Raw genomic sequence first — 56,635 nt, forward strand, 5'->3', positions numbered from 1 at the left:
CCGGTGCGCGCTGGGTAGACTTGAGCTGTTGTTCCAGCCCGGCAATCTGCTGCTGCACATCGCCCTTGTTGGCGTGCCGGGCCTTGAGCGTGCTCAGCAAGCCGTTGAGCGACTTCTCCAGGCTGGCCTGCTGGCGCTGCTGGGTGGCCAGGTCCTGGCGCGTGGATGCCTGCAGGGCGCTGAGCTCGTCGAACACCTGGTTGAACTGGCGGTTCTGCTCGCGGGCGGCGACCAGCTCCTGTTCACTGTTGTGCACCTGCTCGGCATAGCCGCCGCCATAGTCGCAGTTGAGCTTGCTGACCAGGCTGGCGCTGCTGTCGGAGGCGTTGCACTGCGAGGCGGTGGTGGTGCAGCCGGCCAGGGTCGTCAGCACCAGGGCGCAAAGGCCAATTCGTACGAACATGGAATGTCCTCAGCCCAGGGTAATTGCCGAGCGCTGGCTGTAGAGGCCGTCGACCTCCTGCTGCAGCGACGCGACCTTGTTGTTCATCTTGGCAATCTCGGCCTCGACCTTCTGTACCTCAACCTGGCTGGAGCCGCTGCTGCGCTCGGCCTGGGCAACCTTCTCGAACTCGGTGACGCGAGACTGCATGTTGCTCAGGTCTTTGCGCATCAAGGTGATGTTCTTGTCGATATTGGCGATGTCCTGCTGGGCCTTGGCCTTGTCCACCGACTTGGCTTTGATGGCGCGCTGGATGTCGGCGATCTGTTGTTTGTCGTCGTTGATCACCCGCTGCAGGGTGTTGGTGCGCTCGGCGACCTTGGCGGTCTCTTTCTGCACGTCGGCGGTCATGACGTTGAGGCGCTGGGTGGTGTCGGCGTACTTGGCGCGACGGTCATCCAGGTAGTAGTTGGCGCCCATGGCCACGCCACAGGCGGCCAGGCCGGCTGCGGCCGCACAGGCCACCTTGTTGCCCGCGTCGGACAGCGTGCAGATGAGGATGCCGCCGGCGGCGGCAACGGCGCAGGCCTGGTAGCCCGAGGCGCTGAAGAACTTGGCGTCGGTGCTATCGGTGAGGCGCGGGTCAGCGGTGCCTGGCGTGCTGTCGGTCGCAAACGGGCTACCGGTGCTGGCGCAACCGCTCAACACCAGGCTCACCGCCATCATCAGACCGATCCACACCCGGGTAATACCTGGCTTGTTCATGTTCATGTTCGCTTCCTTGTTCGCTGTGGTTTCAATGGGTCACGGCCTTGCAGCTGTTGAGCCAGGCGTTGATGTCGATTTTCTGGGTCTTGAGGAACGCCGCCTGGTTGGCCCAGTGGGTCTTCAGATAAGGCGTCAGCTCGCTGAGGTTCTTGTTGGCGCTCAGCACCCCTTCGAGTACCGGAACCTGAGCCTCCAGCAGGGACTGGCCATAGAGCGATCCGGCGTCCACCAGGGAGCTTGCGTAGTAGCGGCTGAGCTTGTGCAGGCGGTCGCCTTGTTCGTCCAGCTTGGTCTTGCGCATGCCGCAGGTCGGGTCTTCTTCACCGGCCTTGCAGTTGGCGGCGTAGTTCTTTTGCAGGAAATCCAGGTACTGGCCGTCATCGAGCATCTTGGTGCAGAGGAAGGCGCCCAGGTTGAGGCTGGCGCGGATCGCCTGATCACGGGCTTCCTGCTGTTGCTGGTTGCTGGCGCGCAGCTGGTTTTCCACTGTCTTGAGCTGATCCTTCAGGCCCTGGTCCTCGACGCTGGAGGCCAGGTCCTCCAGGGCTTTGACGGTGCCTTTGTCTTTCGGGTTGCTCGACGGCTGATCGTTGCCCAGCGTGCTCCAGCTCTTCTCGATGCTGTTGACCCGCTCGCGGGAGGTCAGCGTCGGCGACACCAGCGCCAGTCGCAGGCCATTGGTTTTTTTGCTCACCGGGCCCTGGTCGTTGTAGTAGGGCTCTTCCTGGCGCAGGGCCGTGCGCAACTGGCCTTCGGCGGTCAGGTAGTTGCCACCGCGCACCACATAACCGCCGGCCTGGCCGTGCTGGCGGTCCAGTTTGTTCAGGCGGAAGGGCTCGAACATCATCTCGCTGGCGTTGCCGAGCATGTCGTGCAGGCCCAATGGGTTGGGCTTGAGCAGGCCGCTGAGCTGCAACTTGCCATTGGCCGATTGGGCACCGGCGAACCATTCGTAGGCGTTCAAGCCCTCGGGCATCGGGTAGCGACCGTCGCGGAATTCGGCGGTGCTGACCTGCAGGCCGCCACGGGCGGCGAACTCCCATTCGGTCTCGGTGGGCAGGCGCAGAAAGCCGTGGGCGCCGTCTTCGCTGGGCAGCTTGGCGGCGGCATTGGCACGCAGCCAGCGGTTGTATTTGTCGGCGGCCTGCAGGGCATCCAGCCAACTGATCGACACCACCGGCAGGCGCAGTTTGTTGGACGGAGCAGGGCAGCTTTCGTCCATCAGCGCCTTGTATTGCAGCTGGGTCATCTCGTACTTGGCCATCAAGTAATAACGAGACTTGTCGCTCTTGGCGCTGGTGAAGCTGCCGGCGATAAAGGCCGGTCGGGTCTGCTCCACGTAGCCGAACTCGGCGCTGTCCTGGCCGATGTTGATCGGGTAGTCATCCAGGGGGCCGGCCAGGGGGATCAATACCTTGCGAAACACCATCGCGCCTTCGCAGGGCATTGGCAGCACCACATCATCGGCTTCGGGCATCGGGTTGAAGTGTTTGTCTTCCCAGGCCGCGGCCGAAGCGTTGAGCAGGTAGCCGAAACCAAGGGGAACAAACAGAAGACGGCAGCAGGCTTTAAAGCTCACGCAAACTCTCCGCAGGTTGAATGCTGATGGCTCGCAGGGCACCGATCAAGGCGACCAGGGCTGCGACCAGAAAGGCCAGGAGCAAGGCCACCAGGCCATGCCAGACCGTGATATGACAAACGAACGTGCCGGTAGCCTGGCTGCTGCCCAGCAGCTGGTCGAACAGCAGGCTGCCGACGAAGTAGCTGCCCAACCCGCCCAGGTAGCCGACGACACTGAGCAGCAGCGCCTGCAGCACCACATAACCGGCCACCGCGGCGCTGCCAAACCCCAGCAGGCGCAGCACCGCGAGGTTGCGCCGCTTGCGGTCGATGTTGGCCAGGAAGGCCCCCACCAGCGAGGCGATGCAACCGATCAGGGCCGCCCCGGCAATGACCCCGAAGATCAGCCCCAGTACATGGTTGATCGCCTTGACGCTGTCGATCTCCGCCAGGCGGCTGCTGGTTTCAATGCGTTGCCCGTTGAGCCAGCGCTCCAGCGGCTCGACGCTGTCGATATCGCGTGTATACAGGCGGGCGCGGGCATAACCCAGCTTCACGCCATCCATGGGTTTGCCGGTGATGCCGCCAAGCCCCGCGACCTGATAGCCATCGCGGTAATACTCAAGGTCCAGCAGCAGTTCGGGGCTGACGAATGCCGCAGGACGGGCAAAGCGCGCCGGCTCCAGTACCGCGAGCACCTGCAAGGTACGCTCACCGCGCTCATTGATGCCGTCCAGACGCCGCGCAACGCGCAGGCGCACGCTGTCGCCAGCCTTGGCCGACAGGCGCTCGGCGGCGCGGGCACTGAGAATCACCTGGCCACCCTCCAGCGCACTCAAGGGCGATTTGAGCAATGGATCGTTGGCCTGGGTGGGGATGACCTCGACGTTATCGACGAAGCGGCCGCGTTCGCCGAGCAGATCGGCCTGGGTGTTGAGCGAGCGGGTCTGGCCAATGGCGAAGGCCACTTCCGGCCGCTGTCGCACCTGTTCCAGCCAGTCACGGTCGTAGTGGCCGCTGCTGAGCATCTTGATTTCCAGATTGCGCGGATCGCTCAGCAGCTCTTCTTGCAGTTGGCTCACCACTCCGTGCTTGAGTCCGAACAACAGCAGCAACGGGGCGATCACCGCCACCAACGAGGCGGCCATGCACAAGGTGACTTTCCGGTCGTGCCAGAGGTCGGCCAGTGACAGCCGGACCAAGAGGCCGAGGCGCTTATGCCAGGGGTTCAAAGCGCGTCTCTCCTTCGCCGTTGACCGCCACCAGGCGCGGTAGGCCGAACTGCTCGATCAAGGGCCAGTCGTGCGACACCACCAGGGCACTGAGGCCCAGCTCGCTGACCAGGTTGAGTAGCAGCTCGAACAGGCGCCGGGCGTTGTTCGGGTCCAGGGCCGCGGTGGGTTCGTCGGCCAGGAGCAGGCGTGGCTCGTGGGCGATTGCCCGTACGCAGGCCACCCGCTGGCGCTCACCGATGGACAGGGCCTGGGGCAGCTTGTCGAGCAACGGCCCCAGGCGCAGCGCCTCGACGGCCTTGTCGACCGCCTGGCTGTGATGGCTGAGCCCGAGCATGCGCCGTGGCAACTGGATGTTGTCGCGTACATTCAGAAACGGCAGCAGGCCGCCGTTCTGCAGCACGAAACCCAATTGCTGCGAGCGCACGGCGGCAAGCTCAGGTTGCCGGTCTTCGGCCAGCAACCGGCCGACGTCCAGTGCCTGTGGGCCCAGGTGGTAGCGGCCCAGAGACTGCGGCGCCAGCAGCAGGCCGATGGCTTCGAGCAGGGTGCTCTTGCCGCAGCCGCTTTCGCCGGTGATCGCGCAGATTTCACCCTGGCGCAGCTTGAGCGCGTCGAGCCTCACCCGGTGGGCGTGCGGGCCTTGCCCGCGCACCACCAGCAGTCCTTTGATATCGAGCATGGGGCTCAGGGCATCATTTCAAGCGGAACGGGGTAGACGTTATCGCGGCTGTCGCTACCGGGTGCCAGGGCAACCCAGCGGTCCACATCGGCGTTGTAACGCTGGTAGTGGCGCAGCTTGGTGCTCAGGTTGCGGATGAATTTTTCCTGGGCCAGGCCGTCCAGGCCTTTCCAGGTTTCTTCATCCAGGTTGAGCACTTCGCTCTGGTACGGCAGGTCTTCCAGGTACTCGCCCAGCACGCCCAGGTCGGCCACGCGGGTGGTCGAGCCTTGCTTGAGCTGGTTGGGGTCGGCGCCCATGGTCGCGGCCACCGAGCGCAGGCGGGTGAACATTTCGCTCGGCGAGATCATGCCTTCGTTGGCGGCGTCGACGATCTGCTTGAGCACATCGCTCAAATCGCTGAGCTGGGCCTTGGTCAGCAGCACCCGCACATCGGTGGTCGGCAGGTTCTGCTTGATCAGGTCACGGTCGCTGATCCAGGCCTGGAACACCGGTGGTGCCTGGGTGCCAGTGGTCTTGCCGAGGTAAGCCAACTGCATGGCGTGGCCGATCAGGGCGGCGTCTTCGAGCATCTTCTGCTCGGCAGGGTCAGCTTTGGCGTTGGTGGCGCTGCCGATGGCGTCTTCTCCCAGGTAGGCCGACTTCACCTGCTGGGTGATGGCGGCTGCCAGGCCATCGACCTTGCGGCCAAAGGCTTCGACATCGCCGGCATTGACCGGGTAGTAGAGCGAGGTGTTGGTGCCCGGGTAGTTCGACAGGGTCCGGTACTGGGCCTCGGCGCTGCTGTGGTTCTTCATGCCGCTCGGCGTTTTCAGGTGCAGGGTGTAGAGGGCGACGCCAGGGTTGCTGGCTTCGATCTTCACCTGCTCGGCGCCAAGGCCGGTGCCCGACAGCTTGTCGGTGCCGTCGATGGCCCCGGCGTCGGTGATGAGCACCACATAGCGGGCGCCAAACTGGCTCCAGTCGACCTTGTCCACCGCGTGCATCACACCGGCATAGGCGTCTTCATCGAAGGTTTTACTCGAGACCTTGGCCTGCTTGAGGTCGGCGACCTTGGCCATGAAGTCGGCACCGTCCTTCACGGTGTTCGGGTCGGCGTACATCTTGCTCACGTACTCAAGCCCCGGCACGGCCGTGGTGCTGGAGCGATAGGCGACCAGGCCGAACTTGACCTGCTTGCCCAGGTTTTCCTTCTCGATCTGCGTGTACACCCGCTTGATCGCTTCGCGGGTGCGATCAATGTACGGGTCCATGGAAATGGTCGAGTCGATGACGAATACAACGGCTGCGCTGAAGGCCTTCATCTGCGTCTTGGCGGCAACCGCGGCGTTGGCGGCCGGTGCGCTGCTGGCCGCATCGGCCTTGCTCACCGAAGCGACGTTGAGAATGCGGGTGCGGAAGCCTTCCTCGGTCATCACCTCTTCGCCACTGAGCACCGGCAGCAAGTAGAAGTTCTTTTGCAGGTCGACGAAGTACTCCGGCTCCTGGGCCAGCACGCCGGGCGCATCGATGCCCTGCTTGAGCTTGGCCCGCAACGGGGCGACCTGGCTGACCGGGTCCGGGGCATCGAGAATCCCCTCCAGCTGGCTGCGTTCCTTGAAGAACATCAGGCGGTCGCGATTGGCCGGGTTGGTGAACGCCAGGGTCAACTGCATCTTCCATTCGACGGTGCAGTCGCCCGGCAACCAGCCGATGCTCTTGCCCTGGGTGTCCGGCCCGACCCGCAGCCACTCTTGCGTGCCTACGGTGCTGCGCTCGTAAACGTAGAAGCGGCTGAAGGCCGGTTGGGCCGTGCCGGCCGCATCGCCAGCGGCGCTACCGAGCTTGCAGCTGGGGGTGGTCAGTACGCGCTGGAACAGGGTTTTCTTGCCCGCTTGCAGCAACGGCTGGTCGGCCGCCTGCACTGCCGGGCTCAGGCTCATGGCCAACAGGGCAGCGGCCAGGCCGCGCAGTGGCAGGCTCATGGCTTGAGCTCCTCGAAGCGTTGCTTGGCTTCGGCGTTGTTCGGGTCGAAGCCGAGGATGGTTTCATACCAGTACGCAGCGGTGGCGTTGTCGGGTGCCTTGAAGCACTCGCTTGCCTGGTGATACTTGGGGTCGTACTCGCGGGCATAGGCGCTGGCGATCTCGATGTCACCCCCTTGCGCACGGTTGGCGTACAAGCGCTGGGCGACCGCACAGTGATTGTTGGCCTTGGCCAGGTTGATCACCTCCAGCAGTGCGGCGCTGCCCGGTGCCTTCTGGATGCACGCTTGGACGAAGGCCAGTTCAGGTTGGCTCTGCATGCTTTCCAGCGTGCAGGGCTGGGCATCGGGTGTCGGGGCAGGTGAGGGCGTAGGCACTGGCAGCGTGGGTTCATCGACCATTGCCGGCTTTTGCAGGAACCACCAGAGGCCGGCGGTGATGATCAGGGCCAGCAGGGGCAGCAGCCACACCAGGCGGTTGATCTTTTTCGCTGCGACCGGGGCGGGCGCCTGGGGCGGCTCGGGCGCGGGCTCCGGCTGGGCGGGTGCTTCGACGACCGGTGCCAGCGGCTTGGCCTCGACCACAGGTTCGGGTGCGCGCGTCGGCGCGGGCGCCGGTACTGGCTCGGGCGCTTTTACGCCGGTCCAGGCAATCGACGACACCAGCTGCTTGTCCAGGCGCAGCATGGTCGCTTCACGCAGGTCCAGCACCTGGCTGTTCAGCTCGAAGCGAAAGTTGGCGCTGCCGCTGGCCGCCAGCAACGGATCGATCAGCTCCGGGCCGACCTGAACCTGAAGGGCGCCGTCCACCGCGGCCAGGCCCGACAGCGGGAAGCCGTGGGCCACATTGCTCCATTGTTTTCCTGGCTGCAGGAAATCGCGGGTCTGGCTGCTTTGCACCGAGTACGCCAGGCCTTCGCTGGCGTCTTCCCAGCCACTGATCCGCAACCACCCCTGCCCAGGGGTGTTTTCGCTCAACGGCAGCACATCAACTCTGATACCCATGCAATCAACTCGCTTCAAATGTGTTCAGCAAGACCGCCAGTTGGCGGCGTTGCTCAGTGGTAATTTCGGGGTCGGCGCCACTCTTGGCGTTTTCCTGGGTAAGCCAGGCCAGGCCCGATAACCAATCCACCTGGTAACGCTGCTCTTGATGCGAAGGCTGCTCGGACAACACCGGCAACTCACCCGGCGGCACCGAGCGATAGAAGCTGAACACCGGCGCAGGCGTGCCCAGCAGGCATTTGGGGCGCTCGGCTTCAGGCTTGGCCAGCAGGCCGAACCAGGAGAGGAAGTCGCGCATCGCCAACTGCACGGCCAGCACCTGGCGCTGCACCAGCTGCTCACGGCGCACGCCGCCTTGAGCACGATGGGTTACCGCCTGGTCCAGTTGCGCCATGAAGGCCTTGTTGCGCACGGCGCTGATCAGCTCTTCGGCAAGGGCCTCGACCACGTCCTTTTTCTGGCGCAGGCGTTGCAGCAGCAGTGGGCGCGTGCCCAGGTCGCGCATGTGCTTGATCCAGGCCTTGAGCGCAGCGCGGGCAAAGCGCTGTTCAGCGGTCAGGCGCTGGGTCAGGGCTTGCTTGGGCGCGGCCGCAGGTTCGGCCTGGGGCGTGGCGAACAGGTTGCCGAAGTTGAGCGCCGGGGCCAGGTTGGCGGGCGCATTGAAGGCGGGCTCCGGCTCGGCCTCGGCTTCGGCGTCCAGGCCTTCGATGTTGTAGATGCCGCCCAGGTACAGGTCGCGCAGTTCTTCCACCGGCACTTGCAGTGCGTGGATCAACTCACCGATGGCATCGGGGTCGGCGCCCAGGTTATTGAGCAAGAACTGGGTCTTCTGGCGCTTCTTGTCCAGCAGCTGTTCAAAGTCTTCTTCGCGCCACACATACAGGCCGTGCTCCAGCAGGTCGGTACGGCACTGCTGCAGTTGCTCTTCGATGCGGGTCAGCTTGAAATCAACGTTGGCCACGCCCTTGAAGCTGTTGCTGAAGCGGGTGATGCCGCCATCGTTGAGCCCAAGCATTGCCTGGAACGCATCGAGCGGGTCCTTCACGTGGCGCTTCACCGATGGGTTCTCGGCAAAGCACTGCTTCAGTTCATCCAGGCGCGTCACGTGCCGGGGCGTGAACTGGCCTTCATCGCCGCTGGCGGTATCCAGGTCGACGAAGGCGGTGTCTTCGCGGCGCGGCTTGCGTACCAGGTAGGTGTTGTTGAACGGCTCGCCCGACCAGTCTTTCATCCATTCAAGGTTGCCGAAGCGCTCGACCATGGTCAGCTTGATCATGTTCTCGCAGCCTTCGGGCAGCGATGCTTTCTCGATGCCCAAGGTGCTGCCGACGAAGGTGTCGAGCATGGTCAGGGCCCAGATCAGGCCGGGTTCGCGCTTGCTCCGCTCTTTGGCGGTCGCGCCTTGGGTGTTGTGAATCCAGCGGGTCAGCACCGGGCCGACGGTGACCACTTCGCTCTGTTTGTTGGTGGAGGTACACAGCACCAGGGCGTTCATCTGCTGCGAGTCGGTGTAGCGCTCGAACAGGTAGGCCACCTTGCCGCGCAGCAGCAGGGTCGCAATCGGGTTGATCTCTTCCACCGCGCTGGCGCTGGCGGCGTCTTCGATGCGCAGCAGCTTCTGGCGCGTGCGATAGCCGGGGAAGTCGAGCAGGTCGACTTCCTTGACCACCGGGTCCTTGGGCTGGTTGCTCAGGCGGAAGGTCATTTCGACCGTCAGCGCCGCCAGCTCGGCGATGGTCAGGCCGGTACTGGCCTGCGGCTTGCCGTCGCGTACCGGCACGACATTGACCGATACATCACGCCCGGTGCCCAGGCGTCCGAGGATATCCACGTTCATGATGTTGTGGACCTGGACGTAACCGCCATTTTCCTCGTGGACCAACACCGTCAGCGGGGCGTACACGGTTTGCGGGAAACCCATTTTCTGCAGGGCGCCGACCAGCTGCACATAGGTGTCGGTCAGCAGGGCCTGCTCGCCCCAGAGAATCGAGAACAGCTGGGCCCGCTGCCGGAAGTTCAGGCGCGGGGCCAGTTTCATCACCCGCGGCCAGTAGGTGTCGGCAAGCTTGCGCACCGATTTTTCGTAGTTGCCCTTGAGGTAGTCCCACAGTGCGACCACGTCATCGGCGGTGACGCCCGGCTGCAGGTTTTCTGCCTCACGGCCTTCAAACGCCTTGAGCGCCGACTGGATACGTTCTTCGGTGAATTCGTAGTCGAGCCGTTCCTGGTCGAAGTCTTCAAACCAGGTGTTGGCCAGGACCTTGGCCACTTCGATCTCGCTGAACAGCTTCAGCTCAACCGGGTTGTTGGCGTCGGGGCTCGGTTGTGCCCAGCGCGTGAAGCGGGTCACTACACCGGTGGCTTCCTTGCCCAGGCCCGTCGGGTTGACGTGCTTGAGGAAGTCGAGGGTCTTGCCGCCGAAATCGGTTTCCAGGCTGCCGTCGGTATCGGCGGCCAGCGAAGAAATCAGGTACGACTTGCCCGCCTGGGACAGGCCGAAAAAGCCGATCACCATCGGCGTTGCCGCGGCCTGCTGCAGGTCCCGGGCACGGTTGCGGGCCCGGTGCAGCCGCAGGTTCAGGCCATCGGCCTCGGCCTCGACGCTGGCGGCATTGCCACGTACCTGGTCAATCCACGCCAGCGCTTCTTCTGCGCCTTTGTGAACGGCGCCCCAAGCGCCCATCAGTTGTTGCTGCTTCGGCGTTAGATTGCTCATTTTCCTTTGACGTTCCCGCTGTCGAGCCAATAGTCACTGCCACTCAGGTTGCTGTTGGGCATGGTGTTGAGTGAGAGCTCAAGATCCCTTTCAAAGTCGAAATCGGCATCCTGGATGTTCGATTTCAGGTCGGAAATCACCAGCTTGTCGCTGATCAGTCCTTGCTCAAGCAGCAGGTCCGACGGCTCCTCGACGGCCAGGCGAATGCGCAGCACCGGTACTTCGCCACCCTTGCCCAGCGCCTGGGAGAAGTTGCGACTGCCGCGCGGCGTGAACCGCAAGGTGTAGAGGGGCGATGCCGACCAGCGCTCGGCGGCCAGTTGCCGGTAACCCAGGTGCATGTCGCCACGCATCTCCAGCCACGGCGTACCGCGCTCATCGCCTTCACCGACGACAGGGAGCGTGATGCGGCCCTTGTCGGATGTCAGGTTGTGATAGAGCACGTCGGCGTGCTTGATGGTGCCGGCGTTGTCGATCTGGCCGAAGTGCCGGATGGTCGAGTACGGCTTGAGGGCGGCGGTGCGGAAGTAGAAGTTCGGCACGCTGTGTTTGGCGCACAGCAGGCAGATCATCGCTCCAACCGATGCCGTGCTTTTCGGATCGTCGATCAGGCCATTCTTGTGGAACGGGTACCAGCCGCCGGTGCGGTAGTTCTGCAGCGGCAGGATGCGCCCTGGCGGCAAGGGCAGACGCTGGCGAATAAACGCCTGGATGCCCGGCAGGCGTGATGGCCGCCCGGTCAGCAGCAACACGTCGCAGCTGTAGTGGGAAATGACTTCGCACAGCTCGCTGAGCACTTTGGTGATGTTGATCTGCCCGCCGATGAAGGCGTCGTGGACTTTTTCGAGGTCCAGAGCCAGCGGCGTGCCGAGCAGGTCGAGTGTGCTGTCGCGGCCCACTTCACGGCGCACGGCGGCGTTGACGAACTCCAGCACGCTGTCGCTGACGATGGCATCGCCCAGCAACTGTTGCCAGCTTTGCTCAACCACCGGCAGCGGGGTTTCCGGGTCGTAGTGCTCGTAGGCCTTGAGCAGGGCCAGGCCCAGCGGCACGAACACCTGCAGGTTCAGTTGCTGGCGCAGCACGCGCTCCTGTGCGCTGGCCTCGCCGTTGCCGCACAGGCGCGACATCAGGGCATCCGGGGCATACACACCGGCTTGCTGCAGGGCACGACTGAACGACGGCAGGATGAATGCCTGGATCACATCCAGGAGGATGTCGTCGCCGGCAATCTTGAAGCCATCGCGAAAGCGTTGTTCCGGCACGATATGCACGTTGGCGCCATTGCCGCCGTTGTTGCCACGGTCCAGGCGGTAATCGGTAATCACCAGGTCTGTGGTGCCGCCACCGATGTCGATGGTGGCCAGGGTGATCTGCTCGGTCTCGGTCTTGTCCGGGCGTGCGAGGGTTTCAAAGAACTCTTCCGGGTGGCCGGCGAAGTTCTCGATCACCTCGTTGTACAGGTACACCAGCTGGCCGCAGCTGGCCTCGTCCCACTCCACACGGATGCTTGGCAACGGTGTGCGCGGGGTGATGCTCTTGTCCTTGAATGGGTTGCTTTCACCTTCGTGCCAACCCAGGCTTTTCCACACCAGCCCGACTGCCTCGAACATGCGATTGCTGAGGATGCTGCGCTCGGCCTGGGGCATGCCTGGCGGCACGGTCAGGGTGATGCTGTTGAGCAGGCGCGGCACCCGGGCATGGCCCTGGCGTGAACGCTGTGCCGGGCTGTTGATCTGCGACAGCGCCTGGGTCACGACTTCAGCGAGCATGAACGTCATCAGGTTGCTGCGCGAGTAATGCGGGGTGAACACCGGCATGTCGTTCTTCGGTGGCAGGTACAGGGCCTGGCCGAGATCGTTGATCAGGTGCGAGAACGGCGCGGCGGTCGCCAGCGGCTCCTTGTCGCTCTTCACATAGGAGGCGTTGAAGCGCCAGCCGTGGCCGTAGGTTTTCTCGTCCCAGAGGTAGCGTTTCGGGCTGGAGAGGCCGGTGGAACCCTCGGTGCCACGGCGGCGACTGGCCAGGCGCCCGGCTTCACCGCCGACGCGGGCGATGGTCGGCCACTGGAAGGCGTTGTGGCGCCCGCTCTTGATCGAGCAATGGTCTTTGCCGAAGTAGGCCTGGGCGAACTCGACGCGGCTTTCAAAGGCCTGGTTGTAGATGTGTTGCGGCTCGCACAGGTCGCGCAGCTCCAACACATAGTTGTTCTGCATGCCGGAGCCGGCCTGGCCGTGGTCTTCGATCAGGATGCCGCAGGTGCGCGAGTTGCCGACGTCCAGCACCAGGTCGACAGGGATCGGGCGGACAACGCCTTGGGCGTCGTTGGCCACGACTTTGATTTCCGGAATCTCGACCTTGGGCTTCTCGCTGCTTTGCTCGGCGGGTACCGGGCGGCGCAACAGGCTCAGCAAGTTGAGGTAGTGGCCCAGGTGGCGATTGCCCTGCAGGTCACGATCCAGGCGCTCGCGGGTCCAGTCGGCACGGGCCTCGGTGTACAGCTCGGTCAGCCATTCGCGAATCCAGCTCTGGGTCAGGAACCAGCCGTATTCGCGGGCGCTGCAGGCAATCTTGAAGGCCACACCGGAGCGCACGTCTTCCTCGTTCGGGGCCAGGTAGGCGGCGCCGTTGAGGGTCGGCAGGATGCGGCTGTCGAAGGCCAGGGTCAGGCGATGGGTGTTGCCGTCGACATCGGGTTCGGGCAGCTTCACCAGGCGCATCCGCGCCCAGTTGTTCGGGCCCTCGTCGAAGCGATAGGGCGGCATGAACCGCAGGAAGGGGATCGGCAGCCAGACGCCGTCGAACAGCTTCAGGCTTTCTTCCATGCTCAGGCGGAAGTGGGTGTCTTCGCTGGAGTCGAACTCCACCTGAACCACCTTTTCCGGCTCCGGCTCGTAGAAGTCCTTGTACTCCTTGGACCACAGCAGCCGGGTCGGGACCATGCCGTTGTTGAGCTGCACGAACTTGCCGGCCTGCTCGCCGTCTGGGCCCAGGTGCAGGGCGAAATCCATGAACTGGATGCCGGTGTCACTGACCAGCGTGACCGTTTCTTCGAACTGGGTGATTTCAGGCAACATCGTCTGCGTTTCTCGTGTTATTGGCCGGCTGGTTTCATCAGCATGTCGAAGTCGTCCGCACCGTAGTTGCCGGTGCAGTCGGCGACACTCTGAGCGCCTGGTTTGCAATTCACTTGGGGAAGTTCGTAGCTGCTGCCATCGGCGCAAGCCGCCTGGCCATCGCTATTGATCGACAGCGTGCCGCCGCTCATGGAGGCGGCCACCGGGGCATTGCAGCGCACGCCATCGGAGCGGCTGACCGTGGCCTGGCCCTTGCCGTTCTGGAAGTCGTACTTCAGGCTCAGGGGCTTGCCGGTGCCAACTTCCTGAATGCCGGCACCGTTGTAGTTGCCGTTGAGGAAGTCCGCCGCGCCGTCGCCAGCCTCGGGTGGAATGGTCAGCTGAGCGGCCTGCGGCTGCGGGTCAGGTGGAAGCTGGGGTGGCGCCGGAGGCTGTTGTACCTGGCCCTCGGCGGGAGGTTGCGGTGCGCTGGCGTCTGGCGGGGTGGTCGCCGGAGCACCTGGCGCAGTGGATGCGCCTGGCTCCGTTGATGGCGGCATATCGGCGGGCGGGGTACCGGCAGGTGGGTTCTGGCCGGGTGTCGGGGTCCCTGCGGGCAGCGTCGCACCCGTTCCCGAGCCATCACCTGGCACTTGACCGTTTACACCACCCGGCACTTGACCGTTCACCGACAAACCTTTGCCAGCAGAGAGGTCAGGCGGTGTCCCGTCTATGACTGTGTGGTGATTTTGCCCGGCTACGTCGCCATTGGACGGCGGGTTCCAGCCCAGGCTACCGCCCGGCCAGCAACTGCGCAGGCCAAACAGCAACAAGGCCAGCAACGGCAATAGCAGCAACAGCCACAACCAGCGCCGCCACCAGGGGCGCTTGGCTACGTCGGCGACCACAGGCGCCACTGTCGGCTGTGGTGGCGCGAGCGGAACGACCGGCGCAGGTGCGACAGGCTCGGCAACTTTTGCGGTGCTGGGATAGAGGCAGTGCAGGGGCTGGCGGCTGCGTTCGGCGCCGGCGTGGATAAAGCCCCAGAAGGTCAGTACCGGTTTACCGTCGACCAGGTAGACAAAGTTCTCGTCAGGGAAGGGCACCACGCAGGTCAGCAATTTGCCGAACACCGTGCGGTCACCCTGGGCACCGGGTTTGCTGCCAGGCAGCGGCTGGCCGTTGGCATCGAGGCCGAGCAGGTCATTGCTCAGTTCGTTGATCTTGTGTTGCAGCACCTCAAGTTGCGCGCGTGCAGGGGCGCGTTCTTCTTCGGTGGCACTGCTCCAGGGAATCACGTCGCCCGGGCGGTCGCTGTACCAGTCGATGGTACTGCCGCGCTCGTCCGATTGCGGAATGGCAAGGTGTTCAACCAGTTCGGGCTGGTCGGGGTTTTTGCGTCGAATGGCTTCGCGCAGCTGCAAGGCGGCCCGGTAGACCGGCTGGCCTGTTTCGCCAAGCGCAGTAAATGACTCACTTTTACCGCTGCGTAGCAGTACTCCGCGCATCCTTGCCCTACCTTTTGGCTCTTCCATGAAATTCGGGCGCGTCATAAAGGAGGCGCCAGAAATGTTGAGCAACACTAACGGCATGCGCAGAGGGCGTCAATTCAAATGGATGGCAATTTGCTATTGGTTCGCAGGGTAGCCCTCGAATGCGCTGAAACCACCGGTTTCAGGGGGTATTCAAGGTAGGCGCGGGCTTGCCCCGCGATAGCGATCAGGCTGTCACATCGCATCGCGGGGCAAGCCCGCTCCTACACAGTCGTTTAGTTGTCTTCCATGCCATCGAGCAATGCATCCACCAGCCCCTTGGCCATCTCCAGCGAATGCAGGGTGGACCAGAGGAAGCCCTTGTGGGCCGGGTCGATGTTGTCGAAGGCTTTGTAGCCGGTGTCGTAGGCGCAGCTCAGGTACAGCGAGGCATGCACCAGGGCGTCATGGGCAGCGATGCCGGAGCAGACGGCAAACAGGGGAGAGTGACCGGCCTGGCAGTTGCCGAAGACGGTGTGGGCGGTGGTGGAGGATTGGTCTAGCGGTGGGTCGCGTACGATTTTTTTCATGTCGGGGTTCCAGTCTGAACTGACACCGTAATCCGTTACCACACGAATGGGTGGCAGCTGTACGCGGGGTGGTAAACCGGTGCGGAACCCCAAAACCCGGCAGGCTCGAAAGCCTCCCGCGCACAGCCGCCATTGACTGCGTTGGGAATTCCACGGCGGGTTACCACACCCGATCACCGAGTTTTCGGTGACGGGGCGGAGCCTAGAGGTACTAATTCCCAGGGACAATCAGACGGCATTCGACAAGCGAGGCAGGGTATTTCCTAGGACCTATAAACAGCCAGCCCTTTCGATTGCTTGAAATAAAATCTGACATTCATGGCTCAGCCAGCAGTTAGACTGATAGCGCACTGCCATGAGCGGCGTATTCATAGAAGAAGCGTTGAGAGGATAGAGAATGAGTCTCTGGGATGACCTGAAAAAGAAAGCCGTCGACGCCAACCCCGAACTGGCTGCCAAGGCGGCCCAGGCACTGACCAAGGCCAAGGAACTGGCAGTCGAGGCCGGTCAGAAGGCGGCACCGGTGCTCAAGGAAGCGACCGAGAAGGCCGCCGCCTATGCCAATGAAAAGACCCCGATCCTCAAGGCGCAGGCGCTCAAGGCCATTGATGACGCCAAGGTGCGACGCGCCGAGCTCAAGGAGCGCGCCAAGCACGACAAGGCCGCTCGCGACGAAATGATCCGTACCATGTACGACATCAGCCTGTCGGCCGAAGACCCCAACTTCATCGACGAGCCGTTCAACCACTACGACCGCCAGCTGTGCTTCTTCATCGTCAGCGGCCAGGTGCTCGACACCCAGAAGCGCAACCAGACCCACATGAGTGCCAGCCATTCGCACCATTCCGGTGGCGGCTACATGGTCAATGGCTACGGATCGGTCGGCGGCAGCTCGTCGTCGATGCACGTCAGCACTCACCATGTGCAGGAGCATGAGTTCTGGGTCCGTTTGGACGACGGCAAGGAAGCCTGCTTCCAGTTCAACAACAGCAACGTGCGCATCCGTGAAGGGCAGTACGTCAGCATGCTGTTTGCACGCCCCGCCGACAGCAACAACGGCAGGATGGTCGCGCTCTACAACCACAACGCCGAAGCCAACTACAACGTGGCCTCGGCAGCCGAGATCAACCAGATGTTCAACCTGTACACGGTGGAGCCTGGGCTGTTCAACAAGACCGAGGTGACCACCACCCGCAAGCGGCTGCTGACGGAATTGGAGCGTCGCCTGGGCCAGTTGGCGAAGTACTCGGCGCTGCACGGCAAGGCGCCGGTGCAGGGTCAGTTGATCGAAGGCGAGCCGCAGGCCTGAAGGGCCGGGCGTGGGGCATAAAAAAAGGGCTCAGGTTTTAACCTGGGCCCTTTCATCTATATGGCGCACTCGGCGGGATTCGAACCCACGACCCCTGCCTTCGGAGGGCAGTACTCTATCCAGCTGAGCTACGAGTGCAACGCGGGCGCCATGATACCCATCTAGACTGGCGGCGTCCATCGTCAGAAACGGTGTAGGCAATTTCGCACACGCGGCTGTTTATAGATGTCGTTGATCCGAAAAAAGTCGCCGCACAGCGCTTTTTGTTCTTTTTTTTGAACACCCTATTGTCCTTTCTGTTCGTTGATCCTAGGATTCGTTTGAGATTTCAAACGCTCTCCTTTTTCTACAATCAATAATTCGCCCGTGCTCGCACGGTGCCGTTAAGGAAGCCGACATGCAGCTTAAAGACGCCCAGTTGTTCCGCCAGCAAGCCTTCATCGATGGCGTGTGGTTGGACGCGGACAACGGTCAGACCATCAAGGTCAATAACCCGGCCACCGGCGAGATCATCGGCACTGTGCCGAAGATGGGCGCGGCCGAAACCCGCCGTGCCATCGAGGCCGCCGACATGGCGTTGCCCGCCTGGCGCGCACTGACCGCCAAAGAGCGTGCTGGCAAGCTGCGTCGTTGGTTCGAATTGATGATCGAGCACCAGGACGACCTGGCCCGCCTGATGACCACCGAGCAAGGCAAGCCACTGGCCGAAGCCAAGGGCGAAATCGCCTATGCCGCCTCGTTCATCGAGTGGTTCGCTGAAGAAGCCAAGCGCGTTTATGGCGACACCATTCCTGGCCACCAGCCAGACAAGCGCCTGATCGTCATCAAGCAGCCAATCGGTGTGACCGCCGCGATCACTCCGTGGAACTTCCCGGCTGCGATGATCACCCGTAAAGCCGGCCCGGCCCTGGCCGCTGGCTGCACCATGGTGCTCAAGCCTGCTTCGCAAACCCCGTATTCCGCCCTGGCCCTGGTCGAGCTGGCACACCGCGCCGGCATCCCGGCTGGCGTGCTGAGCGTGGTGACTGGCAGCGCCGGCGACATCGGCAGCGAACTGACCGGCAACCCGATCGTGCGCAAGCTGTCGTTCACCGGCTCCACCGAAATCGGTCGCCAGCTGATGGCCGAATGCGCCAAGGACATCAAGAAAGTGTCCCTGGAGCTGGGTGGCAACGCCCCCTTCATCGTGTTCGACGACGCTGACCTGGACAAGGCCGTTGAAGGCGCGATCATTTCCAAGTACCGCAACAACGGCCAGACCTGCGTCTGCGCCAACCGTATCTACGTGCAGGACGGCGTCTACGACGTGTTCGCCGAGAAGCTCAAGGCCGCTGTGGCCAAGCTGAAGATCGGTAACGGTCTGGAAGACGGCACCACCACTGGCCCGTTGATCGACGAGAAAGCGGTTGCCAAGGTCCAGGAGCACATTGCTGACGCAGTCGGCAAAGGCGCCCAGGTACTGACCGGCGGCAAGCTGATCGAAGGCAACTTCTTCGAGCCGACCGTACTGGTCAACGTGCCGAAGAACGCTGCCGTGGCCAAGGAAGAAACCTTCGGCCCGCTGGCACCCCTGTTCCGTTTCAAGGACGAGGCAGAAGTCATTGCCATGTCCAACGATACCGAGTTTGGTCTGGCCTCGTACTTCTATGCCCGCGACATGAGCCGTGTGTTCCGTGTTGCCGAAGCGCTGGAGTACGGCATGGTCGGTATCAACACCGGTCTGATCTCCAACGAAGTCGCGCCGTTCGGCGGTATCAAGGCCTCGGGCCTGGGCCGCGAAGGTTCCAAGTACGGCATCGAAGACTACCTGGAAATCAAATACCTGTGCATCAGCGTCTGATCGCAGCGTAAGGCTTTACCTCTGCCAGCGGGGCGCGAGAGCGACGTCTCGCTGGCCTTTTTACACCGTACACCCAGTGGCCTGGGCCCCTGCAGCAGTCGATCAACGCATGCTGCCCGCAGTTGAATACCGGCCACTCCGACTTGAATCGCGCCATCTTGTGTGTGGCGAATTGAGGACACTATGAGCAAGACCAACGAATCTTTGATGCAACGTCGTGTCGCCGCTGTTCCACGCGGTGTTGGCCAGATCCACCCGATCTTCGCCGAGTCGGCAAAAAATGCCACCGTCACTGACGTCGAAGGCCGTGAGTTCATCGACTTCGCCGGCGGTATCGCGGTACTGAACACCGGTCACGTGCACCCGAAGATCATCGCTGCCGTTGAAGCCCAACTGCACAAGCTGACCCACACCTGCTTCCAGGTACTGGCCTACGAGCCTTACGTCGAGCTGTGCGAGAAGATCAACGCCAAGGTTCCAGGCGACTTCGCCAAGAAAACCCTGCTGGTCACCACCGGTTCCGAAGCCGTTGAAAACGCCATCAAGATCGCTCGCGCCGCCACTGGCCGTGCCGGTGTGATCGCCTTCACCGGCGCCTACCACGGTCGTACCATGATGACCCTGGGCCTGACCGGTAAAGTCGTGCCTTACTCGGCCGGCATGGGCCTGATGCCAGGCGGCATCTTCCGCGCCATCTACCCGAACGAGCTGCACGGTGTGAGCGTCGACGATTCGATCGCCTCCATCGAGCGCATCTTCAAGAATGACGCCGAAGCCCGTGACATCGCCGCAATCATCCTCGAGCCAGTTCAGGGCGAAGGTGGTTTCTATGTTGCGCCTAAAGAGTTCATGAAGCGTCTGCGTGCCCTGTGCGACCAGCACGGCATCCTGCTGATCGCTGACGAAGTACAGACTGGCGCTGGCCGTACCGGCACCTTCTTCGCCATGGAACAGATGGGCGTTGCTCCTGACCTCACCACCTTCGCCAAATCCATCGCTGGCGGCTTCCCGCTGGCCGGTGTGTGCGGCAAGGCCGAGTACATGGACGCCATCGCTCCAGGCGGCCTGGGCGGCACCTACGCCGGTAGCCCGATCGCTTGCGCCGCGGCCCTGGCCGTGATGGAAGTGTTCGAAGAAGAAAAACTGCTGGACCGCAGCAAGGCCGTTGGCGAGCGTCTGGTCGCTGGCCTGCGCAAGATCCAGGACAAGCACCCGATCATCGGTGACGTGCGTGCTCTGGGCTCGATGATCGCTGTCGAAGTCTTCGACAAAGCCGGTTCCCACACCCCGAACGCTGCTGCAGTGGCCTCGGTTGTGGCCAAGGCGCGCGACAAGGGCCTGATCCTGCTGTCGTGCGGCACCTACGGCAACGTCCTGCGGATCCTGGTTCCGCTGACCTCGCCTGATGAGCAACTGGACCAAGGTCTGGCAATCATCGAAGAGTGCTTCGCAGAACTCGCGTAAACTGTGACGCACTAGAAGAAAACCCGCTTCGGCGGGTTTTTTTTCGCCCAAAGGAATGCCAGGGGGCTAAGGTTCCCCGTAAGGAGACACCTAGGAAGGTGCACTGGATTGCGTGTAGAGAATTTTCGGAGAGTCGAACATGAGCATTGCCAACCCACCCAAAGCGCCCTGTGTGCTGATTGCCGAAGGCGACCCCTGGGTGCGTGACATGCTGAGCCAGATGCTCCTGAGTGTGCGTTGCGATGCGCGCCTGCAGGTATGCGCCGATGGCTCGCAGGCCCTGGCGGCGTTGTCGTGCAAGCCTGATTTGATCATTGCTGCCCGCGAGCTGCCCGGTGGCGACGGCCTCGACTTGCTGCGCAACGTGCGGGCCAAAGGCCGCCAGCCGGCGTTGCCGTTCATCCTGATGAGCAACCGCAGCGACAGCGCCAGCGTGCGCGAAGCCTTGCCGTTCGCGCCCACGGCGTACCTGAGCAAACCCTTGAACATGGACTCCTTGCGTCATCGCCTGGAGGACCTGCTGGTCAAGGTGGGTGAAGACATCGCCTGCCCGGTGGTGCCGTTGCAACCGGGCATGACCTTGCCGCGCTTTCTTGAGGGGCGCCGCGCCACCGCCGATGGCGGGCCGTTGCTGGCCGATGTGCAGCAGGCGATCAAGCGCAGCCTCAATCCCCAAGGGCTCAACCTCAAGACGCTGGAAGAAGAGATCCGCAACGATCCGCAGATCACGGCAGTGCTGATCGCCGCGGCCAACAGCGCCGCGCTGCACCGTGACGGCGCCGTGCAGACCCTGCTGCAGGCCCTGAACAAGCTGGGCACCACCCAGAGCATGAACCTGATCCTGGGCCTTGCCTTGAAGCGCAGTGCCAGGCTCAGTGACCCGCTGCTGGCGCAGCATGCCGAACACTTCTGGGCGTTGTCGCTGCATGCCGCCGAATTCGCCCGGACGCTGGCGCGGATGCTCGAACTGGATCAGGAGCGATGCTATTGCGCTGGCTTGCTGCATTGCCTGGGCGACCTGGCGCTGCTGCGCTGCTTGCAGGAGTGGCGCCTGGCCGGCGGCGAGCTGGATGAAGCGGCCGTCGAGCAGTCGCTGAACGAATTCGCCGCTGCCTTTGGCTCGGCCTTGCGTACTCGCTGGCGCTTGCCGTTGGAGCTGCGTGAACTGATTGCCGCGATCTATCAGTTGGGTGGTGGGGTGTACTCGCGTGAGGCACTGGTGATGAACCTGGCCGGGCAGCTGGCGCGATTGCCGGCGGATCAGGGGCTGGAAGCGCTCGCCGAGAGCAAGACCGCGCGCTTGCTCAAAGTGGGCATGCCAGAGCTGAGCCGCCTACGGCCCTTGTAGGAGCGGGCTTGCCCCGGTACAAACCGGAGACATCGTTTACATTTCAAACCGGGGACATGGTTTACAGGCTAATACGCATGATCAGGAGGTATCTGATCATGCCCTGGAACCAAGAGTCCCCCATGAATCAACGCATCAGATTGATCAGCGACTGGCTTTGCGGTGACTACACCAAGAGCCAGCTCGCACGACGTTTCAACGTCAGCCGTCCCACCGTGGACAAATGGATCGCCCGCTACACCGCTGCTGGTGCCAGCGGGCTGGTCGATGCCTCGCGCAAGCCGCACAGCAGCCCTCATCAGGTCGATGATGAAATCCTGATGCGCCTGATCGCCATGAAAGAGGCGCACAGCAGTTGGGGGCCGAAAAAACTCATCCAGCTTCTGCACCTTGAAGACCCATCCGTCGCCTGGCCCGCGCCAAGCACGGCCGGGCAATGGCTTGATCGCTGTGGGCTGGTGAATAAGCGCCGCCCCAAACGACGCTACGGCAAGAGCGCCACGCAGATGCGTGAGGCCAACGAGCCCAATCAGACCTGGTGCGCGGACTACAAAGGCCAGTTCAAAATGCTGAATGGCCAGTGGTGTTTTCCTTTGACGGTCACCGACCATGCCTCTCGGATGATTCTGGCCAGCCGCGCGCACGCCAAGGTCATGACCCAGCCGGTGCGTCAGACGTTTGAGCGGTTGTTCGAGGAACACGGCATGCCCGATGTCATCCGCAGCGATAATGGCATCCCGTTCGCCTCCCCAGGCTTGGCGCGGATGTCGACCTTGGCGGCGTGGTGGATCCGGCTAGGCATCTATCCCGAGCGAACCGGGCTGGGACGTCCGGACCAGAATGGTCGACACGAACGCATGCATCGCAGCTTGAAGGCCGAGCTTCCACTGGGGCAAAACTTCCTGGAACAGCAGCTTCTGCTGGAGCACTTTCGCCACGAGTTCAACCATGTGCGCCCTCACGAAGCGCTTGAAATGAAGCGCCCGGGCGAACTGTATGTGCCATCCAATCGCCCTTATCCGGGCTGTTTGCCCGATGTGGAATACCCGTCAGAAATGGTGGTACGAAGCGTCAGACAGAACGGCTCGATCAAATGGAAAGGCAAGCTGCTCTTCGTCAGCGAAGCCCTGGCCGGCGAGCGGATAGGGCTTAAGGAGGTGGAGGATGACACCTGGGAGTTGTACCTGTGTGACTATCCCTTAGGGAGGCTGGGACGCGGTGAGAACCGCGTCCAGGCCTAAAATGTGTAAACCATGTCTCCGGTTTACGGTGTAAAGGATGTCTACGGTTGTACACCCGCGATAGCGGTCTGTCAGCCACAGCGCCTCGCGGGGCAAGCCCGCTCCTACAGGTTTTCAGCCGCTCACGATCTGGTTCTTGCCCTGGCGTTTGGCCTGGTACATCGCCGCATCTGCCCGGGCGAACAGGCTGTCGAGGCTTTGGTCGGCGGCGGTGATGCCGGTCAGTCCCTGGCTCACGGTCACGCCGAACGCCTTGTTCTCATGGCTGAAGCTCAACCGCTGGATCTCCCGCTGCAAGCGCTCGGCAATCTGCCGGGCGATTTGCGGGGTGCAGCCTGGGAACACCGCCGCAAACTCCTCGCCACCGATACGCCCGAACAGGTCGCCGCTGCGTAATACAGCCTTGCCGGTGTCGGCGATGCGCTGCAGTACGTAGTCGCCTTCCTGGTGGCCGTAGGTGTCGTTGATCTGCTTGAAGTCATCGATATCCAGCAGCAGGAAGGTCAGGGGCGTCTGGTCCAGGCGGGCGGTTTCAAAGGCGTGATGGGCGCAGTCGAAGAAGTGTCGGCGGTTGCTGCTCTGGGTCAGTACGTCGGTGGTGGCCAGGCGTTGCAGCTCACCTTCGAGCTGTTTTTTTTCGGTGATGTCTTCGGCCATGCCGACAATGATCACTCGCTGGTGGGTATCGGCCTGCTGGCTGATAAAGCATTTGTCGCTGAGCCAGCGAATTTTCCCGTCGGCGGCGATGATGCGGTATTCGCGGTCTTCCACGGCGCCCTTCTCCAGGACTTCGGCCAGGCTGCGCTCGGCGTAGTCGAGGTCGTCGGGGTAGATGCTGTCGCGCCATTCGTTGAAGTCGGCCAGCAACAGGCCGGCGGGGCGACCGAAGATGCGTTCATAGGCCGGGCTGACATAGAGCACCTGGCGCGATTCCCAGTCGAAGGCCCAGAGCACGGCGTTGACGCTGTCGAGCAGCGAGCTGAACAACTGCTCGCGTTCACTCAGGCGTGCGACTTCGCCTTGGGCGTGCATCAGTGCCAGCAGGGTCTGGGCGGCTTCGGGGGGCGGATTACAGGGCTGGGACGACGGCTTCTTGTTGACCATGAGCGCGCAATTTTTCTCACACTGAGGTGGGCGGCCACGACCTGGCCCGCCACGCGGGCGATATGCCAGTCAGAGTGAGAATAGGCGGTGAAGTTCCAGGCGGTGTGCTCCGGGCCGGAGCACACCGATCAACGGCATCAGCCCAGAGCAGGGCGCAGGGAGTAGGTTTTCAGCTGGGCGGCAAAGTCGCGCAGCGACTGGATACCACTGGCCTCGGCCTCGTGTACCCATTCCTTGATGGCGGCCAGCATGTCGTGGCCGTTGGCGCTGGTACGGCCCCAGATCTGCTGCAGGGCCAGGCGTTTTTCGTAGATGGTCTTCAGCGCCTGGCTATGTTCGAGCATGGTCTGGATGCGCTGGTGATGACGGTCTTCAAGCAGGCTGGTTTCCCGCGACAGCAGACGCTTGGCACGACGGAACTGGTGGCGAACCGAGTCGTCGACCCGTGCCAGCTCCTGCTTGACCAGCGGTGCGATCACCAGCTTGCGGTACTGGGCCATGATCTGGAAGCGGTTGTTGAGGATCGCCATGGCGGTGTCCATGTCCAGCTGGCCCTTGCCTTCGACCCGGTGGGCGATGGGGGCGACCCGCTGAACCTTGGCCAGGCGCAGCCAGCAGAACAGTTTGATCCAGGCCCAGCCCATGTCGAACTCCCAGCGCTTGACCGACAGCTTGGCCGAGTTGGGGTAGGTGTGGTGGTTGTTGTGCAGCTCTTCGCCGCCAACGATGATGCCCCACGGCACCAGGTTGGTGGCTGCGTCGCGGCACTCGAAGTTGCGGTAGCCCACGGCGTGGCCCAGGCCGTTGATCACGCCGGCGGCCCAGAACGGAATCCACATCATCTGGATGGCCCAGATGGTGATGCCGATGGTGCCGAACAGCAGGAGGTCGATCACCGCCATCAGGACAATGCCGCCGAGCTTGTAGCGCGAGTAGAGGTTGCGCTCGATCCAGTCTTCAGGGCAGTTCTTGCCGTAGATGCGCAGGGTTTCAGGGTTGCGCGCTTCTTCGCGGTACAACTCGGCACCCTTGCGCAGGACGGTGGACAGGCCCTTGATCACCGGGCTGTGCGGGTCGTCGACGGTTTCGCATTTGGCGTGGTGCTTGCGGTGGATGGCTGTCCACTCGCGGGTGTTCTGCGCGGTGGTCAGCCACAGCCAGAAACGGAAAAAGTGCTTGAGCCCGGCGTTGAGTTCCAGCGAGCGGTGGGCGGAATAACGGTGCAGGTAGACGGTGACACTGACGATGGTCACATGGGTCATGACCAGGGTGACTGCCAGCAATTGCCAAGCCGACAAGTTCAGCAAACCTTGGTACCACATAGGCGTAGGGGCCCTCTAGAACATAAGGAACAGCAGGGCAGCATTATCGCTGCACGGGCAAATAAAACCAGTCGGCCTTTTAGATAGGAGGCCACAGGAAGTTTCTATCTTATAATCCCCCAACTTTTTCAGTGGGCTTGTTCAGGACCTTATGTCTGCTTCCATTCGAGACGCCTTGCGCATGGCGGCGCTTTACCTGGTGCTGTCCGTGCTTTGGCTGGCGCTGTCTGATCAAATATTGAGCAGTCTTTTCGATAATCCGCAGCAGTTGGCCCGCTGGCAACTGCTCAGCGCTCACCTCTGGGTGCTGTGCAGCGCGTTGTTGATCTTCACCTCCCGTGCCCGGCTGTTGAACTTCATCGGCGTGGGCGCGCGCTTGCGCCGCGAAGACCGCGAACGCTTGCGCATGGCTGCGGCGGTGTTCGACAGCACCCTGGAAGGCGTGCTGGTCACCAACCGTGACGGCATGATCGTGCATGTGAACCGCGCCTTCATGCAGATCACCGGGTACGAGAAAGAAGAAGTGCTCGGACAGCGCCCGAACAAGTTCAAGTCCGGACGCCATGGTCCCGCGTTCTATCAGCAGATTTTCGCCACCCTGGCAGAAAAGGGCGAATGGAGCGGCGAGATCTGGAACCGCCGCAAAAGCGGCGAGGTGTATCCGCAGTGGCAAACCATCTGCTCGATCCGCGACGACAGCGGTGAGTTGAGCCACTACGTGGCGGTGTTCAGCGATATCAGCGCGATCAAGCACAGCGAACGCGAGCTGGCTTACCTCGCCCACCATGACCCGCTCACCGACCTGCCCAACCGCCTGCTGTTCAACGACCGCGCCGAGCAGGCGCTGGCGGCGGCCCAGGCCAACAAGCGCGGTTGCGCCTTGTTGTTGCTGGACCTGGACCACTTCCAGAGCATTAACGATGGCCTTGGCCACAATGTTGGCGACCAGTTGCTCAAAGTGGTGGGCGATCGGCTCAAGCACTTGCTGGGGGGTGGTGTGACCCTGGCGCGCCTGGGCGGCGACGAATTTGCCGTGCTGGCTGAAAATTGCCCGCAGGTAGGGCAGGCGGCGGCACTGGCGCAAAGCATCATCGACGGCCTGAAAGAGCCGTTCGAGCTTGATGCCCAGCGGTTGTTCATCAGCGTCAGCATCGGCATCAGCCTGTTCCCCGGCGACGCCCTGAGCGCCGAGCAACTGTTGCGCAACGCCGACTCGGCCTTGTTCAAGGCCAAGTCGTGCGGCCGCGCCGGTTATGCGCTGTACACCGAAGAACTGACCGCCCACGCCCAGCAGCGCGTAGAGACGGCCGGTGAACTGCGTCGGGCGCTGGAACAGGAAGAGCTGCGGGTCTACTACCAGCCGGTGCATGACCTGCTCACCAGCAAGATGATCGGCGTCGAGGCGCTGGTGCGCTGGCAGCATCCGCAGCGCGGCCTGGTGCCGCCGGGCGAGTTCATCCCGATTGCCGAGCGCACCGGCCTGATTGCCGACATCGACACCTGGGTGCTGAACCAGGCCTGCACGCAGATGGTCGAGTGGCAGTCCGCCGGCCGGCAGCTGGAGTTTGTGGCGGTGAACCTCTCCAGTCGCCTGTTCGGCCAGCGTGATCTGTTCCAGCAGGTCGCCAAGGTGCTGCACGACACTCAACTTGCGCCGGGCCTGCTGGAGCTTGAGGTGACGGAAAGCGCGGTGATGGAAGACCCCGAGGTGGCCCTGGAGCAATTGCATCGGCTGCGCGAACTGGGCTTGCGCCTGGCGATTGATGATTTCGGTACAGGCTATTCCTCGTTGCTGCGCCTGAAGCGCTTGCCGGTGCAGAAGCTCAAGATCGACCAGGGCTTTGTCGCAGGCTTGCCCAGCGATGAAGATGATGCAGCGATTGTGCGGGTGATCATCGCCCTGGGCTGCAGCATGGGCATGGAGGTGCATGCCGAGGGTATCGAGCAGGCCGAGCAGGCGCAGTTCCTGCTGGATCAGCAGTGCCAGATGGGGCAGGGCTACTGGTTCGGGCGGCCGGTGCCAGCGCAGCAATTGCGCTGGGCTTGAAGGCCCTGTCGCGGGGCCAGCCCGCTCCTGCAGATCCCGGTAGGAGCGGGCTCGTCCCGCGATTGTTTTTGGTTATATAAAAATTCTTAAATAGTATTTTTAAGAATAATCACGCGCCCCTAAGATTGCCCTCAAGCCAGGCGCAGTCGCTTCTTCCTCACGCTTCTGCACGGCACCTCTTAGTTCACAGGAGCACGAGCATGAGCGCATCTCTGCGTAGCGTTGACGGTCAGGACGAAGCCACCATTCTGCGCGAAATCCAGAGCGCCTTGCGCGACCTGCGGTTTGGCGCGGTTGAGATCACCGTGCACAACGCCCAGGTCGTCCAGATCGAGCGCAAGGAAAAGTTCCGCCTGCAAAACCCCGGCAACAAGCCCGGCTGATGCAGGAGCGGGCCAGCCCGCGATAACCGCCACCTAATTAAAAAAATACGCCAATCGGGAGCTTCACCATGTCCATCCGCCGTTATGCCCTGGCCGCCCTCGCCAGCGCCGTGTTTGCCGGTTCCGCCATCGCCAAGGACTACGAGCTGTTGAACGTGTCCTATGACCCGACGCGCGAGCTGTATCAGCAGTACAACGCCGAGTTCATCAAGCACTGGCAACAGGCGCACCCGGATGACAAGGTCAAGATCCAGCAGTCCCACGGTGGTTCGGGCAAGCAGGCCCGGGCGGTGATCGACGGCCTGCGCGCCGACGTGGTGACCCTGGCCCTGGCCGGCGACATCGACGAAGTGGCCAAGCTGGGCAAGACCCTGCCCGACAGCTGGCAGACCCGCCTGCCAGAGGCGAGCACGCCTTACACCTCGACCATCGTGTTCCTGGTGCGCAAGGGCAACCCCAAAGGCATCAAGGACTGGGGCGACCTGATCAAGAAAGACGTCTCGGTGATTACCCCGAACCCGAAAACCTCCGGCGGTGCGCGCTGGAACTTCCTCGCCGCCTGGGCCTACGGCCTGAAGACCGGTGGCAGCGAAGCCAAGGCCCAGGAATACGTGCAGCAACTGTTCAAGCACGTACCGGTACTGGACACCGGCGCCCGTGGCTCGACCATCACCTTCGTCAACAACGGTCAGGGTGACGTGTTGCTGGCCTGGGAAAACGAGGCCTTCCTGGCGCTCAAGGAAGACGGTGGCAGCGACAAATTCGAGATCGTCGTGCCGTCGCTGTCGATCCTCGCCGAGCCGCCTGTGGCCGTGGTCGACAAGAACGCCGAGAAGAAGGGCAATACCGCAATCGCCAAGGCCTACCTCGAATACCTGTACAGCCCGGCGGGCCAGAAAATCGCCGCCGACAACTTTTACCGCCCGCGTGACGCCAAGGTGGCTGCCGAATACGCCAAGCAGTTCCCGAAACTGGACCTGGTGACTATCGACAAAGACTTCGGTGGCTGGAAGACTGCCCAACCCAAGTTCTTCAACGATGGTGGTGTGTTCGACCAGATCTACACGGCGCAGTGATTACATGCCCGTCAGGATAATCGCCGTTCAGTAGCCAGCATGGGCCCGGGATTCGTCCCGGGCTTCGTGCGTTCAACCAGGGACCTTTATGTCACGTCGTATCTCCCCCGTCATACCCGGCTTCGGGCTGACGCTGGGCTACACCTTGGTGTACCTCAGTCTGATTGTGCTCATACCGCTGGCGGCCATGTTCGTGCATGCCAGTCAACTCACCTGGGAGCAGTTCTGGGCCATTGTCAGTGCACCGCGGGTACTGGCCGCGCTCAAACTGAGCTTTGGTACTGCGCTGTTCGCCGCCATCATCAACGGCATCATCGGCACGTTGCTGGCCTGGGTGCTGGTGCGCTACACCTTCCCGGGGCGCAAGATCATCGAGGCGATGATCGACTTGCCGTTCGCCTTGCCTACAGCCGTTGCCGGTATCGCCCTGACCGCGCTGTATGCGCCAGCGGGCCTGGTGGGCCAGTTCGCCACCGACCTGGGCTTCAAGATCGCCTACACGCCCTTGGGCATCACCCTGGCACTGACCTTCGTGACCTTGCCGTTCGTGGTGCGTACGGTGCAGCCGGTACTGGCCGACATCCCGCGTGAAGTCGAAGAAGCGGCCGCTTGCCTGGGCGCCAAGCCACTGCAAGTGTTCCGCTATGTGCTGCTGCCGGCGCTGTTGCCTGCCTGGCTGACCGGCTTCGCCCTGGCCTTTGCCCGCGGTGTCGGCGAGTACGGCTCGGTGATTTTCATCGCCGGCAACATGCCGATGAAAACCGAGATCCTGCCGCTGCTGATCATGGTCAAGCTCGACCAATACGACTACACCGGCGCCACCGCCATCGGCGTGCTGATGCTGGTGGTTTCCTTCATCCTGCTGCTGCTGATCAACCTGCTGCAGCGGCGCATCGAAACCCCTTGAAGGAGGCCACGCACATGTCTGCATCTTCAATTGGCGCGGCCGCTTCGGCCAACGCTGCGCGCCGTGGCAGTGCCACATCGCGGCGAGTCCTGATCGGCCTTGCCTGGCTGATCTTCGGCCTGTTCCTGTTGCTTCCGCTGGTGATCGTGGTGTCCCAGGGCCTGAAAATGGGCCTGGGTACCTTCTTTGAAGCGATCTTCGAGCCCGATGCCCTGTCGGCCCTGAAGCTGACCCTGATCGCCGTGGCCATCTCGGTGCCGCTGAACCTGGTGTTCGGTGTCAGCGCGGCCTGGTGTGTGAGCAAGTACACCTTCCGCGGCAAGAGCATCCTGGTCACCTTGATCGACTTGCCGTTCTCGGTGTCGCCGGTGATCGCCGGTCTGGTCTATGTATTGATGTTCGGCGCCCAGGGCCTGTTCGGGCCGTGGCTGCAGGATCACGACATCCAGATCGTCTTCGCCTTGCCGGGCATCGTGCTGGCGACCATCTTCGTCACCGTGCCGTTCGTTGCGCGTGAACTGATCCCGCTGATGCAGGAGCAGGGCACCCAGGAAGAGGAGGCCGCGCGCCTGCTCGGCGCCAACGGCTGGCAGATGTTCTGGCACGTGACCCTGCCCAACATCAAATGGGGCCTGATCTACGGCGTGGTGCTGTGTACCGCGCGGGCGATGGGTGAGTTCGGTGCGGTGTCGGTGGTCTCCGGGCACATTCGCGGGGTGACCAACACCTTGCCGTTGCACGTCGAGATCCTCTACAACGAATACAACCATGTCGCGGCCTTCAGCGTGGCCAGCCTGTTGCTGATCCTGGCGCTCTTCATCCTGCTGCTCAAGCAGTGGAGCGAGTCCCGCATTAACCGTCTGCGCCACAGCGCAGCGGAGGAATAATTCATGTCGATCGAAGTTCGTAATGTCAGCAAGCGCTTCAACGCTTTCCAGGCTCTGGACAGCATCAACCTGGATATCCACAGCGGCGAGCTGGTGGCCCTGCTCGGCCCGTCCGGCTGCGGCAAAACCACCTTGCTGCGGATCATCGCCGGGCTGGAAACCCCAGACCAGGGCAGCATCGTGTTCCACGGCGAGGATGTCTCGGGCCACGACGTGCGTGACCGCAACGTCGGTTTCGTGTTCCAGCACTACGCCCTGTTCCGCCACATGAGCGTGTTCGACAACGTTGCCTTCGGCCTGCGCATGAAGCCCAAGGGCGAGCGTCCGAACGAAAGCAAGATTGCCGAGAAAGTCCATGAGCTGCTGAACATGGTTCAGCTCGACTGGCTCAGTGACCGCTACCCCGAGCAGCTGTCCGGCGGCCAGCGTCAGCGTATCGCCCTGGCCCGCGCCCTGGCGGTGGAGCCCAAGGTACTGCTGCTCGACGAGCCCTTCGGCGCACTGGATGCCAAGGTGCGCAAAGAGCTGCGCCGCTGGCTGGCGCGCCTGCACGAAGACATCAACCTGACCTCGGTGTTCGTGACCCACGACCAGGAAGAGGCCATGGAAGTGGCCGACCGTATCGTGGTGATGAACAAGGGCGTGATCGAGCAGATCGGCTCGCCGGGCGAGGTGTACGAGAACCCGGCCAGCGATTTCGTTTACCACTTCCTGGGCGACTCCAATCGCCTGCACCTGAGCGAAGGCCACCACGTGCTGTTCCGCCCTCATGAAGTGTCGCTGTCGCGGCATGAAATTGAAGGCCACCATGCGGCCGAAGTACGTGATATCCGGCCGCTGGGCGCGACCACCCGGGTGACCTTGAAAGTTGAAGGGCAGAGCGATCTGATCGAGGCCGAAGTGGTCAAGGATCACGACAGCCTGGCTGGCCTGGCCCGTGGCGAGACGCTGTTCTTCAAGCCCAAGGTCTGGCAGAAAGTCGCCAACATCTAAGTCATCGCGGGGCAAGCCCGCTCCTACCTTTGTAGGAGCGGGCTTGCCCCGCGATCTTCCCCCTCGTATCCGCTAAACCCCCCCGCCTTCCGGCAGGCATCACCGTGCCCGCCCGCAAATCCACCTCATGCATTTCCCTCATAAAAAGTATCGGCCAAAGGCATTTGCCGTGCCTCGGGCGGACTCCTTATAAAGGCAATCTCTTATTCGGTTTAAATATTTCAATTAATAAATAAATAACCAACAGGAATATACCTTCCTGATCAGGAGCCGCCCATGAGCCCGTCCCTTCGCGCCGCACCCCTTTCCTCACGGCGACTCCAGCGTCTGCCCCTGGCCTTGCTGCTGGCCGGCAGTGCGCACTGGTTGCCAGCCCAGGCGGCAACACCCGAGAAGGCCGAGGCCAAGGCCAGCGACAGCCAGCTCAAGACTGTCACCGTGACCGCACGGCGCCGTGAAGAGAGCGCCCAGAGCGTACCGACCCCCATCAGCGTGCTCGACGGCCAGGCCCTGGAAAGCCAGCGCGTGTACCGCATCCAGGACCTGCAGCAACTGGTGCCGAGCGTCAACGTGGCCTACATGCATGCGCGCCAGTCCAGCGTGTCGATCCGGGGCCTGGGCAACAACCCGGCCAGTGACGGGCTGGAGGGCAGCGTCGGTTTGTACCTGGACAACGTCTACCTGGGGCGGCCCGGCATGGCGGTGTTCGACCTGATGGACATCGAGCAGCTGGAAGTGCTGCGCGGTCCTCAGGGCACCCTGTTCGGCAAGAACACCACGGCGGGCGTCATCAACATCAGCACCCGCGCGCCGAGCTTCACACCTGAGCGCAGCATCGAGACCTCGGTGGGCGAGGATGGCTACTTCCAGACCAAGGGCACGCTGTCCGGCCCCTTGAGCGAAACCCTGGCCGGACGAATCTCGGCCTACCGCACCCGCAATGACGGCGACATCAAGAACGAGTACGACGGTCACACCCTCAATGGCGGTGCCCGCCAGGGCTTTCGTGGGCAGTTGCTGTACAAGCCCAGCGAGCAGTTCAACCTGCGCTGGATCGGTGACTACAACGAAGAGGACTCCAGCGCCGGTACCCGTTTGCTGTACAGCACCGGCCCGACCATCAACGGCGTCAACCGCTACGAGGCCCGGGCCCAGGCGGCGGGGGCGACGCTGATTGATGGCAGCAAGCGCAAGGTCAACCTCGACACCGATCAACAGGTCACGGTGTTCCAGGGCGGTACGTCGTTAGAAGCCAACTGGACCCTGGACAACGACTTCACCCTGACCTCGGTCAGTGCCTATCGCTGGTGGGATTTCACTCCGCGCAACGACGAGGGCCTGAACGTGCCGGCGGCCTACAACTCCGGCGTGTCGGTGCGCGACAAACAGTATTCGCAGGAATTTCGTCTGGCTTCGCCCACCGGCGGGTTCTTCGACTATGTGCTGGGCGCCTACTACTTCGGCTCCGACCTGGATAACAAATCCTTCGTCTACTACGGGCCCCAGGCGGATATCTGGAACGGCACGCCGGCGGGCGCCCTGGCCAATGTCACCACCCTGGGCAAAGGGCATATCGACACCGACAGTTTCGCCCTGTTTGCCCAGGGCACCTGGCACCTCACCGAGCGCCTGGACTTCACCGCCGGCATCCGTGGCACCTACGAAGAAAAAAGCGCCTGGGTCGATCGTGCGGCGCCGGCTGGCGGCGCGGCCGTCAGCGGCGCCGCTGCGGCCGCGCGCCAGGGGCGTGTTGGTGCCTATGAGTCCGGCGACCTGAACCAGTACAGCTTCAGCCCCTCGGGCTTGCTGAACCTGAGCTATCGCTTTACCGACGACGTGCTCGGCTACGCCACCCTGTCCCACGGCGAGAAATCGGGTGGGGTGAACCTGGCCGTGGCCACTGCCCCCGTCGCCGGTGCCGACTCCCTGCTGGTCGGCACCGAACGCGCCAACAACGCCGAACTGGGGCTCAAGAGCACGCTCTGGGACCGCCGCCTGCAACTGAACGCCAACCTGTTCTGGACCGAGGTCCACGGCTACCAGACCAACGCCTACGACGAAGCCAACCGCGTGCAGTACCTGACCAACGCTGGCTCCGTGCGCTCTCGCGGGGTGGAGCTGGAAAGCACCCTGGTGCCGCTGCGTGGCCTGACCTTGAACCTCAACGGCTCCTACAACGACGTGCGCTACCTCTCCTACAAGGATGCCCCGTGCGCGCCGGAAGTCGCCTTGCAGCCGGGCGCCCCGGCGGCCTGCGACCTCACCGGGCACCAGGTGGTCGGCGCCTCGAAGTGGATCGGCAACGCCAACGGCCAGTACCAGTGGGACCTGGACAATGGCCTGCAGCCCTATGTCACCGCCAGCTATGCGTTCCGCTCCAAGGCGGTGGGCACGGTGGAGGACTCCGACTTTGCACAGATCCCCAGCTACGCCGTGGTCAACCTCTCGACCGGCCTGCGCGGCGACCTGGGGCAGGGCCAGTGGGATGTCTCGCTGTGGCTGAAGAACGCCTTAGACAAGACCTACTACACCACGCTCTGGAGCGCTGCCAACGGTGGCTATGAAGGGCTGTTGGGCACGCCAAGAACCTTGGGTTTGACAGGTCGCTACGACTTTTGAGGGCGGTTTTCCATGCCTGCGCTGAATACTTTTCATGCGGTGCAGGCATGGCAAATCAGGCGCTGGGCGCCAGGCCTTGAACGGCGCGGCGTGGAGCGTAAGTGTCGATTTTCATATTCCTAAAACATCTATTCATAACTTCAAAGATTACTTTAAGAAATAAGCAGCGCGCAGCGATGATCCTGTCCAGCGAAGGCAAATGAGCTGCCTTCGATGAAACGAAAGCGATCCCAGGAGTTGATCAATGGGTAATGTCCAGACTGCCGCCACCGCGCTTGATGTGCTCTGGCGCCAGACGCCTAGCGGCGAGCTGGTCGACCTCGGCCGACCACACCGCCTCCCGCTGGCGTACCAGCGCCTGCAGCGCACCCCGAAAAGCGCATTGGGTCGCCGGGAAAAAATCCTGTTGGGTGTGTTCGCCCTGGCCCTGCATGGCGCGGTGGCTTACTGGGTGAGCCAGGCGCCGACGCCGGTATTGCCGGTGGTGCCGCCGGAAATTCCACCGATGACCATCGAGTTCTCGCAACCGGCACCGCCGGTGGTGCAACCCCCGCCACCCGCGCCACCGCCGGCGGTGGTGGAGCCGCCGCCCCCGGTGATTGATGAGCTGGCCGCCAAGCCCGCGCCTAAACCGGTGCCCAAACCTAAACCCAAGCCGGTGCCCAAGCCGGTTGCAAAACCCGCACCCAAGGCCGTCGAGCAACCCCCGGCGCCACCGCAACCGGCCGCCCCTGCGGCGCCGCCTGCACCGGCACCGGTGACGCCGGCCTCGGCCAACGCCGGGTACCTGAAGAACCCGGCGCCGGAATACCCGGCACTGGCTCACCGCCGCGGCTGGGAAGGCACGGTGCTGCTGCGGGTGCATGTGTTGGCCAGTGGCAAGCCGGGTGAGATCCAGCTGCAAAAAAGCAGCGGCCGCCAGGCGCTCGACGATGCCGCACTGGCGGCGGTCAAGCGCTGGAGCTTTGTCCCGGCCAAGCAGGGCGAAGTGGCCCAGGACGGCTGGGTCAGCGTCCCGATCGAATTCAAGATTCACTAATTCGCGCTAACAGAGAGAGTACTGACATGACGTTATTGGCATCCCCCCTCGAATCCATCGAAAGCGCGGTGATCTGGCTGCTGGTGGGCTTCTCTGTCATCACCTGGGGCCTGGCCCTGGTCAAGGGTGTGCAGTTCGCACGCCTGAAGAACCAGGACAAACGCTTCCACAAGCAGTTCTGGGCAGCGTCCAGCCTGGACGCCGCCGCAGAGCTGAGTGACACCCAGCCCGGCGCGGCGGCCCGTGTGGCCCAGGCCGGTTACGCGGCCATCGCCGTGGGCGAACCTGGCCAGGCCAGCGACTTGAGCCAGGCCATCAACCATCAAGACCGCCTGGAGCGCGCCCTGCGCCAGCAGATCGTGCGTGAGCGCCGCTCGCTGGAAACGGGCCTGGCCGTGGTCGCCAGTATTGGCAGCACCTCACCCTTCATCGGCCTGTTCGGTACGGTCTGGGGCATCATGGAAGCGCTCAAGGGCATCAGCGCCGCGGGCTCTGCCAGCCTTGAAACCGTGGCTGGCCCAATCGGCGCGGCGCTGGTGGCCACCGGTGTCGGGATTGCCGTCGCGGTGCCGGCGGTGCTGGTTTACAACTACTTCCTGCGCCGCCTGAAACTCACCGCAGCCGACCTCGATGACTTTGCCCACGACTTCTACAGCCTGGCGCAGAAGAGTGCCTTTCGCGTGCTGGTCCACCCCACGGCCTACAAGGCAGCCGGTGCCAGCCCGCAAAAAGTGAAGGAGGCTTCCTGACATGGCCTTCTCGACCCAGGACAGCGATGAAGTACTCAGCGAGATCAACGTAACCCCGCTGGTGGACGTGATGCTGGTGTTGCTGGTGGTGTTCATTGTCACCGCGCCCCTGCTGACCAACGCCATCCCCATCAACCTGCCCAAGACCGAGGCCGTGGCCCCGGTGGAGCAGAAGGACCCGCTGGTGGTGAGCATCGACGGCGGCGGCAAGTTGTTCATCAACAAGGACGAGATTCAGCCCGACTTGCTGGAAATCAGCCTGCAGACCGCCAAGGCCAAGGACCCGGAGCTGCGTGTGCAGTTGCAGGCCGATGACGGCGTGAACTACGGCGAAGTGGCGCGGGCCATGGCGGCCATCGAGCGTGCGGGCATTACCAAACTGGCGGTGATCACCGCCCGCTGAACCGGAAAAAGACTTCAGGGACCATTTCTGTGGCAGGGGATGGTCCCTTTTTTATGCGCGCGCGTAGGAGCGGGCTTGCCCCGCGATAGCGTTGTATCAGGTACACCGCTATCGCGGGGCAAGCCCGCTCCTACAGTTGTGTTTTGGTTATTAATAAATAGCTTCTTATTCCTTTACGAATATAACCACCTCCCTATACTTGGCCTCATGCACGCAAACCAGCAGGAGGCGTTCCCATGCGCAATGAGTCGATCCGTTACCTGATTGTGCCGGGCTGGCAAGGTTCGCCAGAGGATCATTGGCAAAGTCACTGGCAGCAGGTGTTGCCCAACAGCGCCCGGGTCGAGCAGGCCGATTGGCTGACGCCACAGCGCGAGGACTGGGTCGCGGCGCTGGAGCAGGCCGTGGCCGCTGACGAGTCGCCGGTGATCCTGATTGCCCACAGCCTGGGTTGCGTCACCGTTGCCCATTGGGCCGCGCAAGCCAGTGTGAGCCTGCTGCGCCGCGTTCGTGGCGCCTTGCTGGTGGCCCCGGCGGATGTCGAGCGCCCCACCTGCGCCGAAGCCCTGCGCAACTTCGCCCCGATTCCACAGCAGTTGCTGCCGTTCCCAAGCCAAGTGGTCAGCTCCGACAACGACCCGGCCGTCAGTGCCCCGCGTGCCATGCAACTGGCCCGGGCCTGGGGTGCTGAGGCGGGCTTTCTCGCCGGTGCCGGGCATATCAACGTCAAGTCCGGGCACCGTCGCTGGGAGCAAGGATTCGCCTACCTGTACCGCCTGCAGAGCCGCCTGGAACAGCACGCCCTTCGCCGCGCCTGATTCCGGGCGCTGACCTTCGCCAGATCCGACGCCCGGCCTCAGGTGCCGAGGGCGGGAGTTTGCCATGAGTATTAACGACACCCTGGGTCAGCCGTTGCTGACCTTCCCCGAACAGGACAAAAGCCCCCTGAGCATCCGCGCCAAGGCGCTGGTGTTCGTCGACCCGCGTTCACGGCAATTGCGCGAGGAGCTGGAACTGCTGGCGCCGCTGGCGTTGCCGGTGCTGATTCGCGGCGAGAGCGGCACCGGCAAGGAACTGCTGGCCCGGCAGATCCACCGGGCCAGCGATCGTGGTGGCCTGTTCGTCTCGGTCAACTGCGCCGCCATCAGCCCTACCTACGCCGACGCCGAGCTGTTCGGCTACAGCGCCGGGGCCCACAGTGGGGCGGCCAGCAGCCGGGCCGGGTGGTTCGGCTCGGCCAACGGCGGCACGCTGTATCTGGATGAGATCGCCGATTTGCCGCTGGCGATCCAGGTCAAGCTGCTCGCCGCCCTGGAGAATCATGAAGTCACCCGCGTTGGCGCCCAGCAACCCCATCCGGTGGATGTGCGCCTGGTGGCGGCATCGAGTATCGATCTGGCGGAAGCGGTCGATGCCGGCAAATTCCACGACCGGCTTTATCACTATTTGCACGAGGGCCGCCTGGAGCTGCCGGCGTTGCGTGAGCGGGTGGGCGACATCCTGCCGTTGGCCGAGTATTTCGTCGGTATCTATAGCCCGCGGCTGAACCTGCCGGTGCCGCTGATCAGTGAAGCGGCGCAGCGGGTGCTGGAATTGCACAGCTGGCCGGGCAACACCCGGGAGCTGGAAAACGTCATTCATTTCGCCCTGCTGGTCAGCAGTGGCGCAGAGATCCTGCCTCATCACTTGAACCTGCCCACACCGCTGCAAGTGCTGGCCAGGCAGCTCGATCAACTCTGTGCCCGGGGTGAGCCGCAAGAGCTCGGTGCGTTGCAAGGCTTGCTGGAGCAGGCATTGGTTCGACTTGCGTCAAAAAAGGAATAAGCAGCTAAATAAAAGATATTGTTGCGGCATAAAAAATCTCGGTATTGTCCGCTTCAAGCCAGCTAGCAAAGTGCTGGCAACCCCATTTGCCGTCGACCGATGGCCACGTATACGAATAAGGACTGCGCATGAAAAAGGCTCTGTTGTTCACCGCTCTGGCGGCCGCTCTGTCGGTTGCAGGTTTCGCCCAGGCGGGCGAGAAACTGGTGGTTGCCGCCACCCCTGTGCCGCACGCCGAGATTCTCGAGCTGATCAAACCGACCCTGGCCAAAGAAGGTGTGGACCTGGAGATCAAGGTGTTCACCGACTATGTGCAGCCTAACGTGCAGGTCGATCAGAAGCGTCTGGACGCCAACTACTTCCAGACCCTGCCGTACCTGAAAAACTTCAACGAAGGCAAAGGCACCCACCTGGAAACCGTGATCGGTGTTCACGTCGAGCCGTTCGGCGGCTACTCCAAGAAGGTCAAGAGCCTGAGTGAGCTCAAAGAGGGCGCCACCGTCGCGATTCCTAACGAAGGCAGCAACAGCGGTCGTGCCCTGCTGCTGCTGCAGAAGGCTGGCCTGATCACCCTCAAAGACCCGAAGAACGCCCTGGCGACCCCGAAAGACATCGCCGAGAACCCGAAGAAACTGAAATTCCGCGAGCTTGAATCGGCCATGCTGCCGCGTGTGCTGGATCAGGTCGACCTGGACATGATCAACACCAACTACGCCCTGGAAGCCGGTCTGAACCCGGCCAAGGATGCGCTGGTGATTGAAGGCGCCGACTCGCCGTATGTGAACTTCCTGGTGGCCCGTCCGGACAACAAGGACAGCGAGGCCATCCAGAAGCTGGCCAAGGCCCTCACCAGCCCTGAAGTGAAGAGCTTCATCGAGAAGAAATACAGCGGTGCGGTACTGCCGGCGTTCTAAATCGCCGCCGTCCGGACTGAACAAAAAACGCCGATGCGGGCTATGCCGCGTCGGCGTTTTTGCGTACGGCGCGCATCAGCGCAGCCAAGAGTTTCAACAGGTCCTGGGGATCGTGGCGCGCAGCGTCGTTCATTGTTGTGTTCTGCCTTGAGGGAGAAGCGATAGCGCTTGGAGTGTGCGGTTGGCCGAAAGATCCCCACGCCCTCAATGAAATTGCACCCGCCTTGCCCGTCACCGATTGGACCAGTATGAGCGGGCTTGCCCCGCGATCAGTCGTTCAGGCAACACTCATTTGGCTGGCTGTACCGGCCGCTCGCGGGGCAAGCCCGCTCCTACCCTGAGCCGGCTACCGTCCCGGCACCAGCCGCAAGGTACTCCCTGCGTCGATCACGCCCATCTGCGCGTTGTGATACTGCCCCTCGATATAGTCCTTGGCCTGATCGGCATAGTGCTTGTCGAACAGCACGCCGCTTTGCCCGACCGGGTTGATGGTCAGCGCCTGCCCGGCATCGGCGAAGTCGATCAGGCGGCGGGTCGATGGCCCATAGGTGACCGGCCAGGGCGCCGGGCCGATTTTCGCCGAGAGGTTGTTGGGCACTTCATGGCTGCCCGGCGCGGCGAAGGCACCGACGTTGAACAGCAGGTTCAACGGCTTCTGCAGCCCCAGTGGATGGTTGTGGGTCAGGGTGTGCGCCTTGCCCCATTGCCAGTCGGCCGGGTCGTTGCCCAGGGCTTCGCGCAGGTGGGCCAGGCTGGCCTGCCAGGCACGTTTCACCGCTTCGCTGCGACTGCCGTGTTCGCTGCTGCCGTGCAGCCCCCACCAGGGCGATTCGGCATCGGCGGCCAGGCGTGGCAGGGCGGCGTCGATGGCGCGGGTGCTGATCATCGTCTGGAACCAGGCATCACCCAGCTCGTCATGCATCGCCGCGTAAGCCAGGTCGTAGAGGAACTGGTTGAACAGCGTGGCGCTGACTGAATCCAGCGGGTAATCGCCGTTCCAGCCGGCCAGTTGCTCGACCAGCTCTTTTTCCTGATCACCCTCGGCCACTTCGCGCAGCACCCCGATCAACGGCGCCAGGGTACGTTGGCCATAGCCGGTGCCCGTGTCGAGCTGCAGCGCCCGGCTGTTCTGGGTGTCCCATTTGATCTGTGGGTCGGCCAGGTGGCGGTCGAGTTGCTGGCCACGGTCGGCAAGGTTGTAGTAGCCCGGAATCGGCATGGCGGCGGCTGGCTGGTAGTTGGCCGAGACGATGTAACCGCTGGCCGGGTTCTCCTGCTGTGGGTTGGCGCTGAAGGGATAGAAGCCGAGCTTGTCGGCCTGGGGCGTGCTGCCGTCGAGGATAAAGGTCGGGTCGACCCCCTCCGGGCGAATCGGTAGCTGCGCCGCCGCCCACCAGCCGATATCCCCGCTGGCATTGGCCCACACCAGGTTGAGCCCGGGGGCCTGGATCTTCGCCGCTGCCGCGCGCATTTTGTCCAGGGTGTCGGCGCGGTTGACCTGATAGAAGCCGTCGAGAATCGGGTTGTCGGTTTCCAGGAAGGCCCACCACATGGCAATCGGCGTGGGGCCGGCGTTGCTGCCGATCACGTCGTTGACGATGGGCCCGTGGGGCGAGCGGCGCAGGGTGATGGTCAGCGGCTCTTCACCCTTTACCGCAATGCGCTCCTGGGTAGTGGTCAGCGGCTGCCATTGACCGTTGATACGCACCTGATCCGGATTGTCCGGGTTGACCTGTTCGGCGATCAGGTCGACGTCGTCGTTCTGGAACATGGTCAGGCTCCAGCCGAACTGGCGGTTGTGCCCAAGCGACGCGAACGGGTTGAGTGCCTGGTGATAGCCGTACAGGTTGAAGCCGGGCGCCGACAGCTCGGCCTCGTACCATACCGCCGGCACGGCAAAGCTGATGTGCGGGTCGCCTGCCAGCAACGGCTTGCCACTGCGGGTGAGGCGGCCGGAGACGGCCCAGGCGTTGCTGCCTTCGTACTGGGGAATACCGGCCTCACTCAGGGCTTGCTGGCTGACCCGGGCCAGGTGCTCGAGGCTTTTCCAGTCGGCGGCCGCCAGCGGCGGGCTGCTGTGCAGCGCGCCCTGGGGGTTCCAGCCGAGGTCGAAGATGTTCAGGTACTCGGCGCCGAGTTGGTCGCGCACGTAGGTCATGGCCGGTTCGGTACGAAACGCTGCGGCAAAGCTGTAGGCCATGTAGCCGGCGATGCTCAAGGTGTCTTGCGCAGTGAAGGGCCGGGGCGTGATGCCCAGCACATCGAATTCCATGGGCTTGGGATGGCTGGCCTGCCAGGCGTTGACGCCATCGAGGTAGGCCTGCAGGGCGAGCCAGGCGGGGGACTGTTTGTCCTGGCGCTCGACATGGCGCTCGGCCTGCTCGCGAATGCGCAGGGAGCGGAACAGGGTGTCGGTGGGCACCAGCTTGCTGCCGAGGATCTCGGCCAGCTCGCCACGGGCCAGGCGCCGGACGATTTCCATCTGGAACAAACGGTCCTGGGCATGCACGTAGCCCAGGGCGCGGTACAGGTCAGTCTCGTTCTGGGCCTGGATATGGGGTACGCCGCGCTCGTCGTAGCGCACGCTGACCGGGGCCTGCAGGCTGGCCAGGGCCACCTCGCCTTCGCGCTGCGGCAACTTGCCCTGCACATACCAGTAACCGCCGCCGGCTGCCGCGGCAATGACCACGGCGAGGAAGGTCAGGCTGCGCTTCATCACAACTCCTTGTACGTTTTGGCGGATAGTGTGGTCCGATCATCGAGGTATTTGCGCACAGAGGATAGTCCCACAGGAGGCACCATGGACCTCAGCGAAAAACAGAAAATGCTTACCGGCCAGCTCTACCGCGCCACCTGCCCGGAACTGCAGGCCGAACAGATCGCCAACAAGTTGTGGATGCATCGCTACAACGGCAGCGCCGAGCTGCTCAATGACCATCGTCATGGCCTGTTGCTGGAGCACTTCAATGCGGTCGGCGAAGGCGCGGTGATTCGCCCGCCGTTCCATTGCGATTACGGCTACAACATCAGCGTGGGTCGCAACGTGTTCATGAACTTCAACTGCGTGATCCTCGATGTGTGCCCGGTGAGCATCGGCGACGACTGCCAGATCGGCCCGGCGGTGCAGCTCTACACCGCCGACCACCCGATGGACCCCGAGCTGCGTCGCAGCGGCCTGGAAAGCGGGCGACCGGTGAAGATCGGTAATAACGTGTGGATCGGCGGCGGGGCAATCATCTTGCCCGGCGTGACGGTGGGGGATAACGCGGTGATTGGTGCCGGCAGTGTGGTTACCCGCGATGTACCGGCGGGCTCGACGGTGGTGGGGAATCCTGCGCGGGTGCGTCAGCCCGCCCAGGGGCAGTAACAGCCCACCGCCATCGTGTGTGTGGCGCTGACTGAGCGGCCCTGGCTCAGCGCCAGAAGGATGGGCTCGATAAAGCTGTTGCTCGAATTGCAGGTTGCCCCCTCGCTGTAGGGGCCGAAATACGCCAGGTTGCCGTGGCGGTCCCAGATCGCCACGGCGGGGCTGGCGGGCAGATGTTCGGCGCCGGGCAGTGCGGGGAGCGGTTTGAGCGCGCTCAGGGTGGCCGGTAATTGCCCGCGGCTGCCGGGTTTTTGCACCACGTAGAACTCGACGCCTTGAGCACCAAAGTGCTCGATCAGCTCTGCCAGGTGCTGCTGGTTACCGACGTTGCACGGGCAGGCCGGGTCCCAGAAGTGCACCAGGCGGATCGGCCCGGCGCCGGCGATGGATGCTGGAAGTTGCAGGCGATCGCCGGAAAACAGTGCGGTCTGGTTGTCGAAGGTGCGCAGGTAGCGACTCTGGAAGCTGTCATAGGCCCACCACAGGCCAGCGGCGCACAGCGCGGTGATGAGCAGGCCGAGGAGGGTGCGGGTGGTGGGCGCGAGCATAGGGGTCGTTTTCCGGAAAGTGTCGCCTAGCTTGCCATGCTGCCGACGACAGCTGAATATCACAGGTCAATATCCCGCTTCTTGTGTTCGGAAATCCTTATGCCTGCGTCATTTCAGCCTGACTCGTTACGCGCCAGCCTCTCGCCTCTGGTTGCACGTCAGCCCCTGTCGACGCAGGCCCAGGCCTATCAGCGCTACTACGGGCTTGATCTGCCGGCGCGCAAGGTGCAGCCACAGCGCTGGTTGGGGGGCTTCGAGGCCGCGGGGTTCGAGCTGGTCGGGCAGGTGTGGATGCCTGCGGCGCCGGTGGCGACCCTGGTGATGCTGCATGGCTTCTATGACCACATGGGCTTGTACCGCCATGTGATCGACTGGGCGCTGGATCAGGATTACGCGGTCATTGCCTGCGACTTGCCGGGGCATGGTCTGTCCAGCGGCGAGCGGGCCAGCATCGACGACTTCGCCACGTACCAGCAGGTACTGCAGGCGCTGTTCGAGCAGGGCCGCGCGCTTGAGTTGCCACAACCCTGGCATCTGTGTGGACAGAGCACAGGCGGGGCGATTGTCATCGATCATGTGCTGCACCGTGGGGCGCAAAGCCCGGCCCAGGGGGAGGTGATCCTGCTGGCGCCGCTGGTGCGGCCGCGCTCATGGCGCTGGTCGAAATTCAGCTATCGCTTGTTGCGCCCGTTCGTCAAAGGTATCGAGCGACGCTTCAGCGAGAATTCCAACGACCCGACCTTCCTGCCGTTCCTGCAGGCCGACCCGCTGCAGCCACGACGCTTGCCGACCGCCTGGGTGGGGGCGCTGGTGGCGTGGGTCAAGCGTATCGAGGCAGCGCCTGCCAGCGCGCGGCGACCGTTGATCATCCAGGGCGAATCCGACATGACCGTGGATTGGCCACACAATCTGAAGGTGCTGCGGGAGAAGTTTGCCGAGCCGGAAATACTGCTGATTCCCGAGGCGCGTCACCACCTGGCCAACGAGCTGCCGGCGATCCGGCAGCGTTACTTCGATTTCATCGACCAGCGCCTGGGCTGATCACTTCAGGTCCGAGGTGTTCTGCCCGACCGCCAGGCCCGCGCGAATGGCCGCCAGGGCAGCCTTGTAGTAGGCCTGGCCTTCGTTGGACTCGGCAAAGGTGGCGAAGGCTTCAAGCTCAGCGTCGCTCAGGTCGCGGTAGACGTACAGCAGGGTGTTGTTCAGCTCGCTGCCGATCTGGCTCATCAGTCGCTGGCGCTGGCCATCGAGCAGGCTCTGGGCCTGGCCACCACCGAGCAGGCCGGGGATCATCTGGCTCAAGCTGTCGGCGGCAACGCCGGCAATCGCCAGGCTGACTTCGGCACCGGCTTCGCGAGCGGGCAGGGCCTGGGCCAGGTGGCCGATGATCAGCAGGCGGTCGTCGCTGGCCTCGACCTTGGGCAGGCCCTTGGCGTTCTTGGCCAGTTGGTCGCGGCGGGTCGCCAGCAGTTCGGCCGCGACAATCTTGCGCCCAAGGGGCGACTGGAAAAAGCTCAGGGCCGGTGCCGGGTTGCTCAGGTTGGCGCGTAATTGTGCCTGCGCGCGCTTGTCCACGGCCTGGGCCTGGAAGCGCTGGTTGCTGTTAGTGACCAGCGCTTGGTAAACGGCAGGCGGCAAGCTATTGCGATAGCGCTGCTGGGCGGCATCGAGGGCATCGGTAAAGTGGGCGCGCTGCTCAGGCCAGCCGGCGACCTTGTAGAGTTGGTCGAGGCTGTCTGCCCAGACAGGCGTGGTGCAGATCATCATCAGCAGAAAAAACAAACGGCGCATTCAGGACTCCTGTCGGCAGGGCGCTATTGTCTTGGCCTTGCCGGGCTTTGTCGAGACGCCATTACACACTCTCAGCCAAGTGGCGCTGTCGGATTTCGCAGCACATGGATACTATGCGCGCCATGCACTTACCTTCTGATCACCCGCTGCTGTTGCGCATCGTCGACGACCTGGCCACTTGTGGCTGGTCGCAGCAGGACATCTTCCTGCCAGGGCCTTTGACCCTGGCGCTGGCGGCTGAGTGCCGCAAACGTGCGGCCGAGGGTGAGCTGGCGCCGGCGGCAGTAGGCCGCGGGCCCACCCAGGAGGTGCGCGAGGGTATTCGTGGTGACCACATCCAGTGGCTCGAACCCGGCCAGGCCGATTGCTGCGACCAGTACCTGAACCTGATGGACAGCCTGCGTGAGGCGCTCAACCGCGGCCTGTTCCTGGGGCTTGAAGACTTCGAGTGCCACTTCGCCCTGTACCCGCCGGGTGCCTTCTACCGCAAGCACCTTGACCGTTTTCGCGACGACGACCGGCGCATGGTCTCGGCGGTGATCTACCTCAACCCGCAATGGCTGCCGGAGGACGGTGGGCAACTGCGCATGAGCCTGAAGAACGGCGTCGAACACGACGTGCAGCCCATTGGCGGCTGCCTGGTGGTGTTCTTGTCGGGCGATATCCCCCATGAAGTGCTGCCGGCGCAACGCGAGCGGTTGTCGCTGACCGGCTGGTTCCGCCGTCGTGGCAACGAACCCTTCTAAGCCGCAGCACAAGGTGCTGGTCAGCGCCTGCCTGCTCGGCCAGCCGGTGCGTTATGACGGGCGCACCAGTGGACACCCCGATCTGTTGCAGCAATGGCAAGGCGAAGGCCGTGTTGTGCCGTTGTGTCCGGAAGTGGCGGGCGGCTTGCCGACGCCACGCCCACCGGCGGAGATTCCCGGTGGCCAGGGTGGGGCTGTGCTGGAGGGCGATGCGCAGGTCATCACGGTAGGGGGCGAGGATGTCACGGCGCAGTTTGTGGCCGGCGCGCAGTTGGCGCTGGCGCTGGTGCGCAAGCATGGCATTCGCATCGCGGTGCTCAAGGCCGGCAGCCCTTCGTGTGGCAACCAAGTGACCTACGACGGTACGTTCACTGGCACCAAGGTGGCGGGGGAAGGTGTAACGACCGCATTGCTGCGCCGCGAAGGGGTGCTGGTGTTCAGTGAGCTGGAGCTTGAGGCCGCTGAGTTGGCGTTGCAGCAGCTTTAGCATGATCGCGGGGCAAGCCCGCTCCTACCGTAGGAGTGGGCTTGCCCCGCGAGCAGTCATTTAGGCGGCTTGCTGGCATCCATCCCGAACCACTTCTGCGACAGCTCGCTCAACCGGCCATCGGCCTTGATGCGCTGCAGGGCGTTATCCACCGCGCTCTGGAAGGCGGGGTTACCTTTCTGGAACGGAATTGCCAGGCTCAGGATCGGCCCGACCGTGGCGCCCTTGGTCACCGGTTGCTCGCTGTCACGAATGGCGTAGGGGACCAGCAGGCGGTCGCTGATGGCGGCGTCGATCTGGTCGTTGGCCACGTCCTTGATCGGTTGGGTGGCATCCGGGTAGCTGCGCAGGTCAACGCCTTCGACGCCACGCGCCTGTTCGGCGAACTGGCTGCCCTGGACCACGCCCAGGCTATGACCCTTGAGTGCGTCGAGGGTGCTGAGCGGGCGCTTTTCTTCCTTGCGCACGATCAACTGGGCGCTGGAGTAGCCATAGGGCTCACTGAAGTCCAGGCGTTCCTTGAGTTCCGGGGTAACGGCGACATGGTTCAGGGCGATGTCGTACTTACCGCTTTCGACGCCTGGCAGCAAGTCGTCGCGATCGGTCACGACGAACTCGGCGCGAACATCGAGTTCATTCGCCAGCAGTTGTCCCAGTTCGATCTCGAAACCGGCCAGTTTCTCGTCTTTCTTGAAGTTGAACGGCGCCATGTTGGCTTCGACGGCAATGCGAAGTTCACCGCGGTCATTGATGTCGTCGATCAGTTCTGCATGTGCCCATGGGCTGAGCAGGGTGGCAAGTAGTACCCCGATGGTCAAACGCATAAGCCCCTTAATCCTTTTGGCAGTAAAAATGACAGTCGCCGCAGCTTTCTGATGATGCCACGGTCGCGCGCAAGTTAGGACCGCATCCTGTGCAGGATGTTAGATGCCAGGGAAAATAATTTCCTGCGGCGTTGGCGAACATATTCTTATTCATTTGTTCTATGGTTACAGGTCGTTGCCATACGTTTGAGTGGCAACGGTATTGAAGTAAATCACAGGAGAAGTGAATGAAAAGCCTAGTTTCGCGTGCTGCCGTTGCCGGCTTGCTGATGGGAGTCTCGGTATTTGCCGCCGCCGAAGGCCTGAAGAGCCAGGAGCCGCCGAAAGACGCCAAGGTCTTCATCGTTTCCCCGGCCGATGGCGCGACGGTCGACAAGACCTTCACCGTCAAGTTCGGTATCGAGGGCATGGAGCTCAAGCCAGCGGGTGACCAGACCCCGCACACCGGCCACCACCACCTGCTGGTAGACGTGGATAAAGAGCCCGCTGCCGATCAGGTGCTGCCGACCAGCCTGCTGCCGGAAAACAAGGGCGCGCTGCCAGCCGGCCCGCAAGTGCTGCACTTTGGCAAGGCGCAAACTGAAGTCGAACTGACCCTGACCCCCGGCAAGCACACCCTGCAACTGGTGCTGGGCGACAAGTTCCACGTGCCGTTCAAGCCAAGTGTCGAGTCGAAGAAAATTACCGTTACTGTCAAGTAACCGCTGAAACGATCGCGGGGCAAGCCCGCTCCTACACACGGTAGGAGCGGGCTTGCCCCGCGATTTTTGTCGCCTGAAAAACTTAGAACAGTACGCGGGAACGAATGGTGCCCTTGACGTGTTGCAGTTTTTCTTGCGCCAGATCCGAGTACTCGGCATCAACGTCGATTACCACGTAACCGACTTTCTCGTTGGTCTGCAGGAACTGACCGGAGATGTTGATAGCGTTTTCGGCGAAGACTTTGTTGATCTCGCTGAGTACACCCGGAATGTTTTCGTGGATGTGCAGCAGACGGTGCTTGCCTGGGTGCGCCGGCAGCGCCACTTCAGGGAAGTTGACCGACGAAACCGATGTCCCGTTGTCGCTGTACTTGACCAGCTTCTCGGCCACTTCCAGACCGATGTTGGCCTGGGCCTCGGCGGTGGAACCACCGATGTGCGGGGTCAGGATCACGTTGTCCAGGCCACGCAGCGGGCTCTCGAACTCTTCGTCGTTGGAGCGTGGCTCCACCGGGAATACGTCGATGGCAGCGCCGATCAGGTGCTTGTCCTTGATCGCGGCGGCCAGGTGATCGAGCTCGACCACGGTGCCACGTGCGGCGTTGATCAGGATGCCGCCTTTCTTGATGGCACGGATTTCCTTCTCGCCCATCATCCACTGGGTGGCGGCGGTTTCCGGTACGTGCAGCGAAACGATGTCGGACATCGCCAGCAGCTCGTGCAGGTTGCCTACCTGAGTGGCGTTACCCAGCGGCAGCTTGGTGATGGTGTCGTAGAAGTACACCTGCATGCCCAGGCCTTCGGCCAGGACCGACAGTTGGGTACCGATCGAGCCGTAGCCGACGATGCCCAGCTTCTTGCCGCGGATCTCGAAGGAGTTGGCCGCGCTCTTGATCCAGCCGCCACGGTGGCAGGAGGCGTTTTTCTCTGGGATGCCGCGCAGCAGCAGGATCGCTTCGGCCAGCACCAGTTCGGCGACCGAACGGGTGTTGGAGTAAGGTGCGTTGAACACCGCGATTCCGCGCTCGCGAGCGGCTTCCAGGTCGACCTGGTTGGTACCGATGCAGAAACAGCCGACAGCGACCAGTTTCTTGGCGCAGTCGAAAACCTCTTCGGTCAGTTGAGTGCGTGAGCGGATGCCGATGAAATGGGCATCAGCGATCTTTTCCTTCAAATCGGCGTCTGGCAGGGAACCAGTGAGGTACTCGATGTTGCTGTACCCGGCGGCCTTGAGGACGTCCACGGCGGATTGGTGGACGCCTTCGAGAAGAAGGAACTTGATCTTGCTCTTATCGAGAGAAGTCTTGCTCATCTGCGTAAACCTGTGTCCCGGAGAAAAATGGCAGGGAAGTGAAGCGCTCGCAGGATCGGCCTCAAAGCACGATCAGCGGGGGGCGTATGCTAGCATGAGTACCCCCCGATTCGCCCATCCCTGGCACGTGAAGAGTGCTCAGGGTGACTATGAATAGTTCGAGAGTTCTGTCGATGACCGATTCTGCGCTGCTTGATGAGCTGATGACCCTGGTTGAGCCTGGCAAGATGCTGACTGATGCGGCTTCCCTCGATGCTTATGGCAAGGATTGGACCAAGCATTTCGCCCCGGCGCCCCGGGCTGTGGTGTTCCCCAAGAGCACTGAACAGGTCCAGGCCATCGTCCGTTGGGCCAACCAGCACAAGGTTGCCCTGGTGCCGTCGGGCGGCCGCACCGGGCTTTCGGCGGCGGCGGTGGCGGCCAATGGCGAAGTGGTCGTGTCGTTCGACTACATGAACCAGATCTTGGCGTTCGACGAATTCGACCGCACCGTGGTCTGCCAGCCGGGCGTGGTCACCGAGCAGTTGCAGAACTTTGCCGAAGACAAGGGCCTGTACTACCCGGTGGACTTCGCTTCTGCGGGTTCCAGCCAGATTGGCGGCAATATCGGCACCAATGCCGGCGGTATCAAGGTTATTCGCTACGGCATGACTCGCAACTGGGTCGCCGGGCTGAAAGTGGTCACCGGCAAGGGCGAACTGCTTGAGCTGAACAAGGACCTGATCAAGAACGCCACCGGCTACGACTTGCGTCAGCTGTTCATCGGCGCCGAGGGCACCCTGGGCTTTGTGGTCGAGGCGACCATGCGCCTGGACCGGGCACCGAACAACCTCACCGCGATGGTGCTGGGCACGCCCGATTTCGACTCGATCATGCCGGTACTGCACGCCTTTCGCGACAAGCTCGACCTCACTGCCTTCGAGTTCTTCTCCGACAAGGCCCTGGCCAAGATCATGGGGCGCGGCGATGTGCCTGCGCCTTTCGACACGCCGTGCCCGTTCTATGCCTTGCTGGAGTTTGAAGCCAGCAACGAAGAGGTGGCCAATGACGCCCTCGCCACCTTCGAGCATTGCGTGGAGCAAGGCTGGGTGCTGGATGGCGTGATGAGCCAGAGCGAGCAGCAGTTGCAGAACCTCTGGAAATTGCGTGAGTACATCTCCGAAACCATCTCGCACTGGACGCCGTACAAGAACGATATCTCGGTGACTGTCTCGAAAGTTCCGGCATTTCTCCGGGATATCGATGCGATCGTCGAGCAAAACTACCCGGATTTCGAGGTGGTCTGGTATGGCCATATCGGTGACGGCAACCTGCACCTGAACATCCTCAAACCTGATGCCCTGAGCAAGGATGAGTTCTTCGCCAAATGCGCCACGGTGAACAAGTGGGTGTTCGAGATCGTGCAGAAGTACAACGGTTCGATTTCCGCCGAGCATGGCGTGGGCATGACCAAGCGGGATTACCTGACCTACAGCCGGTCGCCGGCTGAAATCGAATACATGAAAGCCGTGAAGGCGGTGTTCGACCCTAACGGGATCATGAATCCCGGCAAAATCTTCGCGGTCGAGTGAGTTATAAGCACAAGAGCTTCCAATAGCGCCAGGAGTCGGTAATGAGCTATCAGCACCAGTATGTAGACGGCACGCGTATTCACTTTCCCCTGGGCAAGGTGGTGTGCATCGGGCGCAACTATGCCGAGCACGCCAAGGAACTGGACAACCCGATCCCGACCGAACCCCTGTTGTTCATCAAGCCTGGCAGCTGCGTAGTGCCGGTGGATGGCGGCTTCAAGATCCCCACCGAGCGCGGTTCGGTGCATTACGAGGCAGAAATTGCGGTATTGCTGGGCAAGTCGCTGTCGCCGGAGCCGAGTGAGGAAGAGGTGCTCGACGCCATTTCCGGTTTCGCCCCCGCCCTGGACCTGACCCTGCGTGACCTGCAGGCCGAGCTCAAGGCCAAGGGCCTGCCGTGGGAGCGCGCCAAGTGCTTCGACGGTGCCTGTGTGCTGGCGCCCTTCGTCTCGGGCGGCACCTTTGAAGACCTGGCCGATATCGGCATCCGCCTGACCATCAATGGTGAAGTGCGCCAGGATGGCAACAGCGCCCTGATGCTCAACCCGATCGTGCCGATGATCCAGCACATGGCGTCGCAGTTCACCCTGCAGGCCGGCGATGTGATCCTGACTGGCACGCCGGTTGGCGTGGGGCCGCTCAATCCGGGCGATGAGCTGGTGCTGGAGCTGCCGGGCGCCAGCCGTTTCGAAAGCAAGGTGTTGTAATTCCCTCCCAGGGCAGCCGGTGAGCCGGCTGCCCTGCGCTCTGTCGGCTTTTGTCATTTTTTTCACAATCAATCCGGATAATGCTTGCGGATTCGGCTCTGTGAACGTGCCGGTAATGTGTTATTAACTGGCAAAAAACAAGAGCACCGACCCCCATGGCCACTCCCGTTCCTTCCAGTAAAACCGTGCCTTCTGCGCGCAAGCGCGGGCTCGCCTTGCGTTGGTCAACCTGGGTGGCCGCAGCAGCCATCATTGGTTATGGCGTGGCGATTGCCATGCATTGGGACGATCGCGGGCTGCTGTGGATAAAGGAAGGGTTTGAAACCCCGGTCGAGCAGCAAGCCAGCATCTGGCTGCCGGACTATCAGGTCGATATCGACGCCAAGGTGTTGCCGGGCATGGAAGACGACGAAGCGTCCGACCTGTCCTATAACCCGGTGACCAAGACGCTGTTCGCAGTGATGGGCAAGAACCCCTTCCTGGTCGAACTGAACCTTGATGGCGATGTACTGCGCAAGATGCCGCTGGTGGGTTGGAGCAACCCTGAAGGTGTCGCGGTGCTCGAAGGTGGTCGCCTGGCGATTGTCGATGAGCGTGATCATAAATTGACCATCGTGACCCTCGCCGCCGACACCCAGTCGCTGAACATCGCCGACTTCCCGCAATATGACCTCGGCCCCTCGAAGAACCAGAACAAGGCGTTTGAAGCCGTGGCCTGGGACCCGGCGCAGCAGCGCATCATCCTGGGCGAAGAGCGTCCGCCGGCACTGTTCACCTGGGCCAGCGACGGCAAGAGCCCGCTGGCTGGCGATAAACAGTCACTGCCAAGCGATGAACTGGACCTGCGCAACCTCTCGGCCCTGGGTGTCGACCCCCGCACCGGGCACCTGCTGGTGCTGTCGGCTGACTCCAACATGCTGCTGGAGCTGGACGAGAAGGGCGAGCAAGTCAGCTTCATGACCCTGCTCGGCGGGTTCAACGGCTTGAGCAAGCGCATTCCGCGCGCCGAAGGTGTGGCCATGGACGAGCACGGCACCCTGTACATCGTCAGTGAGCCGGATCTGTTCTATCGTTTCAAAAAGCCCTGATTTAGGACTTTTCCTGCACAGATTTTAAGTTTGGCTTCAGTTGTCTGTGGTTTTATTCGGGCCGTCACTTATCGAGTTCCCCTGAATGCGCCGCTACATTCGCCTGCCCCTGATTGCCCTGGTTGTCAGCCTGATTGCCCTGCTCCTGCTTGCAGTAGCAGGGCAGCACTATCGTCTTTACGAGCGTGGTTGGTTCAACCTCAAGACCTGGTGGGATCCGGCTGAGCAGAGCATGGGGCTTGATCAATACCGCGTGGTCCTTCAGGCCAAGCCCATCGACGGGCTGGATGAAGACATTTCTGCGCTGACCTTCGACCCGGACCGCAACAGCCTCTTCACCGTCACCAACAAGCAGCCCGAGCTGATCGAGCTGTCGCTGGACGGTCGTATCCTGCGGCGCGTGCCCCTGACCGGTTTCGGCGACCCGGAAGCGGTGGAATATGTAGGGCCCGGCAGCTATGTGATTACCGATGAGCGCGAGCAGCGCCTGATCCGTGTGCGCCTTGCCGACGACACGTTGTTCCTTGATGCCAATGACTCCGAGCAACTGAGCCTGGGCATCGGTCTGAACGGCAACAAGGGCTTTGAAGGGTTGGCCTATGACTCGAAGGGCAAGCGCCTGTTCGTGGCCAAGGAACGCGACCCGATGCTGATCTACGAGGTGCATGGTTTTCCCCATGACAACCCCGATCAGCCTTACGCCGTGCACGTCGTCCAGGACCGCAAGCGTGATTCGCGGTTGTTCGTGCGTGACCTGTCGAGTTTGCAGTTTGACGAGCGCAGCGGCCACTTGCTGGCCTTGTCGGATGAGTCGCAACTGGTGTTGGAACTGGATACCAAGGGCAAGCCCCTGAGCAGCCTGTCGCTGCGCAAGGGCTTCCAGGGGCTGGAGAAGAGCGTACCCCAGGCCGAAGGCATCGCCATGGACGATGCCGGGACCATCTACCTGGTCAGCGAGCCGAACCTGTTCTACGTGTTCAAGAAGCCAACCGAGTAACCGCATCGCGGGGCAAGCCCGCTCCTTCCGGTAGGAGCGGGCTTGCCCCGCGACGCTTTCAGGCCTTCAGCGTTTTCACACCTTCAGCCGTACCCAGCAACAGCAGGTCCGCCGGGCGCGCCGCGAACAAGCCATTGGTGACCACGCCGACAATGGCGTTGATCTGGCTTTCCAGCTCCACCGGGTTGGTGATCTGCATGTTGTACACATCAAGGATGATGTTGCCGTTGTCGGTCACTACACCCTCACGATAAACCGGGTCGCCACCCAGCTTGACCAGCTGGCGCGCGACATGGCTGCGGGCCATTGGAATCACTTCGACCGGCAGCGGGAAGGCGCCAAGCACAGGAACCAGCTTGCTGGCGTCGGCGATGCAGATGAAGGTCTTGGCCACGGCGGCGACGATCTTCTCGCGGGTCAGGGCTGCGCCGCCGCCCTTGATCAGGTTCAGGTGCTCGTCGCTCTCGTCGGCGCCGTCGACGTAGAACTCCAGGTCGCTGACGGTGTTCAGTTCATAGACCGGAATGCCGTGGCCCTTCAGCCGCGCGGCGGTGGCTTCGGAGCTGGCGACCGCGCCGTCGAAGGCAGTCTTGTGCTTGGCCAGGGCGTCGATGAAACAGTTGGCGGTCGAGCCGGTGCCGACGCCGACGATGCTCTTGTCGTCGAGCTTGGGCAGAATGAAGTCGACAGCGGCCTGGGCGACAGCCTGTTTGAGTTGGTCCTGGGTCATGCGGGCTCCGAAGCGGGGAGGAGTATCGTGAAGGCGCGTAGTATAGCGGCTAAAACCGCAGACTTGCTGTGGTCGCCCGACAGGGCGCTGGGGTAGACTCCAAGCCCCCGCCCAACCGCCCAGTGATGCTTTCCCGATGCTCGAACAGTACGTCAAGAAGATCCTCACCTCGCGCGTTTACGACGTTGCGGTCGAAACCCCGTTGCACACCGCCGGCCAACTGAGCAAGCGCCTGGGCAATAACATCCTGCTCAAGCGCGAAGACTTGCAGCCGGTGTTTTCCTTCAAGATTCGTGGCGCCTACAACAAGCTGGCGCAGTTGACCCCGGAAGAGCTGGCCCGGGGCGTGGTCACCGCCTCGGCGGGCAATCATGCCCAGGGCGTGGCTCTGGCGGCGCGGGAGCTGGGGATCAAGGCGACCATCGTGATGCCCAAGACCACCCCGGAGATCAAGGTCGAAGGCGTGCGTTCGCGCGGTGGCAAGGTGGTGCTGCACGGTGACTCCTTCCCTGACGCGCTGGCTTATTCGCTCAAGCTGGTCGACGAAAAGGGCTTCGTCTATATCCACCCCTACGACGATCCGCACACCATTGCCGGGCAGGGCACGGTGGCCATGGAAATCTTGCGCCAGCACCCGGGCCAGCTGGATGCGATCTTCGTCCCGGTCGGCGGCGGTGGGCTGATCGCCGGTATTGCCGCCTACGTGAAGTACCTGCGCCCGGAGATCAAGGTGATCGGCGTCGAGCCGGATGACTCCAACTGCCTGCAGGCTGCCATGGCCGCCGGTGAGCGGGTGGTGCTGCCCCAGGTCGGACTGTTCGCCGACGGCGTGGCGGTGGCACAGATCGGCCAGCATACCTTCGACATCTGCAAGCAGTATGTCGATGAGGTGGTGACGGTCAGCACCGATGAGATCTGCGCGGCAATCAAGGATATCTACGACGATACCCGCTCGATCACCGAACCTGCTGGCGCACTGGGCGTCGCCGGGATCAAAAAATACGTCGAGCTCAATGGCGTCAGCGGCCAGACCCTGGTGGCCATCGACTCGGGTGCCAACGTCAACTTCGACCGCCTGCGCCATGTTGCCGAGCGGGCCGAGCTGGGCGAGGGCCGCGAAGCCATCATCGCGGTCACCATCCCCGAGCAGCCGGGCAGCTTCAAGGCGTTCTGCGAGGCCATCGGCAAGCGCCAGATCACCGAGTTCAACTACCGCTATCACGCCGATGGCGAGGCGCATATTTTCGTCGGCGTGCAGACCCACCCGGATACCGACCCGCGCAGTGCGCTGATCCAGAGCCTGACCGAGCAGGGTTTCCCGGTGCTGGACCTGACCGACAACGAACTGGCCAAGCTGCACATCCGCCACATGGTCGGCGGCCATGCGGCGCGGGTCAGTGACGAGCTGGTGCTGCGCTTCGAGTTCCCGGAGCGGCCGGGGGCGCTGTTCAACTTCCTCAACAAACTGGGCGGTCGCTGGAACATCTCGATGTTCCACTACCGCAACCACGGTGCGGCCGATGGTCGCGTGGTGGCCGGCCTGCAGGTTCCGGATGATGAGCGCCACCTGGTGCCGGCAGCCCTGGCCAAGATCGGCTATCCGTACTGGGATGAAACCGATAACCCGGCGTACCGGCTGTTCCTGGGCTGAGCAGCTAAGCTCAGTGCAGCCTAAAAGGAAGCAAATGACATGGAACACCTGACCACTCTCAAAACCCTGCACGTCCTGGCCACCGTGGTGCTGCTGGGCAGTGCCCTGGGCCTGGCGATCTGGACCTGGCTGGCGCGTCGCAAAGGCGACGCCAACGCCCATACCCGCCTGATGCAGCGTCCGCTGGTGTTTGTCTGGTTGTTGATGGGCATCAGCCTGGTGAGCATGCCGTTCACCGGTTGGTGGCTGGTGCACCTGATCGGCTGGCCGCTGGGCCAGACCTGGGTGCTGGGTTCCAGCGTGATCTACACCTTCGGCGCGTTCAGCTGGTTCTGGCTGCTGGCGCGGGTCAATCGCCTGCGCACCGAGCCTGGCGTTGGTAGCCCGAAGTTCACCCTGGCGCTGGCGGTGTTCAGTGGGGTGTGTTTTATCGCTATCGCGGGGTTGATGGGCGCTAAGCCTGTCTGACGCCCCCACCCGGTAGGCGCTGGCTTGGCCCGCGATAGCGATCCCTCTGTCACAACGCTTCGCGGGGCAAGCCAGCTCCTACCGGATTTGTACTGCCATCAATCGCGCAGGCTGATCACCGGCCAGCCGCGTTTCTCGGCTTCGGCACGCAGGTTCGGGTCAGGATCGACCGCAACCGGATTGGCCACCTGCTCCAGCAGCGGCAGGTCGTTCATCGAGTCGCTATAGAAGTAGCTGCCTTCCAGGTTGTAGCCCTGCTCTTCCAGCCAGCGGTTCAGGCGCGTCACCTTGCCTTCACGGAAGCACGGTACATCTGTGCTGCGTCCGGTGTAGCGACCATCAACCATTTCGCATTCGGTGGCCAGCAGGGTCTCGACGTCCAGGCGCTTGGCAATCGGGCCGGTAATGAAGCGGTTGGTGGCGGTGATGATCACCAGCTTGTCGCCAGCGTCGCGGTGCTTCTTCAGCAGGGCCAGGGCCTTGGGCTGAACGATCGGCTCGACGCAGTCACGCATGAAATCACGGTGCCATTCGTCGAGTTGCGCCATGTCGGTCGCGGCCAGGATTTCCAGGCTGAAGTTCAGGTAGGCATTGAGGTCGAGCTTGCCGGCCAGGTAGTCCTGGTAGAAAGCATCATTGCGGTTCTGGTACTCCACCGGGTCGAGAATCCCGCGGGCGCAGAGGTAGTCACCCCAGGCGTGATCGCTGTCGCCGCCGAGGAGGGTATTGTCCAGATCGAATAAAGCCAGGCG

At 62.7% G+C, this 56,635-nt stretch carries 49 protein-coding genes and 1 tRNA gene (2 of these 50 only partly in view); 29 read left to right on the forward strand and 21 right to left on the reverse strand.

Annotation, left to right across the window (positions count from 1 at the left end):
• The 11 genes from U9R80_RS00740 to U9R80_RS00790 all read right to left on the reverse strand — a co-directional run.
• Positions 1 to 403: the 5' portion of a hypothetical protein gene (locus U9R80_RS00740; RefSeq protein ID WP_301843071.1), read on the reverse strand. 101 nt of this gene lie to the left of the window's left edge; 403 of the gene's 504 nt are visible here — the first part of the coding sequence; it begins with the start codon at positions 401 to 403; the stop codon falls past the left edge of the window.
• A 9-nt stretch (positions 404 to 412) separates the two neighbouring features.
• On the reverse strand, positions 413 to 1,147 hold the full coding sequence (locus tag U9R80_RS00745; RefSeq protein WP_301843104.1) for a hypothetical protein: 735 nt from the start codon (positions 1,145 to 1,147) through the stop codon (positions 413 to 415).
• Positions 1,148 to 1,178: 31 nt separating this feature from the next.
• Entirely contained in the window at positions 1,179 to 2,627 is a 1,449-nt protein-coding gene (locus tag U9R80_RS00750) for a formylglycine-generating enzyme family protein (protein ID WP_301843103.1), read from the reverse strand.
• A gap of 91 nt (positions 2,628 to 2,718) precedes the next feature.
• Complete coding sequence (locus tag U9R80_RS00755; RefSeq protein ID WP_301843070.1) at positions 2,719 to 3,942, reverse strand: ABC transporter permease; 1,224 nt, start codon at positions 3,940 to 3,942, stop codon at positions 2,719 to 2,721.
• Positions 3,926 to 4,624: an ABC transporter ATP-binding protein gene (locus U9R80_RS00760; protein ID WP_301843069.1), complete on the reverse strand. Its 699-nt coding sequence runs from the start codon at positions 4,622 to 4,624 to the stop codon at positions 3,926 to 3,928. Before U9R80_RS00760 ends, U9R80_RS00755 begins: the two co-directional genes overlap by 17 nt.
• Before the next feature lie 5 nt (positions 4,625 to 4,629).
• Positions 4,630 to 6,588, reverse strand: a complete 1,959-nt coding sequence (locus tag U9R80_RS00765) for a vWA domain-containing protein (RefSeq protein ID WP_442964929.1) — start codon at positions 6,586 to 6,588, stop codon at positions 4,630 to 4,632.
• Positions 6,585 to 7,592, reverse strand: a complete 1,008-nt coding sequence (locus U9R80_RS00770) for a hypothetical protein (RefSeq protein WP_301843067.1) — start codon at positions 7,590 to 7,592, stop codon at positions 6,585 to 6,587. Before U9R80_RS00770 ends, U9R80_RS00765 begins: the two co-directional genes overlap by 4 nt.
• 4 nt (positions 7,593 to 7,596) lie before the next feature.
• Positions 7,597 to 10,308, reverse strand: a complete 2,712-nt coding sequence (locus U9R80_RS00775; RefSeq protein ID WP_301843066.1) for a virulence factor SrfC family protein — start codon at positions 10,306 to 10,308, stop codon at positions 7,597 to 7,599.
• Positions 10,305 to 13,385 (reverse strand): virulence factor SrfB, encoded by a 3,081-nt coding sequence (locus U9R80_RS00780; protein WP_301843065.1) that lies wholly within the window; start codon positions 13,383 to 13,385, stop codon positions 10,305 to 10,307. The genes U9R80_RS00775 and U9R80_RS00780 overlap by 4 nt, the downstream gene beginning before the upstream one ends.
• Positions 13,386 to 13,402: 17 nt before the next feature.
• Positions 13,403 to 14,872 (reverse strand): SrfA family protein, encoded by a 1,470-nt coding sequence (locus U9R80_RS00785; RefSeq protein WP_301843064.1) that lies wholly within the window; start codon positions 14,870 to 14,872, stop codon positions 13,403 to 13,405.
• Between the two features lie 260 nt (positions 14,873 to 15,132).
• Positions 15,133 to 15,426, reverse strand: coding sequence for a DUF3077 domain-containing protein (locus U9R80_RS00790; protein ID WP_301843062.1), 294 nt, complete (start codon positions 15,424 to 15,426; stop codon positions 15,133 to 15,135).
• Between the two features lie 397 nt (positions 15,427 to 15,823).
• On the opposite strand from U9R80_RS00790, the gene U9R80_RS00795 reads away from it, so the two are divergent.
• Positions 15,824 to 16,735, forward strand: a complete 912-nt coding sequence (locus U9R80_RS00795; RefSeq protein WP_301843061.1) for a hypothetical protein — start codon at positions 15,824 to 15,826, stop codon at positions 16,733 to 16,735.
• A 61-nt stretch (positions 16,736 to 16,796) separates the two neighbouring features.
• On the opposite strand, the gene U9R80_RS00800 is transcribed toward U9R80_RS00795, so the two are convergent.
• Positions 16,797 to 16,873: transfer RNA gene (locus U9R80_RS00800), tRNA-Arg, on the reverse strand.
• A gap of 259 nt (positions 16,874 to 17,132) precedes the next feature.
• Here U9R80_RS00800 and gabD point away from each other — a divergent pair.
• From gabD to U9R80_RS00820, 4 genes are all read left to right on the forward strand, one after another.
• On the forward strand, positions 17,133 to 18,575 hold the full coding sequence (gene gabD / locus U9R80_RS00805) for an NADP-dependent succinate-semialdehyde dehydrogenase (RefSeq protein WP_301843060.1): 1,443 nt from the start codon (positions 17,133 to 17,135) through the stop codon (positions 18,573 to 18,575).
• Positions 18,576 to 18,758: 183 nt separating this feature from the next.
• On the forward strand, positions 18,759 to 20,039 hold the full coding sequence (gabT, locus tag U9R80_RS00810; RefSeq protein ID WP_028943828.1) for a 4-aminobutyrate--2-oxoglutarate transaminase: 1,281 nt from the start codon (positions 18,759 to 18,761) through the stop codon (positions 20,037 to 20,039).
• A 139-nt stretch (positions 20,040 to 20,178) separates the two neighbouring features.
• Entirely contained in the window at positions 20,179 to 21,387 is a 1,209-nt protein-coding gene (locus tag U9R80_RS00815) for a response regulator (protein ID WP_301843059.1), read from the forward strand.
• Between the two features lie 98 nt (positions 21,388 to 21,485).
• Positions 21,486 to 22,628 carry a helix-turn-helix domain-containing protein gene (locus tag U9R80_RS00820; protein WP_442964933.1) on the forward strand — a complete coding sequence of 381 codons (1,143 nt, stop codon included), beginning with the start codon at positions 21,486 to 21,488 and terminating at the stop codon, positions 22,626 to 22,628.
• A 114-nt stretch (positions 22,629 to 22,742) separates the two neighbouring features.
• Here the strand turns inward: U9R80_RS00820 and U9R80_RS00825 are convergent, their stop codons facing one another.
• On the reverse strand, positions 22,743 to 23,732 hold the full coding sequence (locus tag U9R80_RS00825) for a GGDEF domain-containing protein (protein ID WP_301838650.1): 990 nt from the start codon (positions 23,730 to 23,732) through the stop codon (positions 22,743 to 22,745).
• A gap of 137 nt (positions 23,733 to 23,869) precedes the next feature.
• Positions 23,870 to 25,054, reverse strand: a complete 1,185-nt coding sequence (desA, locus tag U9R80_RS00830) for a delta-9 fatty acid desaturase DesA (protein ID WP_301838648.1) — start codon at positions 25,052 to 25,054, stop codon at positions 23,870 to 23,872.
• A 151-nt stretch (positions 25,055 to 25,205) separates the two neighbouring features.
• Between desA and dibA the strand changes: the two genes are divergently transcribed.
• From dibA to U9R80_RS00895, 13 genes are all read left to right on the forward strand, one after another.
• Entirely contained in the window at positions 25,206 to 27,101 is a 1,896-nt protein-coding gene (gene dibA / locus U9R80_RS00835) for a phosphodiesterase DibA (RefSeq protein WP_301838646.1), read from the forward strand.
• A 200-nt stretch (positions 27,102 to 27,301) separates the two neighbouring features.
• On the forward strand, positions 27,302 to 27,484 hold the full coding sequence (gene oscA, locus U9R80_RS00840) for a sulfur starvation response protein OscA (RefSeq protein WP_028943833.1): 183 nt from the start codon (positions 27,302 to 27,304) through the stop codon (positions 27,482 to 27,484).
• 68 nt (positions 27,485 to 27,552) lie between these two features.
• Positions 27,553 to 28,560: a sulfate ABC transporter substrate-binding protein gene (locus U9R80_RS00845; RefSeq protein WP_301838643.1), complete on the forward strand. Its 1,008-nt coding sequence runs from the start codon at positions 27,553 to 27,555 to the stop codon at positions 28,558 to 28,560.
• Between the two features lie 88 nt (positions 28,561 to 28,648).
• Positions 28,649 to 29,467 (forward strand): sulfate ABC transporter permease subunit CysT, encoded by an 819-nt coding sequence (cysT, locus tag U9R80_RS00850; RefSeq protein WP_028943835.1) that lies wholly within the window; start codon positions 28,649 to 28,651, stop codon positions 29,465 to 29,467.
• 14 nt (positions 29,468 to 29,481) lie between these two features.
• Positions 29,482 to 30,354 (forward strand): sulfate ABC transporter permease subunit CysW, encoded by an 873-nt coding sequence (gene cysW, locus U9R80_RS00855; protein ID WP_028943836.1) that lies wholly within the window; start codon positions 29,482 to 29,484, stop codon positions 30,352 to 30,354.
• A gap of 3 nt (positions 30,355 to 30,357) precedes the next feature.
• Positions 30,358 to 31,347, forward strand: a complete 990-nt coding sequence (locus U9R80_RS00860) for a sulfate/molybdate ABC transporter ATP-binding protein (RefSeq protein WP_301838642.1) — start codon at positions 30,358 to 30,360, stop codon at positions 31,345 to 31,347.
• 276 nt (positions 31,348 to 31,623) lie between these two features.
• Positions 31,624 to 33,966, forward strand: a complete 2,343-nt coding sequence (locus tag U9R80_RS00865; protein ID WP_301838641.1) for a TonB-dependent receptor — start codon at positions 31,624 to 31,626, stop codon at positions 33,964 to 33,966.
• Between the two features lie 244 nt (positions 33,967 to 34,210).
• On the forward strand, positions 34,211 to 35,005 hold the full coding sequence (locus tag U9R80_RS00870; RefSeq protein WP_301838638.1) for an energy transducer TonB: 795 nt from the start codon (positions 34,211 to 34,213) through the stop codon (positions 35,003 to 35,005).
• A 26-nt stretch (positions 35,006 to 35,031) separates the two neighbouring features.
• Positions 35,032 to 35,754 (forward strand): MotA/TolQ/ExbB proton channel family protein, encoded by a 723-nt coding sequence (locus U9R80_RS00875; protein WP_301838637.1) that lies wholly within the window; start codon positions 35,032 to 35,034, stop codon positions 35,752 to 35,754.
• A gap of 1 nt (position 35,755) precedes the next feature.
• Complete coding sequence (locus U9R80_RS00880) at positions 35,756 to 36,157, forward strand: ExbD/TolR family protein (RefSeq protein WP_301838636.1); 402 nt, start codon at positions 35,756 to 35,758, stop codon at positions 36,155 to 36,157.
• A 236-nt stretch (positions 36,158 to 36,393) separates the two neighbouring features.
• Positions 36,394 to 36,975: an alpha/beta hydrolase gene (locus U9R80_RS00885; protein WP_301838634.1), complete on the forward strand. Its 582-nt coding sequence runs from the start codon at positions 36,394 to 36,396 to the stop codon at positions 36,973 to 36,975.
• A 64-nt stretch (positions 36,976 to 37,039) separates the two neighbouring features.
• On the forward strand, positions 37,040 to 37,981 hold the full coding sequence (locus tag U9R80_RS00890; RefSeq protein WP_301838633.1) for a sigma 54-interacting transcriptional regulator: 942 nt from the start codon (positions 37,040 to 37,042) through the stop codon (positions 37,979 to 37,981).
• Between the two features lie 128 nt (positions 37,982 to 38,109).
• The gene (locus U9R80_RS00895) at positions 38,110 to 38,895 is read left to right on the forward strand and encodes a MetQ/NlpA family ABC transporter substrate-binding protein (RefSeq protein ID WP_301838632.1); all 786 of its coding nucleotides are present in this window, start codon (positions 38,110 to 38,112) and stop codon (positions 38,893 to 38,895) included.
• 346 nt (positions 38,896 to 39,241) lie between these two features.
• Here the strand turns inward: U9R80_RS00895 and U9R80_RS00900 are convergent, their stop codons facing one another.
• Positions 39,242 to 41,611 carry a penicillin acylase family protein gene (locus U9R80_RS00900; protein ID WP_301838631.1) on the reverse strand — a complete coding sequence of 790 codons (2,370 nt, stop codon included), beginning with the start codon at positions 41,609 to 41,611 and terminating at the stop codon, positions 39,242 to 39,244.
• Positions 41,612 to 41,695: 84 nt separating this feature from the next.
• On the opposite strand from U9R80_RS00900, the gene U9R80_RS00905 reads away from it, so the two are divergent.
• Positions 41,696 to 42,262 (forward strand): sugar O-acetyltransferase, encoded by a 567-nt coding sequence (locus U9R80_RS00905; protein WP_301838629.1) that lies wholly within the window; start codon positions 41,696 to 41,698, stop codon positions 42,260 to 42,262.
• Here U9R80_RS00905 and U9R80_RS00910 read toward each other — a convergent pair.
• A complete protein-coding gene (locus tag U9R80_RS00910) occupies positions 42,241 to 42,810 on the reverse strand; it encodes a DUF6436 domain-containing protein (RefSeq protein ID WP_301838627.1) in 570 nt (189 codons plus the stop codon). The two genes, U9R80_RS00905 and U9R80_RS00910, sit on opposite strands and share 22 nt — an antisense overlap.
• A 99-nt stretch (positions 42,811 to 42,909) precedes the next feature.
• Here U9R80_RS00910 and U9R80_RS00915 point away from each other — a divergent pair, with 99 nt between their 5' ends.
• Positions 42,910 to 43,851, forward strand: a complete 942-nt coding sequence (locus U9R80_RS00915) for an alpha/beta hydrolase (protein WP_301838626.1) — start codon at positions 42,910 to 42,912, stop codon at positions 43,849 to 43,851.
• Here U9R80_RS00915 and U9R80_RS00920 read toward each other — a convergent pair whose 3' ends face one another.
• Complete coding sequence (locus U9R80_RS00920) at positions 43,852 to 44,601, reverse strand: hypothetical protein (RefSeq protein ID WP_301838625.1); 750 nt, start codon at positions 44,599 to 44,601, stop codon at positions 43,852 to 43,854. It abuts the gene before it with no gap.
• A gap of 113 nt (positions 44,602 to 44,714) precedes the next feature.
• On the opposite strand from U9R80_RS00920, the gene U9R80_RS00925 reads away from it, so the two are divergent.
• Both U9R80_RS00925 and U9R80_RS00930 read left to right on the forward strand, forming a co-directional pair.
• Positions 44,715 to 45,347 (forward strand): 2OG-Fe(II) oxygenase, encoded by a 633-nt coding sequence (locus tag U9R80_RS00925; RefSeq protein WP_301838674.1) that lies wholly within the window; start codon positions 44,715 to 44,717, stop codon positions 45,345 to 45,347.
• Positions 45,328 to 45,834: a DUF523 domain-containing protein gene (locus tag U9R80_RS00930; protein ID WP_301838624.1), complete on the forward strand. Its 507-nt coding sequence runs from the start codon at positions 45,328 to 45,330 to the stop codon at positions 45,832 to 45,834. The genes U9R80_RS00925 and U9R80_RS00930 overlap by 20 nt, the downstream gene beginning before the upstream one ends.
• Positions 45,835 to 45,890: 56 nt before the next feature.
• Here U9R80_RS00930 and U9R80_RS00935 read toward each other — a convergent pair whose 3' ends face one another.
• Entirely contained in the window at positions 45,891 to 46,658 is a 768-nt protein-coding gene (locus tag U9R80_RS00935) for a transporter substrate-binding domain-containing protein (RefSeq protein ID WP_301838623.1), read from the reverse strand.
• 227 nt (positions 46,659 to 46,885) lie between these two features.
• Here U9R80_RS00935 and U9R80_RS00940 point away from each other — a divergent pair, with 227 nt between their 5' ends.
• Positions 46,886 to 47,359 (forward strand): DUF4399 domain-containing protein, encoded by a 474-nt coding sequence (locus U9R80_RS00940; RefSeq protein WP_301838622.1) that lies wholly within the window; start codon positions 46,886 to 46,888, stop codon positions 47,357 to 47,359.
• Between the two features lie 82 nt (positions 47,360 to 47,441).
• Here U9R80_RS00940 and serA read toward each other — a convergent pair whose 3' ends face one another.
• Complete coding sequence (gene serA, locus U9R80_RS00945) at positions 47,442 to 48,671, reverse strand: phosphoglycerate dehydrogenase (RefSeq protein ID WP_301838621.1); 1,230 nt, start codon at positions 48,669 to 48,671, stop codon at positions 47,442 to 47,444.
• Between the two features lie 173 nt (positions 48,672 to 48,844).
• On the opposite strand from serA, the gene U9R80_RS00950 reads away from it, so the two are divergent.
• The 4 genes from U9R80_RS00950 to U9R80_RS00965 all read left to right on the forward strand — a co-directional run bounded on the left by U9R80_RS00950 (position 48,845) and on the right by U9R80_RS00965 (position 53,034).
• Positions 48,845 to 50,242: an FAD-binding oxidoreductase gene (locus U9R80_RS00950; protein WP_301838620.1), complete on the forward strand. Its 1,398-nt coding sequence runs from the start codon at positions 48,845 to 48,847 to the stop codon at positions 50,240 to 50,242.
• Positions 50,243 to 50,283: 41 nt separating this feature from the next.
• A complete protein-coding gene (locus U9R80_RS00955) occupies positions 50,284 to 50,949 on the forward strand; it encodes a fumarylacetoacetate hydrolase family protein (protein WP_301838619.1) in 666 nt (221 codons plus the stop codon).
• A gap of 155 nt (positions 50,950 to 51,104) precedes the next feature.
• Positions 51,105 to 52,037, forward strand: a complete 933-nt coding sequence (locus U9R80_RS00960) for an SdiA-regulated domain-containing protein (protein WP_301838618.1) — start codon at positions 51,105 to 51,107, stop codon at positions 52,035 to 52,037.
• 85 nt (positions 52,038 to 52,122) lie between these two features.
• Entirely contained in the window at positions 52,123 to 53,034 is a 912-nt protein-coding gene (locus U9R80_RS00965) for an SdiA-regulated domain-containing protein (RefSeq protein WP_301838616.1), read from the forward strand.
• A 58-nt stretch (positions 53,035 to 53,092) separates the two neighbouring features.
• Here the strand turns inward: U9R80_RS00965 and rpiA are convergent, their stop codons facing one another.
• Positions 53,093 to 53,764, reverse strand: coding sequence for a ribose-5-phosphate isomerase RpiA (gene rpiA / locus U9R80_RS00970; protein WP_301838614.1), 672 nt, complete (start codon positions 53,762 to 53,764; stop codon positions 53,093 to 53,095).
• A 136-nt stretch (positions 53,765 to 53,900) separates the two neighbouring features.
• Here rpiA and ilvA point away from each other — a divergent pair, with 136 nt between their 5' ends.
• Positions 53,901 to 55,415, forward strand: a complete 1,515-nt coding sequence (gene ilvA / locus U9R80_RS00975) for a threonine ammonia-lyase, biosynthetic (protein WP_301838613.1) — start codon at positions 53,901 to 53,903, stop codon at positions 55,413 to 55,415.
• A 39-nt stretch (positions 55,416 to 55,454) separates the two neighbouring features.
• Complete coding sequence (locus tag U9R80_RS00980; RefSeq protein WP_301838612.1) at positions 55,455 to 55,883, forward strand: DUF2269 domain-containing protein; 429 nt, start codon at positions 55,455 to 55,457, stop codon at positions 55,881 to 55,883.
• A 98-nt stretch (positions 55,884 to 55,981) separates the two neighbouring features.
• Here the strand turns inward: U9R80_RS00980 and U9R80_RS00985 are convergent, their stop codons facing one another.
• Positions 55,982 to 56,635: the 3' portion of an HAD family hydrolase gene (locus U9R80_RS00985; RefSeq protein ID WP_301838611.1), read on the reverse strand. It continues 3 nt past the right edge of the window; 654 of the gene's 657 nt are visible here — the last part of the coding sequence; the start codon falls outside the window, past its right edge — the gene reads right to left on this strand; its stop codon occupies positions 55,982 to 55,984.

Source organism: Pseudomonas sp. JQ170C (genome assembly GCF_035581345.1).
Classification (GTDB): Bacteria; Pseudomonadota; Gammaproteobacteria; order Pseudomonadales; family Pseudomonadaceae; genus Aquipseudomonas.

Excerpts from the sequence above, each read along its gene's own strand:
- desA (WP_301838648.1), bottom strand. The coding sequence starts at position 25,054 with ATGTGGTACCAAGGTTTGCTGAACTTGTCGGCTTGGCAATTGCTGGCA.
- U9R80_RS00875 (WP_301838637.1), top strand. The coding sequence starts at position 35,032 with ATGACGTTATTGGCATCCCCCCTCGAATCCATCGAAAGCGCGGTGATC.
- U9R80_RS00860 (WP_301838642.1), top strand. The coding sequence starts at position 30,358 with ATGTCGATCGAAGTTCGTAATGTCAGCAAGCGCTTCAACGCTTTCCAG.
- U9R80_RS00770 (WP_301843067.1), bottom strand. The coding sequence starts at position 7,592 with ATGGGTATCAGAGTTGATGTGCTGCCGTTGAGCGAAAACACCCCTGGG.
- U9R80_RS00870 (WP_301838638.1), top strand. The coding sequence starts at position 34,211 with ATGGGTAATGTCCAGACTGCCGCCACCGCGCTTGATGTGCTCTGGCGC.
- U9R80_RS00820 (WP_442964933.1), top strand. The coding sequence starts at position 21,486 with ATGCCCTGGAACCAAGAGTCCCCCATGAATCAACGCATCAGATTGATC.
- U9R80_RS00890 (WP_301838633.1), top strand. The coding sequence starts at position 37,040 with ATGAGTATTAACGACACCCTGGGTCAGCCGTTGCTGACCTTCCCCGAA.
- cysW (WP_028943836.1), top strand. The coding sequence starts at position 29,482 with ATGTCTGCATCTTCAATTGGCGCGGCCGCTTCGGCCAACGCTGCGCGC.
- U9R80_RS00885 (WP_301838634.1), top strand. The coding sequence starts at position 36,394 with ATGCGCAATGAGTCGATCCGTTACCTGATTGTGCCGGGCTGGCAAGGT.
- U9R80_RS00765 (WP_442964929.1), bottom strand. The coding sequence starts at position 6,588 with ATGAGCCTGCCACTGCGCGGCCTGGCCGCTGCCCTGTTGGCCATGAGC.
- U9R80_RS00745 (WP_301843104.1), bottom strand. The coding sequence starts at position 1,147 with ATGAACAAGCCAGGTATTACCCGGGTGTGGATCGGTCTGATGATGGCG.
- U9R80_RS00905 (WP_301838629.1), top strand. The coding sequence starts at position 41,696 with ATGGACCTCAGCGAAAAACAGAAAATGCTTACCGGCCAGCTCTACCGC.
- gabT (WP_028943828.1), top strand. The coding sequence starts at position 18,759 with ATGAGCAAGACCAACGAATCTTTGATGCAACGTCGTGTCGCCGCTGTT.
- U9R80_RS00760 (WP_301843069.1), bottom strand. The coding sequence starts at position 4,624 with ATGCTCGATATCAAAGGACTGCTGGTGGTGCGCGGGCAAGGCCCGCAC.
- serA (WP_301838621.1), bottom strand. The coding sequence starts at position 48,671 with ATGAGCAAGACTTCTCTCGATAAGAGCAAGATCAAGTTCCTTCTTCTC.
- U9R80_RS00955 (WP_301838619.1), top strand. The coding sequence starts at position 50,284 with ATGAGCTATCAGCACCAGTATGTAGACGGCACGCGTATTCACTTTCCC.
- U9R80_RS00895 (WP_301838632.1), top strand. The coding sequence starts at position 38,110 with ATGAAAAAGGCTCTGTTGTTCACCGCTCTGGCGGCCGCTCTGTCGGTT.
- U9R80_RS00940 (WP_301838622.1), top strand. The coding sequence starts at position 46,886 with ATGAAAAGCCTAGTTTCGCGTGCTGCCGTTGCCGGCTTGCTGATGGGA.
- U9R80_RS00780 (WP_301843065.1), bottom strand. The coding sequence starts at position 13,385 with ATGTTGCCTGAAATCACCCAGTTCGAAGAAACGGTCACGCTGGTCAGT.
- dibA (WP_301838646.1), top strand. The coding sequence starts at position 25,206 with ATGTCTGCTTCCATTCGAGACGCCTTGCGCATGGCGGCGCTTTACCTG.
- U9R80_RS00815 (WP_301843059.1), top strand. The coding sequence starts at position 20,179 with ATGAGCATTGCCAACCCACCCAAAGCGCCCTGTGTGCTGATTGCCGAA.
- U9R80_RS00915 (WP_301838626.1), top strand. The coding sequence starts at position 42,910 with ATGCCTGCGTCATTTCAGCCTGACTCGTTACGCGCCAGCCTCTCGCCT.
- U9R80_RS00790 (WP_301843062.1), bottom strand. The coding sequence starts at position 15,426 with ATGAAAAAAATCGTACGCGACCCACCGCTAGACCAATCCTCCACCACC.
- oscA (WP_028943833.1), top strand. The coding sequence starts at position 27,302 with ATGAGCGCATCTCTGCGTAGCGTTGACGGTCAGGACGAAGCCACCATT.
- U9R80_RS00775 (WP_301843066.1), bottom strand. The coding sequence starts at position 10,308 with ATGAGCAATCTAACGCCGAAGCAGCAACAACTGATGGGCGCTTGGGGC.
- U9R80_RS00910 (WP_301838627.1), bottom strand. The coding sequence starts at position 42,810 with ATGCTCGCGCCCACCACCCGCACCCTCCTCGGCCTGCTCATCACCGCG.
- rpiA (WP_301838614.1), bottom strand. The coding sequence starts at position 53,764 with ATGACCCAGGACCAACTCAAACAGGCTGTCGCCCAGGCCGCTGTCGAC.
- U9R80_RS00925 (WP_301838674.1), top strand. The coding sequence starts at position 44,715 with ATGCGCGCCATGCACTTACCTTCTGATCACCCGCTGCTGTTGCGCATC.
- U9R80_RS00920 (WP_301838625.1), bottom strand. The coding sequence starts at position 44,601 with ATGCGCCGTTTGTTTTTTCTGCTGATGATGATCTGCACCACGCCTGTC.
- U9R80_RS00965 (WP_301838616.1), top strand. The coding sequence starts at position 52,123 with ATGCGCCGCTACATTCGCCTGCCCCTGATTGCCCTGGTTGTCAGCCTG.
- U9R80_RS00900 (WP_301838631.1), bottom strand. The coding sequence starts at position 41,611 with ATGAAGCGCAGCCTGACCTTCCTCGCCGTGGTCATTGCCGCGGCAGCC.
- cysT (WP_028943835.1), top strand. The coding sequence starts at position 28,649 with ATGTCACGTCGTATCTCCCCCGTCATACCCGGCTTCGGGCTGACGCTG.
- U9R80_RS00935 (WP_301838623.1), bottom strand. The coding sequence starts at position 46,658 with ATGCGTTTGACCATCGGGGTACTACTTGCCACCCTGCTCAGCCCATGG.
- U9R80_RS00795 (WP_301843061.1), top strand. The coding sequence starts at position 15,824 with ATGAGTCTCTGGGATGACCTGAAAAAGAAAGCCGTCGACGCCAACCCC.
- U9R80_RS00950 (WP_301838620.1), top strand. The coding sequence starts at position 48,845 with ATGACCGATTCTGCGCTGCTTGATGAGCTGATGACCCTGGTTGAGCCT.
- U9R80_RS00845 (WP_301838643.1), top strand. The coding sequence starts at position 27,553 with ATGTCCATCCGCCGTTATGCCCTGGCCGCCCTCGCCAGCGCCGTGTTT.
- U9R80_RS00750 (WP_301843103.1), bottom strand. The coding sequence starts at position 2,627 with ATGCCCGAAGCCGATGATGTGGTGCTGCCAATGCCCTGCGAAGGCGCG.
- U9R80_RS00960 (WP_301838618.1), top strand. The coding sequence starts at position 51,105 with ATGGCCACTCCCGTTCCTTCCAGTAAAACCGTGCCTTCTGCGCGCAAG.
- gabD (WP_301843060.1), top strand. The coding sequence starts at position 17,133 with ATGCAGCTTAAAGACGCCCAGTTGTTCCGCCAGCAAGCCTTCATCGAT.
- U9R80_RS00865 (WP_301838641.1), top strand. The coding sequence starts at position 31,624 with ATGAGCCCGTCCCTTCGCGCCGCACCCCTTTCCTCACGGCGACTCCAG.
- ilvA (WP_301838613.1), top strand. The coding sequence starts at position 53,901 with ATGCTCGAACAGTACGTCAAGAAGATCCTCACCTCGCGCGTTTACGAC.
- U9R80_RS00825 (WP_301838650.1), bottom strand. The coding sequence starts at position 23,732 with ATGGTCAACAAGAAGCCGTCGTCCCAGCCCTGTAATCCGCCCCCCGAA.
- U9R80_RS00880 (WP_301838636.1), top strand. The coding sequence starts at position 35,756 with ATGGCCTTCTCGACCCAGGACAGCGATGAAGTACTCAGCGAGATCAAC.
- U9R80_RS00785 (WP_301843064.1), bottom strand. The coding sequence starts at position 14,872 with ATGCGCGGAGTACTGCTACGCAGCGGTAAAAGTGAGTCATTTACTGCG.
- U9R80_RS00980 (WP_301838612.1), top strand. The coding sequence starts at position 55,455 with ATGGAACACCTGACCACTCTCAAAACCCTGCACGTCCTGGCCACCGTG.